The sequence below is a fragment of the Rhizobacter sp. genome (assembly GCF_046595475.1).
Lineage (GTDB): Bacteria > Pseudomonadota > Gammaproteobacteria > Burkholderiales > Burkholderiaceae_C > Rhizobacter.
Genome location: NZ_JBKJOQ010000045.1, coordinates 1 through 57,671, shown reverse-complemented (window position 1 = coordinate 57,671; position 57,671 = coordinate 1). Strand labels below are relative to the sequence as shown.

The 57,671-nt window shown below is 65.2% G+C and carries 45 protein-coding genes and 1 pseudogene (1 of these 46 running past the window's edge); 20 read left to right on the top strand and 26 right to left on the bottom strand.

Annotated elements, in window-relative coordinates; genetic code table 11:
- The 8 genes from AC30QB_RS08375 to AC30QB_RS08340 all read left to right on the top strand — a co-directional run.
- Positions 1-1,117, top strand: the 3' portion of a protein-coding gene (locus AC30QB_RS08375) for a hypothetical protein (protein ID WP_489545745.1). It extends 3,404 nt beyond the left edge of the window; only the last 1,117 of its 4,521 coding nucleotides appear in the window; the start codon falls outside the window, past its left edge; the stop codon is at positions 1,115-1,117.
- Between the two features lie 261 nt (positions 1,118-1,378).
- A complete protein-coding gene (locus AC30QB_RS08370) occupies positions 1,379-3,118 on the top strand; it encodes a hypothetical protein (protein ID WP_489545744.1) in 1,740 nt (579 codons plus the stop codon).
- A 226-nt stretch (positions 3,119-3,344) separates the two neighbouring features.
- Positions 3,345-4,034 carry a hypothetical protein gene (locus AC30QB_RS08365; RefSeq protein WP_489545743.1) on the top strand — a complete coding sequence of 230 codons (690 nt, stop codon included), beginning with the start codon at positions 3,345-3,347 and terminating at the stop codon, positions 4,032-4,034.
- Positions 4,027-4,716, top strand: a complete 690-nt coding sequence (locus AC30QB_RS08360) for a hypothetical protein (protein ID WP_489545742.1) — start codon at positions 4,027-4,029, stop codon at positions 4,714-4,716. Before AC30QB_RS08365 ends, AC30QB_RS08360 begins: the two co-directional genes overlap by 8 nt.
- On the top strand, positions 4,713-4,913 hold the full coding sequence (locus AC30QB_RS08355; RefSeq protein ID WP_489545741.1) for a hypothetical protein: 201 nt from the start codon (positions 4,713-4,715) through the stop codon (positions 4,911-4,913). The genes AC30QB_RS08360 and AC30QB_RS08355 overlap by 4 nt, the downstream gene beginning before the upstream one ends.
- 5 nt (positions 4,914-4,918) lie before the next feature.
- Positions 4,919-6,313 (top strand): NAD(P)/FAD-dependent oxidoreductase, encoded by a 1,395-nt coding sequence (locus tag AC30QB_RS08350; protein WP_489545740.1) that lies wholly within the window; start codon positions 4,919-4,921, stop codon positions 6,311-6,313.
- 154 nt (positions 6,314-6,467) lie between these two features.
- The gene (locus AC30QB_RS08345; protein ID WP_489545739.1) at positions 6,468-8,276 is read left to right on the top strand and encodes an aminopeptidase P family protein; all 1,809 of its coding nucleotides are present in this window, start codon (positions 6,468-6,470) and stop codon (positions 8,274-8,276) included.
- Positions 8,277-8,398: 122 nt separating this feature from the next.
- Positions 8,399-8,578, top strand: coding sequence for a hypothetical protein (locus AC30QB_RS08340; protein WP_489545738.1), 180 nt, complete (start codon positions 8,399-8,401; stop codon positions 8,576-8,578).
- 161 nt (positions 8,579-8,739) lie between these two features.
- Here AC30QB_RS08340 and AC30QB_RS08335 read toward each other — a convergent pair whose 3' ends face one another.
- The 7 genes from AC30QB_RS08335 to AC30QB_RS08305 all read right to left on the bottom strand — a co-directional run bounded on the left by AC30QB_RS08335 (position 8,740) and on the right by AC30QB_RS08305 (position 17,212).
- On the bottom strand, positions 8,740-9,717 hold the full coding sequence (locus AC30QB_RS08335; RefSeq protein ID WP_489545737.1) for an ABC transporter ATP-binding protein: 978 nt from the start codon (positions 9,715-9,717) through the stop codon (positions 8,740-8,742).
- 10 nt (positions 9,718-9,727) lie between these two features.
- A complete protein-coding gene (locus AC30QB_RS08330) occupies positions 9,728-10,723 on the bottom strand; it encodes an ABC transporter ATP-binding protein (protein WP_489545736.1) in 996 nt (331 codons plus the stop codon).
- Entirely contained in the window at positions 10,720-11,607 is an 888-nt protein-coding gene (locus AC30QB_RS08325) for an ABC transporter permease (RefSeq protein WP_489545735.1), read from the bottom strand. Before AC30QB_RS08325 ends, AC30QB_RS08330 begins: the two co-directional genes overlap by 4 nt.
- Positions 11,608-11,613: 6 nt before the next feature.
- A complete protein-coding gene (locus tag AC30QB_RS08320; protein ID WP_489545734.1) occupies positions 11,614-12,567 on the bottom strand; it encodes an ABC transporter permease in 954 nt (317 codons plus the stop codon).
- Positions 12,568-12,592: 25 nt separating this feature from the next.
- Positions 12,593-14,224: an ABC transporter substrate-binding protein gene (locus tag AC30QB_RS08315; protein ID WP_489545733.1), complete on the bottom strand. Its 1,632-nt coding sequence runs from the start codon at positions 14,222-14,224 to the stop codon at positions 12,593-12,595.
- An 83-nt stretch (positions 14,225-14,307) separates the two neighbouring features.
- Positions 14,308-14,478: a hypothetical protein gene (locus AC30QB_RS08310; RefSeq protein WP_489545732.1), complete on the bottom strand. Its 171-nt coding sequence runs from the start codon at positions 14,476-14,478 to the stop codon at positions 14,308-14,310.
- Positions 14,479-14,566: 88 nt separating this feature from the next.
- Positions 14,567-17,212 (bottom strand): TonB-dependent receptor, encoded by a 2,646-nt coding sequence (locus AC30QB_RS08305; RefSeq protein ID WP_489545731.1) that lies wholly within the window; start codon positions 17,210-17,212, stop codon positions 14,567-14,569.
- Positions 17,213-17,642: 430 nt separating this feature from the next.
- On the opposite strand from AC30QB_RS08305, the gene AC30QB_RS08300 reads away from it, so the two are divergent.
- Complete coding sequence (locus tag AC30QB_RS08300; RefSeq protein ID WP_489545730.1) at positions 17,643-18,272, top strand: glutathione S-transferase family protein; 630 nt, start codon at positions 17,643-17,645, stop codon at positions 18,270-18,272.
- An 85-nt stretch (positions 18,273-18,357) separates the two neighbouring features.
- Here AC30QB_RS08300 and AC30QB_RS08295 read toward each other — a convergent pair whose 3' ends face one another.
- From AC30QB_RS08295 to AC30QB_RS08270, 6 genes are all read right to left on the bottom strand, one after another.
- The gene (locus AC30QB_RS08295) at positions 18,358-20,550 is read right to left on the bottom strand and encodes a carbohydrate-binding module family 20 domain-containing protein (RefSeq protein WP_489545729.1); all 2,193 of its coding nucleotides are present in this window, start codon (positions 20,548-20,550) and stop codon (positions 18,358-18,360) included.
- Positions 20,551-20,838: 288 nt separating this feature from the next.
- On the bottom strand, positions 20,839-21,606 hold the full coding sequence (locus AC30QB_RS08290) for a LytR/AlgR family response regulator transcription factor (protein ID WP_489545728.1): 768 nt from the start codon (positions 21,604-21,606) through the stop codon (positions 20,839-20,841).
- 5 nt (positions 21,607-21,611) lie between these two features.
- Positions 21,612-22,676, bottom strand: coding sequence for a sensor histidine kinase (locus tag AC30QB_RS08285; RefSeq protein WP_489545727.1), 1,065 nt, complete (start codon positions 22,674-22,676; stop codon positions 21,612-21,614).
- A gap of 108 nt (positions 22,677-22,784) precedes the next feature.
- The gene (locus AC30QB_RS08280; RefSeq protein WP_489545726.1) at positions 22,785-23,942 is read right to left on the bottom strand and encodes an aldose epimerase family protein; all 1,158 of its coding nucleotides are present in this window, start codon (positions 23,940-23,942) and stop codon (positions 22,785-22,787) included.
- Positions 23,943-24,074: 132 nt separating this feature from the next.
- Entirely contained in the window at positions 24,075-26,717 is a 2,643-nt protein-coding gene (locus AC30QB_RS08275) for a PQQ-dependent sugar dehydrogenase (protein WP_489545725.1), read from the bottom strand.
- 45 nt (positions 26,718-26,762) lie between these two features.
- Positions 26,763-30,725: an Ig-like domain-containing protein gene (locus AC30QB_RS08270; protein WP_489545724.1), complete on the bottom strand. Its 3,963-nt coding sequence runs from the start codon at positions 30,723-30,725 to the stop codon at positions 26,763-26,765.
- A gap of 416 nt (positions 30,726-31,141) precedes the next feature.
- On the opposite strand from AC30QB_RS08270, the gene AC30QB_RS08265 reads away from it, so the two are divergent.
- Together AC30QB_RS08265 and AC30QB_RS08260 are read left to right on the top strand one after the other, a co-directional pair.
- The gene (locus AC30QB_RS08265) at positions 31,142-32,074 is read left to right on the top strand and encodes a recombination-associated protein RdgC (protein ID WP_489545723.1); all 933 of its coding nucleotides are present in this window, start codon (positions 31,142-31,144) and stop codon (positions 32,072-32,074) included.
- A gap of 8 nt (positions 32,075-32,082) precedes the next feature.
- Positions 32,083-32,937, top strand: coding sequence for a Rossmann-like and DUF2520 domain-containing protein (locus tag AC30QB_RS08260; protein ID WP_489545722.1), 855 nt, complete (start codon positions 32,083-32,085; stop codon positions 32,935-32,937).
- On the opposite strand, the gene AC30QB_RS08255 is transcribed toward AC30QB_RS08260, so the two are convergent.
- From AC30QB_RS08255 to AC30QB_RS08245, 3 genes are all read right to left on the bottom strand, one after another.
- Positions 32,921-34,816, bottom strand: a complete 1,896-nt coding sequence (locus AC30QB_RS08255; RefSeq protein ID WP_489545721.1) for a C1 family peptidase — start codon at positions 34,814-34,816, stop codon at positions 32,921-32,923. The two genes, AC30QB_RS08260 and AC30QB_RS08255, sit on opposite strands and share 17 nt — an antisense overlap.
- A 119-nt stretch (positions 34,817-34,935) precedes the next feature.
- On the bottom strand, positions 34,936-36,597 hold the full coding sequence (ettA, locus tag AC30QB_RS08250; RefSeq protein WP_489545720.1) for an energy-dependent translational throttle protein EttA: 1,662 nt from the start codon (positions 36,595-36,597) through the stop codon (positions 34,936-34,938).
- A 75-nt stretch (positions 36,598-36,672) separates the two neighbouring features.
- A complete protein-coding gene (locus AC30QB_RS08245; RefSeq protein ID WP_489545719.1) occupies positions 36,673-37,053 on the bottom strand; it encodes a hypothetical protein in 381 nt (126 codons plus the stop codon).
- A gap of 128 nt (positions 37,054-37,181) precedes the next feature.
- On the opposite strand from AC30QB_RS08245, the gene AC30QB_RS08240 reads away from it, so the two are divergent.
- Both AC30QB_RS08240 and AC30QB_RS08235 read left to right on the top strand, forming a co-directional pair.
- The gene (locus AC30QB_RS08240; protein ID WP_489545718.1) at positions 37,182-37,724 is read left to right on the top strand and encodes an ECF-type sigma factor; all 543 of its coding nucleotides are present in this window, start codon (positions 37,182-37,184) and stop codon (positions 37,722-37,724) included.
- A 4-nt stretch (positions 37,725-37,728) separates the two neighbouring features.
- Positions 37,729-40,497 (top strand): protein kinase domain-containing protein, encoded by a 2,769-nt coding sequence (locus tag AC30QB_RS08235; RefSeq protein ID WP_489545717.1) that lies wholly within the window; start codon positions 37,729-37,731, stop codon positions 40,495-40,497.
- A gap of 317 nt (positions 40,498-40,814) precedes the next feature.
- On the opposite strand, the gene AC30QB_RS08230 is transcribed toward AC30QB_RS08235, so the two are convergent.
- Positions 40,815-41,282, bottom strand: coding sequence for a hypothetical protein (locus tag AC30QB_RS08230; RefSeq protein WP_489545716.1), 468 nt, complete (start codon positions 41,280-41,282; stop codon positions 40,815-40,817).
- A 165-nt stretch (positions 41,283-41,447) separates the two neighbouring features.
- Between AC30QB_RS08230 and AC30QB_RS08225 the strand changes: the two genes are divergently transcribed.
- Complete coding sequence (locus AC30QB_RS08225) at positions 41,448-42,668, top strand: DUF3089 domain-containing protein (RefSeq protein ID WP_489545715.1); 1,221 nt, start codon at positions 41,448-41,450, stop codon at positions 42,666-42,668.
- A 10-nt stretch (positions 42,669-42,678) separates the two neighbouring features.
- On the opposite strand, the gene AC30QB_RS08220 is transcribed toward AC30QB_RS08225, so the two are convergent.
- A complete protein-coding gene (locus AC30QB_RS08220; RefSeq protein ID WP_489545714.1) occupies positions 42,679-43,185 on the bottom strand; it encodes a hypothetical protein in 507 nt (168 codons plus the stop codon).
- Positions 43,186-43,204: 19 nt separating this feature from the next.
- Entirely contained in the window at positions 43,205-45,247 is a 2,043-nt protein-coding gene (locus tag AC30QB_RS08215) for a serine hydrolase (protein WP_489545713.1), read from the bottom strand.
- A 268-nt stretch (positions 45,248-45,515) separates the two neighbouring features.
- On the opposite strand from AC30QB_RS08215, the gene AC30QB_RS08210 reads away from it, so the two are divergent.
- From AC30QB_RS08210 to AC30QB_RS08200, 3 genes are all read left to right on the top strand, one after another.
- Positions 45,516-46,970, top strand: coding sequence for a DEAD/DEAH box helicase (locus AC30QB_RS08210; RefSeq protein WP_489545712.1), 1,455 nt, complete (start codon positions 45,516-45,518; stop codon positions 46,968-46,970).
- 14 nt (positions 46,971-46,984) lie between these two features.
- A complete protein-coding gene (locus AC30QB_RS08205; RefSeq protein WP_489545711.1) occupies positions 46,985-47,650 on the top strand; it encodes an NAD(P)H-binding protein in 666 nt (221 codons plus the stop codon).
- Between the two features lie 137 nt (positions 47,651-47,787).
- A complete protein-coding gene (locus tag AC30QB_RS08200; protein WP_489545710.1) occupies positions 47,788-48,312 on the top strand; it encodes a hypothetical protein in 525 nt (174 codons plus the stop codon).
- A gap of 75 nt (positions 48,313-48,387) precedes the next feature.
- Here the strand turns inward: AC30QB_RS08200 and AC30QB_RS08195 are convergent, their stop codons facing one another.
- Genes AC30QB_RS08195 through yaaA form a run of 4 tightly spaced genes read right to left on the bottom strand, consistent with a single transcriptional unit; the run spans position 48,388 to position 51,337 of the window.
- The gene (locus tag AC30QB_RS08195) at positions 48,388-48,573 is read right to left on the bottom strand and encodes a hypothetical protein (RefSeq protein WP_489545709.1); all 186 of its coding nucleotides are present in this window, start codon (positions 48,571-48,573) and stop codon (positions 48,388-48,390) included.
- 55 nt (positions 48,574-48,628) lie between these two features.
- Entirely contained in the window at positions 48,629-49,696 is a 1,068-nt protein-coding gene (locus AC30QB_RS08190) for a CaiB/BaiF CoA transferase family protein (protein ID WP_489545708.1), read from the bottom strand.
- Positions 49,689-50,540, bottom strand: a complete 852-nt coding sequence (locus AC30QB_RS08185) for a 2OG-Fe(II) oxygenase (protein WP_489545707.1) — start codon at positions 50,538-50,540, stop codon at positions 49,689-49,691. Before AC30QB_RS08185 ends, AC30QB_RS08190 begins: the two co-directional genes overlap by 8 nt.
- A 17-nt stretch (positions 50,541-50,557) precedes the next feature.
- Positions 50,558-51,337: a peroxide stress protein YaaA gene (gene yaaA / locus AC30QB_RS08180; protein WP_489545706.1), complete on the bottom strand. Its 780-nt coding sequence runs from the start codon at positions 51,335-51,337 to the stop codon at positions 50,558-50,560.
- 117 nt (positions 51,338-51,454) lie between these two features.
- On the opposite strand from yaaA, the gene AC30QB_RS08175 reads away from it, so the two are divergent.
- Positions 51,455-52,120, top strand: a complete 666-nt coding sequence (locus AC30QB_RS08175; RefSeq protein ID WP_489545705.1) for a hypothetical protein — start codon at positions 51,455-51,457, stop codon at positions 52,118-52,120.
- A 9-nt stretch (positions 52,121-52,129) separates the two neighbouring features.
- On the opposite strand, the gene AC30QB_RS08170 is transcribed toward AC30QB_RS08175, so the two are convergent.
- From AC30QB_RS08170 to AC30QB_RS08160, 3 genes are all read right to left on the bottom strand, one after another.
- Positions 52,130-52,372 (bottom strand): hypothetical protein, encoded by a 243-nt coding sequence (locus tag AC30QB_RS08170; RefSeq protein ID WP_489545704.1) that lies wholly within the window; start codon positions 52,370-52,372, stop codon positions 52,130-52,132.
- 101 nt (positions 52,373-52,473) lie between these two features.
- The gene (locus AC30QB_RS08165) at positions 52,474-55,656 is read right to left on the bottom strand and encodes an error-prone DNA polymerase (protein ID WP_489545703.1); all 3,183 of its coding nucleotides are present in this window, start codon (positions 55,654-55,656) and stop codon (positions 52,474-52,476) included.
- 22 nt (positions 55,657-55,678) lie between these two features.
- On the bottom strand, positions 55,679-56,836 hold the full coding sequence (locus tag AC30QB_RS08160) for an integron integrase (protein WP_489545702.1): 1,158 nt from the start codon (positions 56,834-56,836) through the stop codon (positions 55,679-55,681).
- A gap of 80 nt (positions 56,837-56,916) precedes the next feature.
- On the opposite strand from AC30QB_RS08160, the gene AC30QB_RS08155 reads away from it, so the two are divergent.
- Both AC30QB_RS08155 and AC30QB_RS08150 read left to right on the top strand, forming a co-directional pair.
- A complete protein-coding gene (locus AC30QB_RS08155; protein WP_489545701.1) occupies positions 56,917-57,273 on the top strand; it encodes a hypothetical protein in 357 nt (118 codons plus the stop codon).
- A 247-nt stretch (positions 57,274-57,520) separates the two neighbouring features.
- Positions 57,521-57,661 (top strand): annotated as a pseudogene (locus tag AC30QB_RS08150) (IS3 family transposase); the annotation flags it as partial.
- Positions 57,662-57,671 lie beyond the last annotated feature (10 nt).

Below are 57,671 nucleotides of genomic sequence, written 5' to 3'. Positions count from 1 at the left end.
CGACCTGCTTGAACAAGCTCGCGCCGCACGCGCGATGCTGTCGCACGCACGCGGCGCCTATGCAGAAGACCTGAACCCGCCCGAGCGCAGCACGTCCGATGGGGTTGATCTGGATGAGCTCGCCACGCGCGCCAGCGCCGCTGAGGCCGCACTCGCTTCCGCGCAGGCTGCACTTGCCGCGCAGCTGCAGCTCGGCAACGGTGCCGATGCCAGCGTGCTGCGCTCGGCGCTGCGAGCCCTGGGCCGCTTCGGCGTGCCGGCCACCGCGCCCGTGCGTGCCAGCGGCCACGACGGCGCCACCCTCGCTGCCCTGCTGGCGCAAGCCGGTGGCGTGGCGAAGGCCGCCCAGGCTCGGCTGGCGGCCAGCGCCGCGCTGCGTGTGCCGCCCACCGCCACCGACCCGCGTGCGCGCCGCCGCCAGCTCGACGAGCGCCTGCGCGCCGTCTTCGGCGCAGGCTTCGTGGTGCTGCCACGTTTTGCTTGCACGCCGGCCGCTGCGGCCGAGCTGCAATCGGCACTCGCGGCAACCATTGCCACACAAGCCGGTGACCGTTTTGCCGCTCACACCTGGCTGCTGCGCGCAGCGCGCGTGCGCGACGGCTCCGCCCGCTTCGCGAGCTGCCTGCGTGGCGCCGAGGTGCTGGGCAGCGGCGCGCAACTGGCGTTGAAGGTGGCGCAACTGCCCTTCGTCGAAGGCGAACGCTGGATAGGCCTGCCACCTGCCACTGGTCACACCATCGCCACGGGCAAGCTCTCGCTCGTGTTGCAAGCCGATGCACATCTCGACCCATCACAGCTGCTGGCCGGGCTCTGGATCGACGAATGGACCGAGGTGGTGCCCTCGACAACCGAAACCACAGCCATCGCCTTCCAGCTCGACCCGCCCGACGCCTGCGCACCGCAATGCGTCTTGCTGGCCGTGCCACCGCAGCCCGACCTGCCGTGGACCGTGGGCAGCCTGTACCGCGTGCTGCTAGAAACACTCGACCTCGCCAAGCTGCGCGCGCTCGACGCCGAATCGCTCACCGATGCGGCCCAGTACCTGCCGGGGCTCTACCTGGCGTTCAACGCGAACGACGACGCGGTGTCGACCGACTTCGCCCCACTCACTCGCTGAACGCAGCCCACCATGAGTTCACCGTTCCCGCCTCGTCCGCTGTCACCTTCTCTGTCGCCGCCTTCGACCCCGGCAACCGACCTCGCGCGCCGCCGACCCGGTGACCCGCCCGAGCCACCGGAACCTCCGGCGCCGCCACCTCCACGCCCGCCGCACCCTCGGCCACCACCCCCTCCACCGCCACCGGCGCCCCTGCCGCCCGCGGGCACGCCATCGATCACCTCATGGCACCGCCTGGAAACGCACTGCCGCGATGCGCAGATGGCCAACACCACCAGTGCGCGTGTGTACGACCCGCTGTGGTTGCTGACCCGCCAATGGCAGACCGGCGAGTACCAGGCCGAAGACACCGGCACACCCGTGGCAGCGCGCGTGCAGGCCACGAGTGCGTCGCTCACACGCGCTCACCTGGGGGCGCTGCCGGCCGACTCAAACTTCGTGGCATCGCGCTACGACCCCGCCGCGCTGCCGCTGGAAGCGCTGGTCGAGCGCCGGCCCATGCGCGCCGCTGATGCCAACGACGCGCGCCTGCTCGGCGTGGCCGTCGAAGCTGGCCTGCACTTCCTGCGCATGGTGGCGGCGCAAGAGATCATCGGCAACTACCGCGCTGGCTTCATCGTCAGGTTCGCACTGCAAGCGGTGCCCACCGAAGCGGGTGGCCAAGTCGACGACGCCACCGCGCGCTTCGCCCGCAGCATGCTCGGCCGGGCACCTGATGCGCGGCGCATTGCAGACGACATTCGCGCCGGGCGCGTGGCGCAGTGGCTGGTTGATCCCGTGCTCAACATCTTGCCGGGCGACCGCTCCGAAGTGCAGCAGGCCGCCGACGCCTGGCTCGCCTGGTACGACAGCCTCTTCAGCGAGCCGGCCACCGCGGCCGACGACGCCTGGGACCCCGCCCGCCTCGAATACGGCCTCTCCGTCTCGGCGCGACTCTCCGCCACACCGAGCGACGAGTTCAGCTTCACCGCCGGCGAATACGACGAAGGCCACCTCGACTGGAGCGCCTTCGACTTCGACGGCGAAGTAAACCTCGGCACCCACGGTGACCAGGCGTTCACGACGCTGGTGGAAACCACGGTGCCGTCGCCAGTCACTTTTCGCGGCGGGCCAGCACCGCGCTTCTGGGAGATGGAAGACGCACAGCTCGCCTACGGGCTGGTGGCCGTCGGCCCGGCCGATCTCGCGCAGATGATGATGATCGAGTACGCCAGCGGCTACGGCAACGACTGGTTCGTGGTGCCGCTCACACTGCCGGTGGGCTCGGTCACCCGCGTCGATTCACTGGTCGTCACCGATTCATTCGGCGTGAAGCTGTTGTTGCGCCCCATGGGCGACCCGGCGCTGCCAGCGCCCAACTGGTCGATGTGGCAGCACGCGTTCATCCGCCGCCCGGGGGCCGACCTCATCGCGCGGCCAGCCACCAACCTCTTCTTCCTGCCGCCTGCGGCCGGGCGCGTGCTCGACGGCCCTGCGCTCGAAGACGTGCTCTTCATGCGCGACGAAATGGCCAACCTGGCCTGGGCCATAGAGCGCCGCATCGAGAGCCCGATCGAGCAATCGACACGCCGCGAAGCACTGCTCGCCGCTGCGGCCAACCCGCCGCCGAACGACATTGCGAGCGGCGAGCCGTCGAGCACGGGCACGGGCACGAATGACCCGCTGCGCTATCGCCTGGCCAGCGAGGTGCCGGCGCACTGGGTGCCGCTGCTGCCGGTGCAGACGCATGTCGATGGAAAACTCGTTTCGCGCCTGCGCCGCGGCGCCGTGCTCCAGCCCGATGGCTCGGCCGTGCTGCACCCCGCCCTCGGCCACATCTTGAACGCCTCCAACCCGTTCGAGGTGTATGACGAAGAGATCCCCCGCGAAGGCCTGCGCCTCACCTTGGCCCGCCGCCTGGTGCGCTGGACCGACGGCAGCACCTGTGTCTGGACGGCCTACCGACGCCAGGTCGGGCGCGGCGAAGGCTCGAGCGGGCTGAGGTTTGACCAGGTGGAGTGAGCGTTTCCCTGCGTCTAGAGTCGCTCCTTCCCGCCTGGATGCCCACGCCTGAACTACTCGCCCGCCAGCAGATGGATGCGACGCAGCACCTTGTTTGTCATTTCAAAAATGGCGAATCGGCACCCTGTGGGTTCTTCCAATTGTTAACGTCTGGCTCACGATCGCAGGCTTGTTGACGGCGACCGATTGCAGTACATTCTTTATTCGCGATTTGCGAATAAAGAATATGAACCTCAAGCCGCAAGACTTTCTCGTCGCCTTGAAGTTGCTCGCTTTGGGTGAGCAGCACTGGACCTATGCACGCCTCGCGCACGAGCTGGGTTTGAGTGCCTCCGAAGCCCATGCCGCGGTCAAACGCGGGCTGACCGCGGGTCTGCTGGCCAATCCCGGCATCGCGCGGGCCTATTCAGCCGCCGCCCAGTCACCTGCCGCCAAACCCATGGTGGCCCGCGAAGCACGCTCCCGAGGCGCCTACGCAGCCGCCGCCAACCCGGTGGCCGCCGAGCCCCGCAGCCACCTCGACAGCGCGGCTGTGGTCAACCGGCACAACCTCGCCGAGTTCGCCCTGCATGGCGCCAAATACGCTTTCGCCCCCGAGCGGCTACCAGCGGGGCCAGGCGTGCCCACGAGCCATTCGGCCCCGGCCTTTGTGGGCGTGTTTGCGCCAGGGCACGAGCCGCTTGTATGGCCCGATGCGCACGGCACAGTGCGCGGCGAAGGCTTGTTGCCTCTGCACCCGTGCGTGCCCGACGCAGCCTTGCGTGATGCCGCGCTCTACGAGCTGCTGGCCTTGTTTGACGCTTTGCGTGCCGGCCGCGCGCGCGAGCGCGGCATGGCCGGCACGCGGCTGCAAAAGCTGATTGACCCGGCACCGCCAGGGGCGGCCGCCAAGGCGGCGAGCAAGCGCCGTGCTTGACCCGAACCTGGAGCTGCTGCGTGCGATGGCAGTGGCCCTCGGGCCACTGCGCGAGCGCCTGGTGTTTGTGGGTGGGTGCGCCACCGGCCTGCTGCTCACCAACCCGGCAGCGGCTGATGTGCGCCCCACCGAAGACGTTGACGCAATCATCGAAGTGGCCACGATCGCGGGCTACAACGCCATGCGACCACTGCTGGCCGCGCGCGGCTTCAAGCAGACGATTGCCAACAACACGCCACCTTTTCGCTGGTTCTGGAATCGCATGCAGCTCGACCTGGTGCCCGTTGATGAACGCGTGCTGGGCTTTGCCAACCGCTGGTACCGGCCTGGCTTCGCGACCGCAGTCGCCACACAAATCGCACCAGGCCTCTCGCTGCGCCATCTGAATGCGCCGCACTTTCTGGCCACCAAGTTCGAAGCCTTCAATGACCGCGGCGGGCGCGACGTGTACCTGAGCCACGATCTCGAAGACATCATCACGGTGATCGACGGTCGAGCCGAGCTGGCCGACGAGTTGGCACGGGCAGAACCATCGGTACGCCAACACGTGGTGCAGCAGACCAAAGCCTTGTTGGCTCACCCGGAGATGGCCAATGCGCTGCCCGGTATCGTGGCCCAACCCATCCGCGCGGGCATCGTGCTTGATTGCCTTCAACGCATTGCTTCACTGAGCCTTCCATGAACGCATCCACCCTCGTTCAGAAGCTCTGGAACTACTGCAACATCCTGCGCGATGACGGTTTGTCGTATGGCGACTACCCAGAGCAGCTCGCCATTTTTCTGCCCCTCAAGATGGCCAATGAGAAAACGCGTGCACCGTTCTTCAGAAAGATCGAAGAAGAGCTCGGCGCCGACCTGCAAATCTCCACCGAAATCTGATTGCCATGAAAGCCCAACCCAACCACAAACCCCAGGTCATCATCATCGGCGGCGGCTTCGGTGGCCTCGAAGCCGTGCGCGCGCTGGCGAAGGCGCCGGTGAACATCACCCTCATAGACCGCACCAACCACCACCTGTTCCAGCCCCTGCTCTACCAGGTGGCAACAGCAGGCCTGAGCGCGCCGGCCATCTCGGCGCCCATACGCCACATCTTGCGCAAACAGATCGCACGCGGCAACCTGACGGTGCTGCAAGGCGAGGTGAGCGCCATCGACGCCGCCACCCGCTTGATCGTGCTCGATGACGGAGAGCGCCTGGGCTACGACCACCTTATCGTGGCCGCGGGCGCAAGCCACAGCTACTTCGGCCATGACAGCTGGGCGCCACACGCGCCGGGCCTGAAGACGCTGGCCGATGCCTTCGACATTCGCGCCCGGGTGATAGGCGCCTTCGAGCGCGCCGAGCGCTGCAGCGACCCCCTCGAGCGCGCCGTGTGGATGAGCTTCGTGGTGGTCGGTGCCGGCCCCACCGGCGTGGAGATGGCGGGCACGCTGAGCGAGATCGCACAGCAGACGCTGTCGCGCGAATTCAAGCGCATCGACTCAAAGCTCGCACGCGTGGTGCTGCTCGAAGCCTCTGACAAAGTGCTGGGCAGCTTCGTGCCCGTGCTGCAGAAGCGTGCGCGCGAGCAGCTCAAGCGCTTGCATGTCGACGTGCGCACCGGTTGCCTGGTGACCGGCATCAACGCGAGCGGCGTGAGCTACACATCGCATGAAGGCGATGTGGAGCTCGCACACCACCTGCCCAGCCGCACCGTGGTCTGGGCCGCTGGCGTGGCGGGCTCAGCACTTGGCCGCTCACTTGAGGCCACCGCAGGCGCTGCGCTCGACCGCGCCGGCCGGGTGGTCGTGCAGCCCGACCTGAGCCTCACCGGCCACCCCGAGATCACGGTCATCGGCGACCTGGCCGCGGCCAAGAGCCATGGCCCCGGCACGCCCGCCTCGGTGCCCGGCGTGAGCCCTGCGGCCAAGCAGATGGGCCGCCTGGCGGCCACCAACCTGCTGCGCCGCCTGAAGCAAGAGACGCCGCTTGCCTTCCGCTACCGCGACTACGGCAGCCTGGCCACCATCGGGCGGCGCGCGGCGGTGGTCGACCTCACAGTGCCGGTGATCGGCAGCCTGCGCTTCTCAGGCTTTTTCGCCTGGCTGTTCTGGCTCTTCGCGCACATCTACTTCCTGATCGGCTTTCGCAACCGCTTGTTCGTGCTGATCGACTGGGCCTGGGCCTACTTCACCTTTGAGCGGCATGCGCGGGTGGTAGCCGAGCCCGCCGCGCACGGCGAGCCCGACACCCTGCCCCCGACGCTGGTGGACGCGGTCGACACTCAACCCCTGGCCTGAGACCGGGCCTGAAGCAGGCGCCCAAGTTCCAAGGGCGAAGCCCAGTGGTGCCTTTGCGCTATGACCTGCCCAGCCTCCTAGAATCCAGCGACCCCCACATCGCCCGCGCGTGGCCCCCATACGGAGCAGCAGCGCGGCACACCCGGACCGCACCATGGACACCCGCACCTCCCCCATCCGCCTGCGACTCGAGCGCGTGCGCGACGCACTGAAACAATGCGGCCTGGCCGCCGTGCTCGTACCCTCCAGCGACCCGCACCTGTCTGAATACCTGCCCGAGCGCTGGCAAGGCAGGCAGTGGCTTTCCGGCTTCACCGGCTCCATGGCCACGCTGGCCATCACGCTCGACGAGGCCGCGCTGTTTGCCGACAGCCGCTACTGGGTGCAGGCGGAAGCCGAGATCGCGGGCACGGGCATCACGCTCGTGAAGATTCCCACCGGCACCGCCAGCCACCACCTCGACTGGCTGGCCACGCATGTCAGCGCAGGCCAGACCGTGGGCGTCGACGGCAGCGTGCTCGGCCTGGCCGCAGCGCAGGCGCTGCAGGCCACCCTCACCAAAGCGGGTGTGAAGCTGAGCACCGCCTTCGATGTGCTGGCCGCCGTGTGGCCCGAGCGGCCGGGCCTGCCCGACGCGCCGGTCTATGAACACCTGGCGCCACATGCGCCCCTGTCACGCGCCGCCAAGCTGGGGCAAGTGCGCGAGGCCATGGCAAGCCACGGCGCCGGCCAGCACTTTGTCTCGACAGTCGACGACATCGCCTGGCTCTTCAACCTGCGCGGCTCCGACGTCAGCTACAACCCCGTCTTCCTGGCGCACGCGCTGATCGACCTGCACGGTGCCACGCTGTTCGTGGCCGATGGCAAGGTGCCACCGGCGCTGCAAAAGGCGCTCATCGCCGACGGCGTGAAGCTCGCGCCCTACGCGCAAGCGGGCGTGGCCCTGAAGGCTCTGAACGCAGCAGACACGCTGCTGATCGATCCGCGCCGCGTCACGCTCGGCCTGAAGCAGAACGTGGGGGCTGGCGTGCGCGTGATCGAAGCCATCAACCCCAGCACCTTGTTCAAGAGCCGCAAGAGCAAGAGCGAAGCTGCCCAGGTGCGCGAGGCCATGGCACAAGACGGCGCGGCCATGTGCGAGTTCTATGCGTGGTTCGAGCAAGCGTTGGGCAAGGAGCGCATCACCGAGCTCACCGTCGACGAGAAGCTGAGCGCCGCGCGCGCCAAACGCCCTGGCTTCGTGGGCCTGAGCTTCAACACCATTGCCGGCTACAACGCCAACGGCGCCATGCCGCACTACCGCGCCACGGCCGAGTCGCATGCCGTGATCGAGGGCGACGGCATGTTGCTCATCGACAGCGGCGGCCAGTACCTGGGCGGCACCACCGACATCACCCGCGTCTGGCCCATAGGCACCATCACGTCGGCTCATCAGCGCGACTACACCCTGGTGCTCAAGGGCACGATCGCCCTCAGCCGCACGCGCTTCCCGCGCGGCACGCTGTCACCCATGATCGACGCCATCGCCCGTGCCCCGCTGTGGGAGCAGGGGCTCGACTACGGCCACGGCACCGGCCACGGCGTGGGCTACTTCCTGAATGTGCACGAAGGCCCGCAGAGCATCTCGAAGACGCTGCCCGAGCCGCACATGGCCATGGAGCCCGGCATGATCACCAGCATCGAGCCCGGCCTGTACCGCCAAGGCCAATGGGGCGTGCGCATCGAGAACCTGGTACTCAACGTGCCTTGCGACACACCCGAGGGCGGCGCCTTCGGCGAGTTCCTTGAATTCGAGACGCTCACGCTGTGCCCCATCGACACCCGCTGCATCGACCAGCGCTTGCTGCGCGCCGACGAGATCGACTGGCTCAACCGCTACCACGCCGTGGTGCGCGAGCGCGTGGCGCCGCTGGTGGCCGGCGACGCACTCGCCTGGCTCAACAAGCGCACCCAGCCGCTCTGACCGTCCAGCCCCACCGCGGCTCATGCCGCGCTTCAGGCAGTTCATCGCAATCCGGTAGGCAAGGCGGGGGCCGCTGCCTAGAGTTCACTCCAACGCAACACACAAAGCACTTGGAGCCCATCATGTTTGAACGCATCGCCGCCCCCGCCCTGACCTTCGTCGTGCTGATCGCCGGCCACGTGGCGCTTGCAAGCGCACTGCTCGGCACACCGGCCGCCAAGCCGGCTGCTGAAGTCGCAAAAGCCCCCGCCCCTGTCATCCAGCTTGAAGCAGTGATCATCACCGGCAAGCGCAGCTCCTGAAACATCCGGGCCAGGCGGGCCGACCCGGCGACCCCGGCGTCGGCCCGCTGAATCCGGATCTCCTGTTGGCGACACGGCACCTGCCCTGTCGCCTTTTTTCTGTTGAGTACGGCTCGTCGTCGAGAGCGCTTGAGCCGTGCGCAGAGACTGAGTTCACGTTTTCACAGGACTGACAAGGCTGGCAGATGGCAGGCCACGTGCCGGCCATCGGCTCGCAAGCTCAGTTCGGGGGGAGTCGTGCGGCAGATGTCCATTGCATGGGGGCAGCGTGGGTGAAAGCCGCAACCCGCGGGCGGGTTCAGCGGGCTGGGCAGCTCGCCACGCAGCCGGGTCGGCGGGCGCAGCTTCTCTGCCTCTCGGTTCGTGGTTGGAATGGTCTCGATCAACAGCTGCGTATAGGGGTGCACCGGCCGGCGGTATAGATCGTCTTTGGCCGCCAGCTCGACAATGCGCCCGAGGTACATCACCGCGATGCGATCGCTCAAGTGCCGCACCACCGCCAGGTCATGCGACACGAACAGGTAGGCCAGGCCCAAGCGGCCGCGCAGATCCTCAAACAAGTTGACGATTTGCGCCTGGATCGACACGTCGAGTGACGACACCGGCTCGTCGCAGATCAGCAGCCTGGGATTGGCGGCGAGCGCTCGCGCGATGCCCACACGCTGGCGCTGGCCACCGCTGAATTCATGCGGGTAGCGCCCGAGCATGCCGGGGTTCAGGCCGACCAGTTCGAACAGCTCGGCCGCCCGGGCCGCGACCTCGCGCTCGGGCACCAGGCCGTGCACGATGATCGGCTCGGCCACTGCCTGCCCTGCGGTAAGGCGCGGGTTGAGCGAGCTGAAAGGGTCTTGAAAGACCATCTGAATGTGACGTCGATAGGGTCGCAACGCGGCCTCGCCGAGCTGGCAGAGATCGACGCCGTCGAACACCACACCGCCACTGGCGGGGCGCACCAGCTGCAGAATCGCGCGCGCCAGGGTCGACTTGCCGCAGCCGCTTTCGCCGACCAGGCCCACAGACTCACCTTTGCCAATGCCGAGGTCAACCCCATTGACCGCGACCAGCGGCGCCGGTGCGGGTTTGAAGAGGCCCGAGGCCTTGCGTTTAAAGCTGACCCGCAGGTCTTTGACTTGCAGCAACGCGGTGCTCCTAGGGCGTGTCGGTGCCGACATCGGCCGCCAACCAGCAAGCCACCTTGTGCGCCAGGCGTGGCTCGAAATCGGGCGGCGATTCGGTTCTGCATCGCGCCATGGCACGCGGGCAGCGTGGGTGGAAGCTGCAACCCGTGGGGCGCTGCAGGGGGTCGAAGGGTTGGCCGGCGATCGGCTGCAGCGGTTCACCGTTCGTCTGGGCCAGCGTCGGAACCGAATTCAGCAGGCCAACGGTGTACGGGTGGCTGGGGCTGGCGAACAAGTCGTCGGCGTTGGCCGATTCGACGATGCGCCCGCCGTACATCACGTACACCCGGTCGGCGTACCGCGCCACCACCGCCAGGTTGTGGGTGATCAGCAGCAACCCGGTGGCGTCGGCCTGCACGGCGCTGCGCAGCAGCTCGATGATCTGCGCCTGCACCGTCACATCGAGTGCCGTGGTGGGCTCGTCGGCCACGATCAACCGAGGTGAGCACGCCATCGCGATCGCGATCATCACGCGCTGGCGCATGCCGCCGCTGAAGTGGTGCGGGTAGTCGCGCAGGCGCGCACGCGGGTCGGGTATGTTCACGCGCTCCAGCAGCTGGGCGGCGCGCTCCAAGGCCTGGCGCTTGTTGGCCAGCCCATGCTGCAGCAAGGGCTCAGCCACCTGGTCGCCTATGCGCTGCACCGGGTTCAAGCTCGACATCGGCTCCTGGAACACCATCGAAATGCGATTGCCCCGCACCGAGCGCATCGCGTCGTCGCTCAGGCCGAGCAGGTCTTGGCCCTCGAACAGCACCTGGCCGCCACTGACGTGGCCGGGCTCACCGATCAAGCGCAGGATCGAGTAAGCCGCAGTGCTCTTGCCGCAGCCGCTTTCGCCCACCAGCGCCACCACTTCGTGCGGCCGCACGTCGAATGAAATGCCGTCGACAGCGTGCACCACGCCACCGCGACCAGGGAAGTCGACCCGCAGGTCACGCACCTGCAGCAAGGGGGAGACGTCGTTCATCGGCCGACCCGCGGGTCGAGCAGGTCACGCAGACCGTCACCGAGGTAGTTGAAGGCCAGCACCGCCAGCGTCACCATCGTGCCGGCGGCAAAGGCGATCTGCGGCGCCTGCTCGAGCAGGCGAAACCCGGTGTACAGCTCTTGCCCCCAGCTGGCCGCGGGGGGCTGCACGCCCACACCCAGGAAGGACGCTGCGGCTTCGACCAAGATCGCCGTTCCCGCGGTCAGCGCGCTGGCGATGATCAGCGGCGCCAGCACGTTGGGGAGCACATGCACCCGTAGCAAGCGCGCGCGGCTCATGCCGATGGCCCGCGCCGCCTCGATGTACTGCAGCTCGCGCACCACCATCACCTGGCCACGCGTGATGCGCGCAAAGCCGGTCCAACCGAACACCGCCAGCGAAATGATCACGTTGTGGATGCCGGGCCCGACGATCGCCGACAACACCAGCGTGAAGACCAGGGCCGGAAAGCAGATGAAGGCATCAGCGGTGCGCATCAGCACCGCATCGACGCGGCCGCCGGCCATGCCCGAGACCAGCCCGATGAAGATGCCGATCGTCGCGGCCAACAGCGTGGCCACGGCAGCCACCACCAGCGGCACCCGCCCGCCCCAGAGGATTCGGGTGAACATGTCGCGGCCAAGGTTGTCGGTGCCCAGCCAGTGCTGGGCCGTCGGCCCTTGCAGCAGGTTGTACATGTCTTGCGCGTTGACGTCGTAGGGCGATATCCAGGGTGCGAGCAGCGACACGGCGATCATCGTCACGATCACCGCCATGCCGAAGCGCACGGCGCCGCGTGAATGCCACAGCGCGCCGATCATCGACGCGATGCGCCGGTGCACGCGGGGTGCCAGCGAGGGCAGCGTTGAGGAAATGGCGCTCATGAAATCCTAGCGAAGCCGAATGCGAGGGTCGAGCGCCGCGTAGGCGATGTCGACCAGAAAGTTGACGAGCAGCACGTTGACCGAAGCCACCACCAGTACCGCCTGGATCACCGGGAAGTCTTTCGCGAAGATGGCGTCTACCGCCATGCGGCCGATGCCGGGCAGAGCGAAGATCACCTCGACGATGAACGAACCCGCCAGCATGCCGCCGAAGGTAAAGCCCAGCACCGTGACGATCGGGATCATCGATGGCTTGATCGCATGGCGCAGCATGATCTGCGTTTCGGTCAGCCCCTTGGAGCGCGCCGTGCGAATGAAATCCTGGCGCAGTACTTCGAGCAGGCTGGCACGCACATAGCGCGCCAGCACGCCGGCCAGGTGTGAGCCGATGACAAAGCTGGGCAGCAGCATCGACAAGATGTTCTCCCACGGGTCGACGCTGAACGGGGTGTAGCCCGACACCGGCAGGATGCGGAACATCACGCTGAAGATGTAGATCAGCGCCAGCGCCTCGAAGGTCGGCGGCAGCGCCACGCCGGTCAGGCTCGCGCCGCTCAGGAAGGTGTCGAGCTTGGAGCCGCGCTTGAACGCGCAGACCATGCCCACGGGCACGCCGATCAGCAGTGCCCAGAGCAAGCCACCAAAGAACAGCTCTAGCGTGATCGGCGCGCGCTGCAAGAACATCTCCAGCACGTCTTGCCCGGTGCCCATCGATGTGCCCCAGTCGCCGCGCACGAATTTGCCCAGCCAGCGCGAGAACTGCTCGACCACCGTGCCGTTGACGCCATAGGCCTTGCGCACCTCGTCCAGCCCGCGCGTATCGGCAACGTTGCCGGTGGCTTCGAGGGCCACCAGCAAGGCGTCGCCCGGCATCAGTTGCACCGCCGCGAAGGACAGCACAACGACCATGCACAGCACCGCCAGCGCCTGGCCGGCGCGGCTTACAACAAAGGAGAGCATGGATCAGCCGTGCCTGCGCCTGCGCTCAACCGGACTTGCCATTGGCAAACCAGGTGCTGTGGGTGACAAAGTAGGCCTCCTTGTGTTTCACCAAGGCATCGTTGTCGTGGCCAAGCACCCACTTTTGATAGGCAGTGGCCGACTCTTCCCACCAGAGCCAGAGATCCAGGGCTTCGTCGCTGATTTGTTTTTCCAGCTCGCGATACATCGCCTGCCGCTTTTCGGGGTTGGCCTCCTCGCGTGCAGCCTCGATCGCGGCCGTGCGTGCCGGCGATTCCGGGCGGCCTTCGGGGAAGCTGCCCTTGGGTGAATACAAGCCGGTGATCACCAAATCGGGGTCATAGATGTAGGTCCATCCGCCAGTGCACAAGTCCCAGTCGAGCGACTTGCGCCGCGCGTCAGCCGCCACCGGAGAAAGCGCTTCAACCTGCCAGTCGATGCCCACCTGGGACAGCATGTACTTGATCGCCTGCGACACCTCGACCGCCGCTGCCACGTTGATGATGAAGCCGCGGATGGTGACGCCCTTTTCGTGCCCGGCCTGCGCGAGCAGCGTCTTCGCCAGCTTGGGGTTGAACTCCACCGCCTTCAGCTCGGGGTTGTGGGCCCAGTGGTCGCCGGGGAGCACGCCGCTTGCGATGCGGCCGAGGCCGCGTTGTGTGCCCTGGATCAGCGCCTTGACATCGACGGCATGGCGTATGGCCTGGCGCACCCTGATGTCGGCACACGGGCCCTTCACCGCATTCATGCGCAGGGCCGCCGTGGTGTTGACCGGCATGGTGTAGGTGTTGAAGGTCTTGTCGTCCTTGAGCGTGGCGTACTGCGACTTCTCCAGTGCGAGGATGTCGAGCTTGCCGGCGCGAAAGCTCGCCAGGCGAATGGCCGGGTCGGGAATCACCGAGATCAGCACATGGTCGTGATAGGGCGCATCGGGCTGGCCCAGCACCTTGGCCAACCAGTAATTCGGGTTGCGCTTGAGCTTGAGAAAGTTGCCGGGGCTGGCTTCTTCCACGATGTAAGGCCCGACCCCCTTCGGATCGACGGTCTCGAAGCGCTTGGCGTCGGCCTCGAGTGCGGTCGGCGACAGCGCGTAGCCCGGCACATTGGCCACAGTGCCCTCGAACGCCGCCCAAGGCTTCTTGAAGGTCCAGCGCAGCTTCAGTGGCGACACGACCTCGACCGTATCGAGATTGGCCAGCCAGCTGATGGTGAAGGTGGCATTCGCGGGCGTGCGGATCCAGGCGATTTGGCGCTTGATGGCCTCGGCATCCAGCGGCGTACCGTCGTGAAACTTGATGCCATCGCGCAAGGTGACCAGCGCCGCGGTGGCGCCCTCGCGTTGCACCGATTCGGCAAGGAACGGGATCGTCGGCCGGTACGAGCCGTCGGTGACCAAGAGCTTCTGATGGACGAAGTTGATGTTGAGCCAGTCGTTGACCGGCCAGCGGTTCGGGTTCAAGAACCCGATGTACTGCGGTGCTGCCAGCCGCAGGGTGCCCCCGCGCACGGGCTTTTCGCCGCTGGCCAGCTTGGCAAAGGGCTGCGCGGCCAGATCGAGGGCGGGCGCGTGCGCACTGGCTTTGCTGCTGAAGCTCATGGTGGCCAGGGCCGCCATCGCGGCCAGTGACTGCAAAACCTCACGTCTTTCGATGTTCATGCTTGTCTCCTTGGGGTGTTCTGAAATGGCACGGTCTGCGCTGCAGGCGTGTTGGTTTGCTGAGTGCGGTTCACGCCCGAAGCTCAAGCGTTTTCTGTGTGCTCGAATGCATGCACTTGGTCATGCACCAGCGAAGTTCGAATGGCCGTCGTCAGCACGCCCTCGTAGAGCATGTGGTTCTGCGGGGCATAGGGCGGGCCATCGATCGAGACCTGCTTGCCGCCGAAGACCTGAACGCGTGGTGTGTTTCGCACGAGAGTCAGCCCGCCGACCATCGTCTGTCGCTTGCTCGTGGCCCAGGATTGACATGCTGTTCTCTCTGCGAGTTTCGTTTCGAGGGGATCAGAAGCGCGTGCCGAGCGTCACGCCGAACATGCGTGGCGCGTTGGGGAAACCGCTGTAGCTCCCGCTCTGCGCGACCGTCGGGAAAGCGCCAGCGATGTCGCGGTGGTTGGTCAGGTTGCGCGCCCACAGAATCACCTCCCAGTGATCGGGCTTGTTGACCAGGCCCAGGCTGGCGTTGACGTTGCTGCGCCCCCAGGTCGACAGCTCAGGTGGTGTGGTTTCGCTCAGGAGCGTCTTGCTGGCGTAGTCGTATTCGCCGCGCAGAAAGCCGCTGAGCCCCTCACCGAAATCGTGAGAGAGGGTGAAGGTGGCCGAGAGCGACCAACGCGGGATTCCGGCGGGCCGGTCACCCGACAGGTCGCGGAAGTTGGGCGTGAGGCCCGTGGCGGGGTCGGTCGGGCAGCGCACGGTGTCGAATGAAACGCACGGTGCTTGTTGGAACGAGTCGTACTTGGCATCAAGGTAGGTGGCCGCACCCGTGAGCGCCAGCCAAGGGATAGGCTGCCAGGCCGCGTCGAACTCGAAACCGCGTGTCGACTCTTTGCCCGCATTGACCAAGCTGTAGCCGGTGCCGGTGTAGGCGTTGGACTGGAAACCCTTGATGGTCTGGTCGAAGACCGCAAGCGTGACGTAGCCGCGGCGGAACTCCGACTTCAGGCCTAGCTCGATCACCGACACGTTTTCAGGCTCGGCGCTGCGGCCCACTCCGTTGGTGGGCGGGCGGCTGTCTGACGACAGGTTGTACGCGCCCGCCTTCCACCCGGTGGCGTAGGTGGCGTAGGTGTTCACGGACCCGAAGTCATATGCGGCGCGAAAAGTCTTGGTGAGCTTGTCGCCGTTCAACGTGCCGGACTCGCTGGCGTTGGGGTAGTTGACGGGCGCGTGATCGGGCGAGTTGGCGTAAAAGAACTGCAGGCCGCCCAGCGGGCCGTAAAGGTTGCCCGGCAGACCGATCACAGGAAACTGCGGCACGCTCTGCAGGTTGAGGGCAGCGAAGCTGTCGGTGAGCACGACATTGGACTCAGCGCGCTTGCGGTCGCGCAGGTAGGCCAGGCCGGCGGTGAGGGTGAGCCGGTCGGTGACGTCGTAGTCAAGGTTGCCGAAGATCGAGTACGAGTCCTGGGTCATCTTGTAGTGGTCGTTGATGCCCTGGCCCGCCTGGAAATAGGTCGACCCTGGCACGATGCTCGGCGTCACCAGGCTCTGCAGAAGCTCAAGTGCATAGATGTTGGATCGACCCGCCAATGCCGTTTGCAAAGCCGCCGGAAGCGCGGCGAGCAGCGCACCCGGTACCGGGCCGCTCAGGCCGTCGGCATAGGCGCGCAGACCGGGCCCGTAGGCCACGTCGACACCGGTGTTGAGTTTTTCCTTTTGGTAGAAGCCACCGAGCAACCAGCGCGCCCGCTCGTCGCCTTTGGACGCGAAGCGCAACTCTTGTGTGAAGGTGGAGATGTCGCTCGACTGGTTCTTGTTGGCCAGGTCAGCACCCGTGAAGTCCACGTCCTGGATCGACGAGTTGGTCTGCTTGCGTTGCGCGGTGATCGAAGTCAGCGTACCGGCAGCGGTTTTCCAGTCGGCTTGTGCGGAGAGCCCCTTGCCACTGAGCCGGTTGGTGGGGTCGGTGTTGAAAATAATGTGGTCGTCGAATTTCTTCTCAGGGTCGCCCACCGGCTGGCCCAGGCCAAAGGGTGATGGCGCACCGATGAATTGGGTGGCCGGGCCGTTGTAGAGCGACACCACGCCGCAGCAGGTTTCCTTGATCTTGTTGTAGTCACCGATCACACGAACCGAGAGTTCGTCCGTCGCCTTCCACAACACGTCAGCGCGCAGCGAGCTGCGGTTGCGGTCGTTGACGTCATTGCCAGTGGTGTCGTTGCGCTGGTAACCGTCGCGCTCGTTGTGGCTGCCTGAGATGCGTGCGGCGACGCTGTCGCTCAACGGCCCGGTGACGGTGAAGCGCTGCTGGCGCAGGTTGTAGTTGCCGAAGTCGACCGAGGCCGAGCCGCCGAACTTGAACTGCGGCGGAGTTGTCACGATATTGATCACCCCTGCCGATACGTTCTTGCCGAAGAGAGTCGATTGAGGGCCACGCAGCACCTCGATGCGCTGAACCTCGGGCAGGTCGTCCAGCGCCGACGAAGTGCGTGAGCGGTAGACACCGTCGACGAAGACGCCGACCGCGCTTTCGATGCCGTCGTTGCCAGCGCCGTTGCCGAAGCCGCGGATGATGAAGTTGGTTTGGCCGACCGCGTTGAACTGCGCCACCTTGAGCGAGGGGACGGTGGTCTGCAGGTCGATGAGGTCACGCACATGCGACTTTTCGAGCGTGGCCGCCGTCGTCACCGCCACCGAAATAGGCACCTCGCGCAGCGTCTGCTCACGCTTGGCAGACGTGATCATGACGGGCTCGAGAGTCGCCGTGGCGGGGCCTTCGGCGGGCGCTGCCGCAGAAGCGGCCGCTGCCGGCGGCGCCACTGCCGACGCAGCAGCAGCGGGTGGCGACACAGCCGGGTCGACAGCTGCAGCGGCCGGCGCCGGCGCTGAAGCCGATGGGGCCGCCGGATCGGGCGCCGTCTGGGCCACCGCTGAAGCGTTGACGATCATTCCCAGCAAAAGCCATCCGGCAGCAAGTCGGTAACGCATGAACTCGTCTCCTCATGTTGAGAGCTCCATCGATGGAAGCCCTTTGTGTATGAGGTATTTTTAGTTTGGACTAGGAAATATAGTCAACACTAGGATTACCCTCAGCCCGCTTCCAAGCAGTGGCCGCGAGAATCCCGAGCGAGAGGCGCTTCGCCACCGCCGCTCAGCGAGCGGCAGGCGCTGTCGACGCGCAGATCAACGCCCGCCGCTTCAAGCGCCGAAACTTTTCATCTACCTGAGGCGAAACACGTGCACGAAGCTGCGGCTCCTGAAACATCCGGGCAAGGCGGGCCGAACCGGTGACCCCGGCGTCGGCCGGCTGAACCCGGATCTCCTGTTGGCGACACGGCACTGCCCTGTCGCCTTTTTTCTGTTCACAGGAATGACGTACGGCTTAACCTTGCGGTCACGCGTCAACAGGTGCACCGCCATGTACACACTCTTCGGCTCTGCAGGCTCGGGCTCGGCCGCCATCGAGGCTGCCCTCGAGCGTACCGGGGCGCCTTACCGCAACGTCACCGCCTCTACCTGGGAGCCCGACTCCGCACTGGCAGAGCTGCGTGCCATCAACCCGCTGCAGCAGATTCCCACGCTGGCCTTGCCTGACGGCAGCGCAATGACCGAGAGCGCTGCCATCCTGATCCACCTGGGGCTGGCCTACCCAGAAGCGCAGCTGCTGCCCAACGACGAGATGCAGCGCGCACAGGCCCTGCGCGGCCTGGTCTACATCGCAGCCAACTGCTACGCCGCCATAGGCGTGAACGACTACCCCGAGCGCTGGTGCGCCGACATCGACGACTCGGCGCGCGAGCGCATCATCCGCGGCACCCGGGCCCGGCTGCACCACTGCTGGGACGTGTTTGCCGACCAGTTCCAGGCACAGCTGCTGCCAGCCGGCGCCGCGCCGAGCGCGCTCGACATCCTGGCGGCAGTGGTGTCGAAGTGGTCGGGTGCGCGGGCGCATCTGAAGGCGTCGCGGCCGGAATTCTTTGCGACGCTGCTGCGCGTCGAGGCCCACGCGAGCGTCGCCCCCGTGTTCGCGCGCCACTTCACCCGCTGACAAAAAGGCCGACCCACCTCGCGACAGATCGGCTTGAAGGTGGCGCGGTCTACTGCGCCACGGCCGCAAAACAAAAGCCCGAGCGCTACTTCCAGCTGGTGGTCACCGTTTGCGACGCACCGCCTCCCGGCGTGGTGAGCGTGCGGTTGGCACCGCTTTCCCACACCACGTTGCCGCTACCGTCTTTCTTGATGAACTTGTATTCCAGCGCGGTGCTGGCAGGCAGCGTCAGCTGAGTGCGCCACTGCGTGCCCGACACCAAAGTAAGCCGCAAGGCGTTCGCCGGCGCCCAGCTGCCGAGCGCGGGCAGGCCGCCGACGATGTGAACGCTCTGCCCTGTAGCGGTGCTGGCCGTCTCGTTGAAGATCACGGTGGCATCACCCGTCGGCACGCTGCAAGCCGCAGCGCTGTTGAACACGCCACAGGCCGCGGCCGTGCCACCCGCCGGCGTGTTGAGGCTGCGGTTGCTGCCGCCTTCCCAGATTGCGCTGGTGCAGCTGCTGTACTTGATGAACTTGTATTGCACGTTGCTCGACACCGGCAGGTTCACCGTGCCCGCATGCTCTGACGCGCTGGCCGCAAGGGCCACGGCCTTGCAGGGGTCCCAGGCCCCGAGTGCAGCCACACTGCCCACCACGTAAACCTGCTGGCCGGTGGCCGGCGCCGCGTTTTGCACCGTGAAGGTGGTGCTCACCGCGGGCTGCGAGCCGCCGAGCTTGGCGTCGACGTGCAGCGCCGCGGCTGAGTTCGCCGCCACGTTGATCGTCGCCTGGCCTGATGCATCAACCGTCACCACGCCGCCGCTGCAAGCACCGGCCGCGAAGTCGCCGCTGATCACGTCGCAGTAGCTGCCGGCCGGCAGGCCGGTCTGGAAGCTGCGCGACAGCGCACTGCCCTCTTTGTTGATGACCACGAAGCCTTTGTCGCCTCGGCCAAAGGCAATCTGGTTGTTGCCGTTGTCCCACCAGTTGCTGACCCCCCAGCGACTCGCGCTCGCGTTGCGAAAACCCACCATGTTGGCGATCGGGCGGAAGCGGTGCTCGCACACCCAGCCGCCACGCGTCTGGTCGAAGCAGGCCGGTGCGCTCGCGCCGGCCGCCCAGGGGCCTCGGGTCGACCCATCGGCGTTGTAAGGCGGGCCGAAGCTGGTGTCGTAGTTGTTGGCCTTCTGAAAGGCGTAGCTCGACATCACCACCGGGTAGCCATAGGGCCAGGCGAGCATGAACACGTTGGCGAGGTCGTAGGTCGCGCCATCGTGATAAGTGAGGTAGCTGCCCCCGCCAGCGTGGCCGCGCTGCTTGTCGTGGTTGTCGGTGAAGGCCACGGCCTTGCTGCTGCCCACAAGCCCCCAGCTCTCGCCAAAGGTCTTGAGGTCGGCAAGCTTGCCGCCGCCCGCAAACTTGCCGTACAGCGCAGGCCCGTAGGCGAACTCGGTGACGGTGGCCTGGCCACCGCTCAGACCGAAGTACTGGCTGGGTTGCACCGCCTCGCCCGCGGCGCCTATGACTTCGAGAAACCAGAACGGCCGCGTCGCCAAGCGCGAATTCACGTTGTCGACGATGGCGCTCAGGTCACCGGGGCTGATGTGCTTGGCGGCATCGACGCGAAAGCCTTTCACGCCCATGTTGGCCAGGTCGACCAGGTAGTCAGCGATCTTGCCGCGCACGTAGATGCTGCCAGTGTTCAGGTCTTGCAGGCCCGAGAGCTCGCAGTTCTGTACGTTGTTGGCGTCGTTGTAGTTGGTGATGCCGCACACCGGCGAATGAAAGTCGGGCTCGCTGTAGAGGCCCGGATAGCTGTGGTTCGACCAGCTGCGCCCGGCACTGGACGTGCCGCTCCTGCCGCCCGACATGTGGTTGATCACCGCGTCGACATAGATGCCCACGCCCACGGCGTTGCAGCGGTTGACCATGCTCTGAAATTCGGCGCGCGTGCCGCTGCGGCTGCGGTCAAGGCTGTAGCTCACGGTCTGGTAGCGCATCCACCACGGGTAGGGCGCGCCGTCACCGCTGGCGAGCCAGTTGTGCTCGCTGGGCGGTGAGACTTGCACCGCGGCATAGCCTTTGGGGCCTAGGTGTGACTCGCATTCGCGGGCAACGTCGGTCCAGCGCCATTCGAACAACTGCACGAAAGCCGTGCGGGCGGTGGACTGGGCGTGGCCCGCCGCCGCTGCGCTGAGCATGGCCACGGCGGCCAGGGTGCGCAGGGTAGATCGAAGCGAGCGGGTGCGGGTGCGGCTGCTGGGGCGCTGAGCCCCGGCAAGGTCAAGCGTGTACATGTTTGTCTCCTGTGGGTGCTGCGGCCACGGGTCATTTGGCTGAGACGTCTTCGCGTCATCGAGGCGTAATGTAGGTACGCAAACCCGCTTCGCCTATCCAGATGAGCCGCGAGAGCTGACTCAGAACCGTCACAGAGAAATCAAACCAAGATGTTGTTTTTAAATGATATTTTTCTGTTCAGGCGCATTTCTTGCGCGGCTTTGTAAATCATTTTGTTTCAACTTAGATCCGAAATGGATCGTGTCGTATGACTACAAATTTGTACTACACAAGCGACACCCGCGCGCTCACATGTGCCGGAACACATGCACGAAGCTGCGACTCACCGGCAGCACGTCGTTGCGGCCTTTCAGGCGCACCTCGGCCGTCTCGTTAGCCCCCCGTTCGACCTGGCTCACCTGGTGCAGGTTGACGATCACCGAGCGATGAACCTGGGCAAAACGATCGGGGTCAAGCTCGTCGGCCAGCTCGCGTATGGTCTTGCGGATCAGCGCCTCGCCGCCTTCCCACACCACCAGCGTGTACTTCTCGTCTGACCGCAAATAGGCCACTTGCTCCACCGGAATCAGGCGCACCGAGTTGCCCACCGAAGCCTTGATCCATTGCAGCCAGCCGCCCACATTGACACGCCGACGCAGCTCGACCGACATCTTCTCGATCACCGCATCGAGCGCGGCGCCTTCACTGCCGGGCGCCCGCGCCAGGCGCTGCTGCAGGCGCTGCACCGTGTCGGCCAGGCGCGCTTCGTCGAAGGGCTTGACCACGTAGTCGAGTGCGCCCTGCTCGAATGCGGCAACGGCGTATTGCTCGTAGGCGGTGACGAATACCACCTCGGCCCGTCGCGCGATCGAGCGTGCCGCCTCCACGCCGTTCAGCCCCGGCATGTGCACGTCGAGAAACACCACCTGCGGCGTGTGCTCGTCGAACATTTCCACCGCCTCGCGCCCGTTGCGCGCCTGCGCCACCACCGTCAGCTCGGGCCACAGGCGGGCCAGCAGGCTGCACAGGCGCTCGCGCAGCAGGGGTTCGTCGTCAGCAATGAGCGCAGTGGGCATGGGGGTCAGACTTTGCCAAACACGATCACAGCCTTCAAGCCGTGTGGCGGCTCGTGCAGCATCTGCAGCTGCGCCGCATCGCTAAAGAAGGCGCGCAAGCGCTCGCGCAGGTTGTTGAGGCCGGTGCCCGGGGCCGCGGTTTCACTCATGCCTACGCCGGTGTCGGCCACCGACACCTCGACCTGCCCAGCATGCTCGCAAACCTCGACCTGGATACGACCGCCGGTCTCGCTAGGGTCAATGCCATGACGCACGGCGTTTTCTACCAAGGTCAGCAAAGCCATGGGCGGAAAGCGCAGGTGCGCGAGCGCTGGCGGGGCCGACACGCTGAACTCCAGGCGATCGGGCATGCGCATGCGCATGAGCTCAAGGTAGGCCTGAACCAGGGCCATCTCGGTGCCCAGGGTCGCGTTGTCGTCGCCCAGCGTGGGCACGGCCGCGCGCAGGTAGGCGATCAGGCTTTGCAGCACCGGTGCGGCGCGCGACGAGCCCGATTCAACGAGCTGCTGCACATTGGCCAGGGTGTTGAAGAGGAAGTGCGGCTCGATCTGCGCGTGCAGCAGGCGCAGGCGGGCGTCGAGCGCCTGCTTCTCCAGTGTGCTGCGCTCGAGCGCAAAGGCCAGCTCCTGCGCGCGGGCTTGGCTGTCACGCTGGCGGTAGAGCGAGCCCAGCGCCAACATCAAGCCCACCACGAGGCTGACCGAGCTGATCCACACGAAGCCCGAGATCAAGCCCTCGTGCTGAAGAAAGCGCCGCACGTCGCCGTTCACGATCCACAGATACGCCAGCAGCGTGGCCAGGGGCGCGGCCAGGCCCACTGCAAGCAGCTGTGCCACCCAGCGCGGCACCAGGCGCAAGGGCCAGTGCCCTGCGATGTCAAAGGCCAGCAGCAGCACCACGCCGACGAACACCGTGCGCGCCCAGACGCTGACGAGCGAGGTTTCGAAGATGGGGTTGAGCAATAACGCCACCAGCGTGGCCAGCGCCAAGCTGACCAGAAGGCGCTGCGGCTTGAACGAGGTCTTCAGCAGCGCTGCCAAGCCGGGTCGGTGCGGGACAGAAGGGTTCATGGCCCACACCATACGGGCAATCGCCAGCTTTCCAAAGGCCCGGCGACCCCGCCTGCGACGAGTGACGGATTTTGAGGGTCAGGCCACGAAAGCCCGCCCTCGCAGGTGCTACTTCTTCACCGAGAAGGCGTAGACGATCTTCCCGCTGTACCAATCACCCGCAGCCAGCGTTGTGCTGGGAAAGTTGGGCTTGTTGGGGGCATCGGGAAAGTGATGCGGCTCCAACGAGAACCCGGTGCGGAAGTTGTAGACATGGCCGCCCTTGCCCACGTCGCGCGGCACCTTGCCTTCGAGGAAGTTGCCGGTATAGAGCTGCATGCCGGGCTCGGTCGAATACACGGTCATCACGCGCCCCGACACCGGCTCGTACACGCTGGCCACCAGGCCCAGGCCGGGGCCCGTCTTGTTGAGCACCCAGTTGTGGTCGTAGCCCTTGCCGAACTTGAGCTGGTCATCGGCTTGCCCTATGCGCGTGCCCATCTTCTGTGGCTTGGTGAAATCCATAGGCGTGCCCTTGACCGAGCGGATCTCGCCGGTCGGGATCAGCGTCTCGTCTATGGGCGTGAAATGGTCGGCGTTCATCGTGACCACATGGCCCAGGATGTCGCCGTTGCCTTCACCCGCCAGGTTGAAAAAGGCGTGCGAAGTGAAGTTGACGATGGTGCTCTTGTCGGTGGTGGCGTCGTAGCTCACGACCAGCTCATTCTTAGGCGTCACGCTGTACAGCACGCGCAGCGGTACGTTGCCGGGGTAGCCTTCTTCGCCGTCTTTGAAGACGTAACTCATCTGTACCGTGGTCTCGTCGATCTGCTTGGCATCGAACACCACGAAGCGCGATCCCTTGGTGCCCCCATGCAGGTGGTTGAGCCCGTTGTTGATCGACAGTTGGTAGTCCTGCCCGTCGAGGCTGAACTTACCCTTGGCAATCCGGTTGGCGTGGCGCCCGATGAAGGCACCCATGGCCGCCTGGCCATTGATGACCTGGTCGATGTTTTCGTAGCCCTGAACCACGTCGCCCAACACGCCTTTTTTGTCCGGCACCAGGATCTGCTCGATCTTTGCGCCCTGGTTGGTGATCTTCACCACCATGCCGTTCTTGTTCTGGATCGTGTACAGGTCGGTCTTCTTGCCGTCGACCTCTTTCTGAAAATTCTCTCGCTTCAACTCCGTGTAGGACGCGGCGGGCCCGCCGGCCGCTCCGCACGCCAAGGGCAGCGCCATCGCGCCCACCGCAGACACCCACCGACCGCGCAAAACTGTTTTCATCGTGTCTCCATTTTTTTGTGTGACATCAAAAAATCGGGGCAAGTACCAGCGAACCGGCGCTTGCCCCGCAGAGGGCAGCGTTGCCGCTGCCCCGCATTACCTAGCCATTTACTTAGCCATTTACTTCGGCATTTACTTCACGATCACCGTGTACATGCTGGTGCCGCCGTTGTTCCAGGGACCGAGGGTGACGGTGCCGGCATTGAAGCGCTTCCTGAACAGGCTGAAAGATCGCGTGGTGGTCGCGTTTTCGACCTGGGTGAGGTCGGAGCCGCTGTCGGTCCAGCTGCTGTCCACCCAGCCCGGCAGCGGCGAACGGTTGTCGAGCGCCACGTACACATCGGCGGCGGCCGAGAGCCCGAAGGTCACCGTCGGGGTCCCGGTGTAGCTCTTGGAGTCATTGGCAGTACGGATCCACGCGCCACCGGCCACGACCGCCGGCACGGTGCCGAAGGTGTAGGCGCGGTCGCCATAGAAAGTGTTGCCCGACTGCAAGTTGCTTTGCACCGACCAGTCTGCCGAGTTGGCGCCGTCGGAGACTTGCAGATTCGAGATGCTCGCCCCAACCGTGCCACCCGAACAGCCGCTGACGCGGGCGCCAGCCCAGTCGGCGTGGTCGAAGCCGTTGCCGTTGCCGCCGTCGGTGACGACCAGGCGCAGCTCGGCCGCGTTGGCCACGCTCACGTTGACCGAAGCGCGCAGCGAGGCGCCAGTGATGTTGCCGCTGTCATAGACCTTGGTGCCGTCGGCGTACACCTGGAACACCACACTGCCGTTGTCGCCCACTTCGTCATCAATGCCGAGGTCGGCGATGAAGTTGCCGCTGCAGGCGCGGTTCAGGTTGAAGCGGATTTCCGACGGCGCATGCACGCCGAGGCCGCGCGGGTAGGGCACGCCACCGATGGAGAGCGTGCGGCCGTCAGCCGCGCCTTGCTCGCCGTTGCTGCGGTTCACTTCATACGGGCCCCAGCCGTTGGCCGGCGTGCCGAGCACCGGGAAGCTGCTCACCGCGCCACGCGGGAAGATGTCGCGGCTCACACTGTTGGTCGCACCCGACGAGTCACGTACCGTCAGGGTGATGCGCAACCACATGTTCGCCTGGGCGGCTTCGAAGTCTGGCACGGTGAACTGGCCGCTGCTGCCAGTCACGGGGGTCACGAACGAGTGGGCATGCGAGTCGTGCTGGAAGTCAACCTTCCACGTCAGCGCCGAAGCGGGAAGGTTGCCATCTTCAGTGTCGGTGCCGACACCGCTGTAGGAGATGACGTCACCCGTGGCAAAGCCGGTACTCGCTGATGGCGTATCGATGCGGGCGACCGGTGGGCGGTTGTTGGTCACCGTGAGGGTGGCTTCGTCGGTGTTCACGCTGCCGAAGGAGTTGGTGGCGACCATGCGGAAACGCGAGCCGCTGTCAGCCACCTGCGGGTTGGACAGCGTGTAGCTGGCGCTGGTGGCGCCGCTGATGTTGCCGCCATTGCGCTGCCATTGCAGCGAGGTGGCGCCATCGGCGCTGGCCGTGAAGGTGACCGGCGTTCCCATGAAGACCGTTTGGCTTTGCGGCTGCTGCGCAATGCGCGGGACCTGGCTGCCGGTGAAGGTGATCTTGCCCACCGTGCCAGCACCGGCTGACGGCGTGCCGGTACCTTGGTTGCGCGCCAAGTAATACATCGAGCCCGACGGGGCGATGGCGATGTTGGTCGGGTTGCCGATGTTGCTGGCGAAGGTGGTCACCGTGTTCGGCGTATTGGGGTGGAACCACTTGACCGTGCCGTTGCAGAAATCAGAGAAGAAGAAGCGGCCGACCCAGCTGCTGCCGAACTGCGCATTGCTCGGGTTGTAGAAGGCCGTGCCGGTGATCGCGCAGCCCACGCTGTGATCGTAGGCATAGAGCGGGCTGATGTAGCCCGCGGTGTTGCTCGGGCCTTCGGCGCCTGGCCAACCGTAGTTGCCGCCGGCCTGGCCACGGTTCACTTCTTCCCAGCTGCTGTCGCCTACGTCACCGATGTAGGTGAGGCCCGTGCCCGGCTGGATGTCCAACACGAAGGGGTTGCGAAACCCGAGCGCCCAGACCGCTGGGTAGGACCCCGCGGTGTTGAAGAATGGGTTGTCGGTCGGTACCGTGCCGTCAGCGTTGATGCGCAGCAGCTTGCCGAAAGCCGTGGAGATCTTTTGCGAGTTGGAGCTGCTCACCGGCTGCTTGCTGTCTTCGTGGTTGCCCACGGCGATGTAGAGCTTTCCGTCGGTACCGAAACGCATGGCACCACCCATGTGCCACTTGGTGGCCGTGGGCACGTCAGGCAATTCGAAAATCACCCGCTCGCTACCGCCCACTACGGTGTCATTGGCCTCGGTGACGCGCACCACGCGATTACGCGACACGGTGCCCACCTTGGTGGTGCAGTAGAAGTAAACGAAGTGGTTGTTCGCGAAGTTCGGGTCCGGAATCACCCCCAGGCAACCGCGCTCATTGCTCGAGTCGACGTTGGGCGCCGTATAGAAACGGGCGGACAGCATCGCATCGGCTTTGATGATGCGCACGATGCCGTCTTGCTGAACCACCAGCACGCGGTCATCGGGCAGCACCGTCATCGAGGTGGGGCTGGTGAGCCCCGTGGCGATCTGGCGGTCGTTGAAGCCGGCAGGGACACCGGCAGCCTGCACCAGGCCCGCCGCCATCAAGCCGCCAGCCATCACGCCGCCAGCCAAAAGCTGGCGCCACGGCCGGGCCCTGGCCGCAGCCAGGGGGTTGTCAAAGAGCCAACGTGAAAGTGTCATGGAAGGTACTCCTGATGTGTTTTGCGAGAGGCTGCTCAGGCAGCTTTACTTGACGATGACCGTGTACATGCTTCCCGAGGCACTTGAGGGGCCCAGGTTGACCGCACCGGCAGGGAAGTTCTTGCGGAACAGGGTGAAGCTCCTGGGCGTGCCTTCGTTGTTGACGAGCTTCTGCCCGGTGTTGGTCCAGCCCGTCATCCAGCCTTGCGCGCCAACGCGGTCGTCCATTGCCACGTACACATCGGCCGCCTGGCTGATGTTGAAGGTGACGGTCGGGTCGGCGGTAAACGCCTTCGAGTCGTTGGCCGTGCGTATCCAGCGGCCGCCGGCCACGAGGGCAGGCACCGTGGTGAAGGCATAGGTGCGGTCGCCGTATTGCACGGCACCGTTCTGCAGGCTGTTCTGCACCGACCAGTCGACGGCGTTGGCGGTGTCTTTCACCGACAGGTTGCTGATGGTGACCGGCGTGGTCGCATCCACGGCATCGTCGATCTGCTGCAGGTAGGCGACAAGCTGGTTGAGCTGCGTGGTGCTCAGGCCGCTGGTGGTGCCGTGGCGGCCGCCGGGGTTGGCGGTGGTGAGCACGTCCAGCAGCGTGGCGGCCGAGCCGTCGTGCAAGTAGGGCGCGGTGTCCCACAGGCCTTTCAGCGTCGGCGTGTCAAAGCCCGTCAGCGTGGCGCCCAGGCGCTTGCCCGACGAGGCCTTGATGGTGCCCACGTCGTGCAGCACGCCGGTGGCGCTGTCGGTGAAGTCGGCGCCGGTGTGGCAGGTCGCGCACTGGCCGCTGCCGTTGAAGATCTGCTGCCCCGCCACCGCGGCCGCCGTCAGGCTGCCATCGGCATTGCGGAAGGGGCTGGGCCCCACGCTGGTCAGTGAGCTCACATACGCCGCCAGCGCATCGAGGTCGGCGTTGAGCCCGGCTTTGGGGTCACCCAGAGGCGAACTGCGGGTGCCGGTGTTGAACTGCGCGTCGGTCAGGAAGCCGGTGCCGCTGAAGCTGTTGCGGATGTCGTTCTCGAAGTCCTGGATCTCGTTGAAGTTGCCGGTCCAGTGCACGCGGCCCTGGCCCGTGCCGCGACGACCGTTCAGCGGGATGTTGTTGCGCAGGCCTTCGCCGCGGTCGGTGAAATCGAGCACGCGGCCGTCGTGGCCACCGTCTTGGTGGCAGCTGGCACAACTGATGTACTTGTCGCGGTTCATGCGCCGGTCGTCGGCGTTGTAGAAGATGCGCTTGCCCTGGAACACGTTGGCCGCCAGCGCCTCGCTGGTGACCGCGGCGATGTCGGTCAGTTTTGTGAGGGTGGTGCCGCTGCCGTTGACGAGCGTACTCACGTCGTAAACGCTGACGTTGCGCGACATGAAGTTCTGAACAAATGCACGGCCACTTGGCGTGATCAGCACGCCGCGCGGCGCGCGCCCTACGTTGGGCAGGCCACCAATGATTTGCCGGTTGTAGACGTCCATCACCTCAACGTCGTTGGTGCCCTGGGTCGAGATGAGGGCGTAGTCACCACGCGGGGTGAAGGCCACGGCGTTGGCGAGATCACGGTCGTTGAAGTCAACCCGTGCGCTGAGCACCTCGGCGTTGTTGTCCAAGTCGATCTGGGAGACGATGGTGCGCACCGTGCTTTCGAAGGTGAGTGCGTTGCCGTCGCGGAAGCTGCCACGGTCGGTGTTGTCCTTCTTCGAGGGAATCCAGGCCCGCTTGCCATCGGGCTGGATGACCACCGAGGTCAGGAAATTGGGCACGCCACGGCCGCTGGCTTCGGTGTCGGGGCCCAGGTCTTTGGCGAGCACAAACGTGCGGGTGACGGTGAAGGCGCTGGGGTTCACTTCCAGCACCTCACCTCGGTCGACCGGCGAGATGTAGCGGGTGACGAGCAGGCGGTTGGAGTCGCCCGAGATCGCCAGGCCGCGCGGCGAGCTGCCGGCGGTCAGCGTGGCCTGAATGGCGCCTGTGCTGGGGTTGAGCTTGAGTACCTTGCCCGAGCCTTGCAGCGTGACGAACGCAGCGGTGCCCAGCGGGTTGAACACCACACCGAAGGGGCGCGAGCCGCGGCCGAGCTCAATGGTCTGCGCCAAGGCGCCCGTGCTCGGGTCGAGCACGCTGATGCTGCCCGAGCCGGAGTTGGTGACCCAGATGCGGCTATCGGGGGCCTGCGCCAGGGTTTGCGGGCTCACACCCACGGCCTGCTCGAACACGCGGGTGTTGTTGGCCGCGTTGATGGCAGAGACAGAATCGTTGTCAGAGTTCACCACCCAGACGCGGTTGCGACCCGAGTCGAAGGCCAGCGTGCTCGACGAGCGCGGCGCGGTGGCCGTGGGCTGGGTATGGATGGTTTGCGTCGACGAGCAGGTGTCGGTGGCGGTGCCACTTCGCACGGTCAACACGATCGGGTAGTGCCCGGGCGTGTTGTAAATGTGGCTGGCGGTTGACGTGCCGGAGAAGGCGGTGCTGGTGCCGTCGCCAAAGCTCCACGAATATTGCAGGTTTGAGCCGCTGGCACTGGCCGGGCTGAAAGACACGGTGCTGCCGGCAAGCGCGGGGTTGCGGCTGCCCAGTTGGCAATCCAGAACGGCAGTGCCGGCGACGGTGAAGCGCGAGGTGAACGCGGCCACGCCATTGTTGACGTCGTCTTTCATGCCGCCCGCGGGAATCACCACTTCGTAGGTGACACCCGACTGCAGCGGCACGTCGGGCGAGAAGTTGAGGATGGTCGACTGGCCGCTGTACTTGCCCGCGAGGGTCGACCCACCAACGGGGCGCACGATGAAGGTGCTGGTGGAGACGGTGCGCAGGTCGATGTGGTCGGTGAGCGTGATGCCGATGCGGCTGGTGGCCGCCTGGTCGGTGGAGTTGTTCTTCGGAGACACCATGTCGACCACCGGCGCGCCGGTGATCGGCCCGGCCTGGTGCGGCATCAGCGCGCTGCCGACGGGATGGTCACTGCCGACGAGCACCAGGTTGCCGAGGACGGTGCCGAAGTCTTCATCTCGGCCGGAGATGTTGGAACTGCCGGTGCCGGCGATGGCGCCGGTGGCAAGGTTGACCTTGGCGTAGTTGTTGGAGAAGCCGGCGTGGGCAAAGCCACGCTGAGTGGAGACATAGCCCCCTTTGCCACCGATGTCGCCTGACACGGCGACCTGCGTGAACGCGCGAGGGTTGCTGATGTCATACACGCGCAGTTTGTTGTCGGTGCCGGCGGTGACGATGCGTTCACCGCTCACAACGCCGCTGTACTGGCCCCCGGTGCTGGTGGTCGACGCCAGCACCTTGGGGTTGACCGGGTCACTGATGTCGAGGTTGACCAGGCCGGAACCGTCGGTGCTGATGCCTGTGAGCAGGTTGCCCACCGCGAAGACGGGGCCTACGCGGAAGCCGCCCCAGGCGCTGGTGCTCACCTGTTTGACGAGCGTCGGGTTGCGCGGGTCACTGGCGTTGACCACGTAGATGCCGTTGCCGGAGCCGCCCACGTAGACGTAAGGGGCCTGCCAGAAGGTCCACCAGTTGCCGTTGTCGTAGTCGGACTCGATGATGCCGGGCAAGGTGAGGTACTTGAGCAGGCTGGGCGCCAGGGCGTTGGTGATGTCCCAGAACTCGATGCCATTGATGGCCTGCATCACGATGTAGCGGCCCGGGTAGCTGTTGCTGAAGCCGTAGCCGTGGGGCTCGCGCAGTTCGGTGACGTTGGTCTGCGACACCTTCACCGGGGCACGCGGATTGGACATGTCATAGAACGAGAAGCCGCCGCCGGGGTGACCGGAATCAACGCCAAACGGCACGAACAGGTAGCCGTTGACCATCTGCACCGTGCCATGGCCGCGGGCGCTGCCGTTCACGTCGCTCTTGAAGGTGTAGATGGACTTGAACACCTCGTTGCTGCTGTAGCTCAGGTTGGGCAAGCCCGGACCATCGGCAAAGGCGCCCCCGGGCAGCAAGGCAGAAAGGGCGAGCAAGCTCGACCCCAAGAATGCGCGGGCGCGCGATGGTTGCATGGCGTGGTTCATCGTTGTCTCCTCGCGGCGTCCGACCATCGGCACCGCTGTATGAGTGAATCGCTGTTGCTCAAAACGTTATTGCGTGGAACGTCAACTTGTAGAACGTCGTTTCGCAGAACGATATTTCGTAGAAGATGAATAGAATATTTGTTCTATTTGAATCATTTACAGAATGTTTGTTTTATAAAGACCGCAAGCCCGCCTGTCAACCGGGTTTATTGGCCTGCCGGATCAAATTCCGTCATGGCGCAGTGCAGCAATCGTGAGCAATGCGTTCTTGGCCCACCCCCAAAAAGCCTTTGCGACCTTTGCGTTCTCCGCGTCTTGCCGGTGAGTCTTTTCGCACCCGCACGCCAACGCCCACGCCGCCGCAGCCCAAGGTATCGGCCACCTACAATCCGCCCCCCCAACACCGCCCTGCCTCCATGTTCAAAAACGCCCTTCTCTACCGCATCGGCCCATGGGAGCCGCCCTCCAGTGCCGAGATCGAAAGCCGCCTCGACGCGGGCCGTTTCGCCGAGTGCGGCGCCTCGCAACAAGAATCCATAGGTTGGGTCGAGCCACGAGGCGAAAAGAACGGCGTGCTGATGGAAGGCGTGGGCGGCCAACTCATCTTGAAGCTGTGCGTGGAGCGCAAGGCCGTGCCCAGCCAGGTGGTGAAAAACACACTGGAGCAGCAGCTCGAGAAGATCGAAGCCGACACCGGTCGCCGCCCCAAAGGCAAGAAAGCCAAAGAGCTGAAAGAAGACATCGTGCACGGCCTGCTGCCGCGCGCCTTCCCCAAACGTGGCACAACGCTGGTGTGGATAGACCCGCGCGCCAAGCTGGTGGTGGTGGGCGCAGGCAGCGTGAAGGCGTCCGACCGCATCGTAAGCATGCTGGTTGAGCTATTGGGTGGCGGTATCACCCTCACCTTGCTGCAGACCGAGATGTCGCCCGCCACGGCCATGGCCGAGTGGCTCAAGACGCGTGAAGCCCCGGCCGGCTTCAGCATAGACCGCGAGTGCGAGCTCAAGCAGCCCGACAGTGAGAAGTCAAGCGTGCGCTACGCGCGCCACACGCTAGACATCGAAGAGGTGGGCGAGCACATCGCCCAAGGCAAGCTGCCCACGCAGCTTGCAATGACGTGGAACAGCCGCGTGTCTTTCGTGCTCAACGAAGCCATGGCCGTCAAAAAAATCAAGCTGCTCGATGTGGCACTCGAAGGCGCCGGCTCTTCAGTTGGAGGCTCAGGCAAAGACGACAACGGCTTCGACACCGACGTGGCCATCACCACCGGCGAGTTGGGCCAGTTGTTCCCTGAACTCATAGCCGCGCTCGGGGGCGAGCTGGCGCGCGACAAGCCCGTGCAAACCTGAGGCAGCACGTGAGCAACATTGCCTTCATCGGCACCGGGCGCCTGGGTGGCGCCCTGGCCCAGGCGCTGCATCAGCGCGGTGTGGCGGTGCAGATGGTGGCCAATCGCAACACGATGGCCGCACAGCAACTGGCGGAGAAGCTGGCCGGCTGTCAGGCCGTTGACGCGGCCACCGCCGCACAAGCCGATCTTGTGTTTCTCACCGTGCGTGACGACGCGTTGGCACCGCTGGCCGCGCAGCTGCCGTGGCGCGCGGGCCAGTCGGTGGTGCATTGCAGTGGCGCCACCGAGGTGTCGGTGCTGCAACCCGCGGCCGATGCAGGCGCGGCCATAGGCGGCTTTCACCCGCTGCAGATCTTCTCTGACCCGGCGCGTGCCATTGAGCTGTTGCACGGCAGCTCGGTGGCCATCGAAGGGCCTGCCGCACTCGAAGCGCAGTTGCGCGAGATTGCCGCCACGCTAGGCATGCACCCGCTGCGCTTGCCGCCAGGCAGCCGCGCGCTGTACCACGGTGGTGCCAGTTATGCGGCGAGCTTTTTGCTGTCGATGCTGCAAGAGGCGGCGAGCATCTGGGCGAGTTTCGGCATCGACGAAGCGCAGGCCTTGCAAGCGCTGCTGCCGATGGCGCACGGCACCCTGTCGGCCGCGCAGACCAAGGGCCTGTCAGCAGCAGTCGCGGGCCCGCTCTCACGCGGCGATGCGGGCGTGATCGCGCACCACCTCGCGGCACTCACCGCACTAGGCCCCGAGCACGCCGCGCTCTACCGCGAGTTCAGCCGCCGCCAGCTGGAGCTGGTGCAAGCCACCCACCGCCTGAGCCACGCGCAGGCCGACAGCGTGCGACGCGTCATCGACCCAGAATGAATTTCACGATCTGGGCACGCGTGCCCGGGTCGTCGTCGAAGCCGGCATGCGTGGTGCTCGCACTCACCGCACCCGGCGCGGTGTACGCCGCGGTGTGGGGCAGCTTCCTGGCGTAGGCATCGAAGAACTTCTGCATGCCCACGATGGGCGCGCTGATGCCACCTTCAAACGATTCACTCACCAGGTACAGCAGCGAGCGGCGGTAGGGCCCGCAGCTGCCATCGTCTTGCTCGGCGTGGTCGGTGAGGTGGAACTGCTGGTAGCGCTTGACCACGCCTGACAGCAGGTGCGGGCGCACGTGCTCGTCGAAGGTCGACACCTTCACCGCCGGCGCCATGAAGCTCACCGACTCGAAGGTCATGCCCTCTTTCGCCAGCCGGTCGATCATGAAGCTCGCACCGATGCTGCCGGCCGAGTGGGCCACGAAGTGCATCCGAATCTTCTTGTTGGCCACGCCGTGCTTGAAGTGTCGGTACAGCAGCACACCGCCGGCCTGCTCGTCGTCGGGCACGTCGGGCTTGTAGGCGCTCATCGCATCGGCGTTCTGCTTCATCTCACCCCACAGGCGCGTGCCGGTGCGCGCCAGCAAGCGCTCTAGCCGCTGGTTCCACCAGCCCTTGACCGAGAAGGCGGTGCTGCGCGGCACGTCTTTCACCGCGTCTTCGATGCAGCTGAGCAAGGTGCTGAAGAAATCGGTCTCCCACATCAGGAAGATGGGGAACACTTTTTTGTCGTAGAGCAGCGGGATCCATTGCGCCGCGATGTCGGCCGCCTTCTCCTCGCTCACCAAACCCCCGTGCGCATAGATGCACACGTCGACCACGCCGTTTTCTTTGCCCCAATGCCTGCGTGCTTGCGCCAGGTGCACGTCGACCAGCGCGCGCACGTCGTCGGGCTGGGTGCGGAAAACACCGCTGTTGCTGAGCGCGCCGTTGTTACCCATGTTGACGATGAAAGGCGAGATCTCGCGGTTGCGCAGCACCTGGCTCGCCGCCAGCGCCACATGGCCTGCCGCATCGGTGCGCAGGCTGATGGCCTTGGAGATGGCGGTGTGGTCGCGCGTCACCACGCCCAGCTGCGCCACCCAGCAGTCCATGGCGTTGCGCAGCCAGTCGTCATAGCCGAGGATGGCGTAGCCGTGCGAGCCCCACTCGGGGCCCCAAGAGTTCTGGATCAGGAAGCCGCGCTCGTTGTAGCCCACGATGGCAAAGGCATGGCCCGGGTGCTCGGCGTGGCCGCCTTGCACTGGGATCTCCCACACGCCCTTGAACGACGTAGGTCGGCGCTTCTGCGCGGGCAGGTTGATGCCTTCATCCCAACCTGTGTGGCAGCCTGCGCTCGCGTAGATGATGCCCACCTCGTTGAGCGCGGCGTGCATGTCGATGATCGATTGGGTGTCGATGCGGTAGTAGGACCCGAGCGGGCGCTTGACGGCATCGAACCACCAGTCGTCGTCGAGCTTCTTGCTGGCAGCGGGCATGCCGATCTCTGGAAACAGCACCTCGCTGCACGCCCCATGCTTGAACCAGCCCTTGAGCGCCCCGCGCAAGCTAGAGCCCTTGTCTTGCACGGAGCCGGGAAACTCGTCGTAGCGCCGCGCCATCGAATACAGCATGAAGGGCGAAATGGCCGGTGCAGCTTCGCGCTGGGCGTTGCGCAGCAGGTGCTCCACCACCAGCGACAGGCCAAAGCCGGTACAGGCCATGGTGTCACCCTGGTTCTTGACGGGCAGGCCTTGCGCGGGGAACAGCGTGGAGGCAGGGGCCCTGCCCACGTTGGGGCGAAAAGGCCTGTCACGCGAGTCAGGCGGGTCGGGGCGCGCAACGCGCATGAACAAGGCGGTGGGCTTCTTGGCGGTCGTCTTCTTGCGGGTGGCCATGGGGTGTCTCCTCCGATGAGCGAAGGAGCATGGTCGAACCGGCTCGAAGCAGCGTCAAGACTGCAAAGCTTGGGGGCAACCCCGTCATTCCCGCGAAAGCAGGAACGACGTCATGCCGCTCAAATCGCCTTGAACCGCACCCGCTTGGGCCGTGCGCCTTCTTCGCCCAGGCGCCGCTTCTTGTCGGCCTCGTACTCCTGGTAATTGCCGTCGAAGAAGTTCCACTTCGAATCGCCTTCGCAGGCCAGGATGTGGGTGGCAATGCGGTCGAGAAACCAGCGGTCATGGCTGATCACCATGACCGAGCCGGCGAACTCAAGCAAGGCATCTTCGAGCGCGCGCAGGGTTTCAACGTCGAGGTCGTTCGACGGCTCATCGAGCATGAGCACGTTGCCACCCTGCGACAGCGTCTTGGCCAAGTGCAAACGGCCGCGTTCACCCCCCGAGAGGCTGCCCACCAGCTTCTGCTGGTCGTTGCCCTTGAAGTTGAAGCGGCCGATGTAGGCCCGGCTGGGCATCACAAACTTGCCGACGATGATGTTGTCGAGCCCACCCGACACGTCTTGCCACACGGTCTTGTCGGCACTCAGCGATTCGCGGCTTTGGTCCACAAAAGCCAGCTTGGCCGTCGGCCCGATCTTCACGTTGCCGCTGTCGGGCTTCTCTTGCCCGGAGATCATGCGGAACAGCGTCGACTTGCCGGCGCCATTGGGGCCGATGATGCCGACGATGGCGCCCGCGGGCACCTTGAAGCTCAGGTCGTCGATCAGCACCCGGTGGCCGAAGCTCTTGGTCACGTTCTCGAACTCGATCACTTCATGGCCCAGGCGTTCGCCCACCGGGATGAAGATTTCGTTGGTCTCGTTGCGCTTCTGGTAGTCAACGTCGGAGAGCTCTTCGAAGCGGGCCAGACGCGCCTTGCTCTTGGCCTGGCGGCCCTTGGGGTTTTGGCGCACCCACTCCAGCTCCTTCTTCATCGCCTTGGTGCGGGCGTCTTCGGTCTTTTGCTCCTGCTCCAGGCGGCCTTCTTTCTGCTCCAGCCAGGTGGAGTAGTTGCCCTTCCACGGGATGCCCGAGCCGCGGTCGAGTTCAAGAATCCACTCGGCCGCGTTGTCGAGGAAGTAGCGGTCGTGGGTGATGGCCACCACGGTGCCAGGGAAGCGCTGCAGAAACTGCTCCAGCCAGTCGACCGACTCGGCGTCTAAGTGGTTGGTGGGTTCGTCGAGCAGCAGCATGTCGGGCTTGGAGAGCAGCAGGCGGCACAGCGCCACACGGCGCTTCTCACCGCCCGAGAGCTTGCCGATGACAGCGTCCCATGGGGCCAGGCGCAGCGCGTCGGCGGCAAGTTCCAGTTGCAGGTCGGTGTTTTCAGACCCGGCAGCCGAGATGACAGCTTCGAGCTCGGCCTGCTCGGCGGCGAGCTTGTCGAAGTCAGCGTCTTCAGCGGCGTATTCGGCATACACCTCATCGAGGCGCTTCTTCGCGGCCAGCACGCCGCCTATGCCCTCTTCCACCGCTTCGCGCACGGTTTGGTCGGGGTTCATCACCGGCTCTTGCGGCAGATAGCCGATCTTCAGGCCGGGCATGGGAGTGGCTTCGCCCTCGATGTCTTTGTCGACACCGGCCATGATCTTGAGCAAGGTGCTCTTGCCCGAGCCGTTCAGGCCCAGCATGCCGATCTTGGCCCCAGGGAAGAAACTAAGAGAGATGTTCTTGAGGATCTGACGCTTCGGCGGGACGATCTTGCCGACGCGGTTCATGGTGAAAACGTACTGGGCCATGGGGCTACTCTCTGGTGGAACCGGGGAAAACAGGGATTATCCCTGCACCCGCGGCTCCACCGCCCTTTTGGGGCCTCAGTAGTTGCCGACCTGGGTGGCCGTGCGGGTGGCGGCCGACATCGGGAACGACACCGCATTCAAGGCGAACTTGGCATACAGCTCGTCGTTGCCTTCCCAGTCTTCGTCGAGCAGGCTCGCGTCCACCACGCGAACGAATTCGTAGCTGCCACTCTTGGTGATGGTCTTGGTGGAGAGCGAAAACAGAGAGTCGTCGCCCCCATTGAAGCCGCTGTCTTCGCCCCACACGCGGCAGGCGAGCTTGCACTTGAGGCCTAGCACTTTGATGATGTTGACCTCGGTGGCGTCAAAGCCCACCGTGACCGAGGTCGTGACCTTCATCTGGTTGGTGCCGGTGGTGGACTGAATCTTCAACTTGGGGCTGCTGAGGGTAGGCATGACATGTACTCCATGGAGTTGGGTTGACGCGGAGGCCCGACATGGGCTCCTGCATGTAAAGACGCAGGCTCACGCACAAACGGATCTGCCAACTTAGGGGGGTGCCCCCTGCATAGAATGGCCGCCACATGAGCGAGATCACCCTGCTGCTGGAGCAATGCCAATCGGGCGACACCGCCGCGAAGGACCGCCTCTACACCCTGCTCTACAGCGACCTGAAGCGCCTGGCGCGGGCCCACCTGTCCAAGTCCGGGCCCATCACGCTAGACCCCATCGCCATCGTCCACGAGGCCTGGATGCGCTGCGACGGCGGCCAGACCACCGGCAGCCGCAAGCAGTTCTTCGCCTACGCCAGTGCCGTGATGCGCAGCGTGATCGTCGACCACGTGCGCGAGCGCGCGGCGCAAAAGCGCGGTGGTGGCGTGGCCGACGTGACGCTCAGCACCGCCGCCTTTGACGACTTGCCCAACCAGCCCGACGCGGTGCGCGTGGACGAAGCCTTGCAGGCCTTGGGCCGCATCGACGAGCGAGGCCACAAGCTGGTGGAAATGCGCTACTTCGGCGGCATGACGATGGAAGAGATCGCCGAGGTGATGGAGCTGTCGGTACCCACACTCAAGCGCGACTGGCGGCGTGCGCGCGCTTTTCTGTTCGACTACCTGAGCGCCTGAGGCGATGCACAACCCGGCCACTTCGACCGCCGCATGGCGCGAAGTGCTGGCACTGTTCGACCGCTGGGCCGCATCAGAGCCGATGCAACGCGAGGCAGAGTTGCAAAGTGTGCAGGCCCAGCACCCCGCGCTCTACCCGCGCCTGCTGGCGATGATCCACGCCGACCAGGCCGCCGAAGCGCGCGACTTCCTGGGCGATGACGCCTCCCCGGTGCCGGCCGAAGCACAACACGCCGGCCTGCGCCTGGGCGCCTGGGAGCTGCGCGAGCCCATCGGCCAAGGTGGCATGGGCCAAGTGTGGCTGGCCACGCGCAGCGACGGCCTGTACAGCGGGCGCGCCGCGGTGAAGCTGCTGCACGCGGCCAGCATGGGCGCGCAGGCCCAGGCGCGGTTTGCACGCGAAGGCGAGTTTCTGGCGCGTTTGTCGCACCCGCACATCGCGCAGCTGCTCGACGCCGGCCTCATGCCCGACGGCACCCGCTACCTGGTGCTGGAATACGTGCCGGGCGAGCGCATCGACCATTGGAGTGATAAGCGCAAGCTCACCATCGCCGAGCGGCTGCACCTTTTCATGCAGGTGTGCGAGGCAGTGGCCTATGCGCACGCTCACCTGGTGGTGCACCGCGACCTGAAGCCGGCGAACATCCTTGTGAGCGACGACGGCCACGTGAAGCTGCTCGATTTCGGCGTAGCCAAGTTGCTTGGCGACGGCGATGGCGACGCCGACCTCACCGAGCTGACCCGCCAGGGCGCCGCCGGCCTCACGCCCGAATACGCCGCGCCCGAGCAGATTGAAGGCCAGCCCATCACGACCGCCACCGATGTGTACGCCCTGGGCGTGGTGCTGTTCGGCCTGATGAGCGGTGCGCGGCCCTACGGCGGCACCTCGCGCGGTGTGGCCGCGATGGCACGCGCCATCGTCGAAGAGCCACCGCGCAGCCTGACGGCCGCGCTGCGCGAATCGCCCGAAGCCGCGCTCTCGCGCAACACCAGCATGGCGACGCTCGAGCAGGCCCTGCGAGGTGACCTGGAAACCATCGTCGCCAAGGCGCTGAAGAAGGCGCCGCAGGAGCGCTACGCTACGGTGCAAGAGCTGCGCGACGACTTGCAGCGCCACCTCGATCACCAACCGGTCAGCGCGCGGCCTGACACCTTCGGCTATCGCGCCAACAAGTTTGCGCAGCGCAACCGGGTGCAGGTGGTGGCCTTGGCGGGGGTCATGGTGACGCTGCTGGCGGGCATCTTCGCCACCACGTGGCAGTGGCGCGTGGCCACGCAAGAGGCCAATCGCACGCACTCGGTCGTGAAGATACTCACAGGCGTCTTCACCGAACTCAATCCGGAAGACACGGGTGCCTCGAAAGTCCCCGTGGTCGACCTGCTGCGCCGTGGCTGGAGCGAATCGCAAAAGACGCTAAGCCACGATGCATCGCTGCAAGCCGAGGTGGCGCAGCCGTTCGGCCTGATGCTGGCCGCTGCGGGCGACTTGGCCGCGGCGTCTTCGGCGCTGACGCTCAGCCATGCCCACCTTCAACGTGCGGGGCGCACCCACACGAAGGACTTTCTCCAAGTCACCTTTGAGCTGGGCTACGTCGCCGCAATGTTGGGCAGGAATGACGAAGCGCGAATGCGCTACCACGAGGTGCTGGACGCTGCAGTTTCCATGGGCGCCGAGAAGCCCATGGAGCCAATCCTCGCGCTGGTGCGATTGGGCTCCTTGGCGAGCAGCGAAGGCAAACTGGCGGAAGCTGAGCGCTGGCTGCGCCAATCGGCCATCCAAGCAGAAAGCAGGTTGGGCCGAGGTCATGACATCCATCGGCTTGCAATGTCGGAACTGGCCAAGGTCGTCAAGGAGGCAGGCCAATGGAACGAGGCCCGCGATCTCTTCGAGGCGGTCTATTCCGGCCTCGCAGACAAACGCACTCCGGAGGCAGCACGCGCCCGATACGGTATGGCGGAACTCGATGTGGAACTGGGCCAATACGCGCGTGCCTCCCCAGCGATGCCGCCCCTGATCGATCTGCTGGTCGAGCTGTGGGGGGACGATGACACGTACACCATCTACGCCCGCGCCTGGCACGCCATCGCTCTGCATCACCTGGGTCACTATGCAGAGAGTGACAAGGCCATTGCCCGGGCCATGCAGTCGGCACCCAAGTCTGGCAACCCGAGCGTCACCCGGGTCGTTCAGGTCATTCAGGCCCGACTGGCCCTGCGACGCGGCGCGGTAGATCAAGCGGAGCCCCTGCTGCTTGCCGCGGCGCGCGCTGATGAAGCAGCAGGCCCATCGGCCCGTGCACGCGCCGCGAGGGCGCGGGCTTTGCTCGGGGAATGCCAGCTGCGCAGAGGCGATGCCCAGTCAGCAGCGGCCACGCTTGGCCGCGTTTACGAAAATCAGAAGACGCTGTTCGGAACCCGCCACAAAGACATGTGGTCGACACTCACACTGTGGGCCATGGCGGTGGATTCCTCGCAAGGCCTGGCACAAGCGTTGCCACTCTACCTAGAGGCACAGCAGGTCGCGTCGGCGATGCTGCCTGCGGGGCACCCGGACCGCGCACTGGCAGAACTCCTCGCCGCCCAGGCCACGTGGCGCATTTCACCGAGCGAATCGACGCGCCGCGCAGTACTGCAAAGTGGCGAAGCGTTTGAGGCGACCCTGGCCGGTCGATCCGATCTGCAAGCCATTTCCGTCTATGCTCAAAAACTTCTTTCGCTGCCACCTCGCGCAAAGCTCATGCCGCCAGAGCTCTGGCCATTGTTGATGTACTGACCACTGGAGTGACCCCATGAAATCGACCTATCTTGACCGTTGCGTTCCCGTCTTGATTGCCGCTGCATCGCTGTCCTTTGCGTGTGCTGCTTCAACCGCTGCCGAATCGGTGGCTTCGGCGCCAGCAACAAGCAGCAAAGCCGCCAAAGTGGCCAAGCCTGCCATCGCCCCCCCGCGGGCACATGCCAGCGCACCCAGTCACACGAGTCCGCGTGATAGAGCCTCCACCGACAGCGGAGGGAAGCAGGGTCCCGCGCGGCCCACCGGCACGGCGTCAGCCCCCGGCCAGTAAAGCCGCACATGGCCCTTCGTGGTGGTCAAACCCCGAAGCCCGATATCACCGTCGCTGACTTCGCCGTCACCGTGCCCGGTGCCATCGAGATGCTCACGCGCGCATACAGCTCGTCTTGCCGGGGCGCGAAGATGGGCGTGTTGATGTCGGCCATGCCGATCAACACCTTGCCCGGGTCTTCGTCGAGCGTGGCCGTGCTGATCGCACGCTTTTCAGAGTAGGCGAGGTTGCCGGCCGAGGCCACGGTGATGGTCTTGAAGAGGTTGGGGAAAAAGGGACCGGGAAAGGCGTAGGTGTAGAGCAGGTCATCGCCGACCGCGTCGCCCGCCGCCAGGTTGTCGCCGGCCTTGTCTTCGCCGTAGACCTTCAATTCCAGGCGGAATGACTTGCCCACGTCGGCCGCCGTGAAGGTGATGCTGCCGGCGACCGTCACGTCGCGCTTGTTGTTGTCGGTGGCGCCCAGGGTGAGCGTGGGCGTATTGAGTGTTGGCATATCAGTTCTCCGATCAGTGGTTGATGTGGAGCGCCAGTAACTGCAGCGCTCCTACTGGTAAAGACGCAAGCCGGCAGGCGAGCGGATCGTTGATCCCCCATGCGAGGGGGCCGCACATAATCAAGTTGAATCAACCCCCTGCCGCAGAGCACCCACGGAGCCACGATGAACCACCCTCTCTTCCAGCGCGCCTTGCTTATGGCGCTGTGCGCGGTCAGCGTTTTTCTCGCCGCCTGCAGCAGCCCGGCACCCACGCCGTCCATGACATCTCCCGCCGCGGCCCAGCCCTCTGCTGCTGCCATGCAAGGCGGCAACGACTACAGCAAGCCCGACACCTGGCTGTGCCGCCCTGGCCGGGACGACGTGTGCACGCAAAGCCTCACCGTGACGACCATCGGCGCTGACGGCGGCCGCACGCGCGGCGCCCCGCAAGTGGCCGACCCCAAGGCACCCATCGACTGTTTCTACGTCTACCCCACCGTCTCGAACGACCCCGGTGGCAACAGCGACATGCAGGCCGGCCCTGAAGAGCTGGGCGTTGCCTTTGCGCAGTTTTCGCCCTTCCGCACGCAGTGCCGCTTGTTCGCGCCGCTGTACCGGCAGGTCACGCTGGCCGCGCTGCGCAGCCGCTTCACTGGCACGCCGATGGCCGCCGATTGGGCCATGGGCTACAACGACGTGAAGGCTGCCTGGCAGCACTACCTCGCCCACGACAACCAGGGCCGCGGCGTGGTGCTGATAGGCCACTCACAGGGCACGCGCATGCTCACAGAGCTGGTGGCCAAAGAGATCGAAGGCAAGCCGGTGCAGCGTCAGATCGTGTCGGTGATCATTCCCGGCGGCAACCTGCTGGTGCCGAATGGCAAAGACGTGGGCGGCTCGTTCAAGTCGACGCCGCTGTGCCGCAGCGCCACCCAGACCGGCTGCGCCATCGCCTACGTGTCGTTCCGCGCCGGCTCTCCGCCGCCTGCCAAGTCGCTGTTTGCCAAGCCCAGCGGTGACAACATGGTGGCCTGCACCAACCCGGCGGCGCTGGGCGGCGGCGCTGCGCAGGCCAAGGTGTGGTTCTCCAGGCGCGCCGACGTGAGCAGCAGCTCAGGCGCGGGCAGCGACATGTGGCAAGCCTTGTCGAAATCGATAGACACGCCCTTCTTCGCCCTGCCCGGTCTGGTGACCACCCGCTGCGAGCAAGACGCCCACGGCTCCTACCTTTCTGTACAGGTGAAAGGCGACAGCCGTACCGACGACATCGGAGGCGATGTCACGGTGGGCGGCTACACGCTGCGCGACTGGGGCCTGCACCTGATCGACATGAACCTCGGCTTGGGCGACCTGGTCGACATCGTGGGCCAGCAGTCGCAGGCCTATCTCGCGAAAACGAAATAGGCCGCCCCCTTCACTTGCCCATGCACTGGATCTGCAGCAGCCGGTTGGGCCCGAGCCGGGCGCGGATCTTTCGCGAGTGATTGCTGCAACGTGAGCGCTCTGGCGTCCAGCCCTGCCACTCAGACGAAGCGATGCTGATCTTGACATCAGACACGCAATTCTCCGGCGAGCCATCGTCATGCGTCTCGCAGCGCGTGCCGGTGCCGAATGCCAACTCGCGGATGCGCCAGGTGCCGGCGTCAAAGGCATTGCCGGTCGTTGAGCGGCACCACCAGCGGATGTGACCGTCACCGCTCAATGCCACAGTGAACGGCGGTGTCCAGCCGGTGCTGCCGTTGGAGTGGCGCTTGAGCACCACGGCCCCGGGCGAATTGGGCTTGGAGCCATAGCCGACGATTGCGACCTCTGCGCTGCAGCGGTCGGTCATCAGCTCATCGGCCCATGCCGCCGAGCCGGCGCAGAGCGCCAAGGTCGAAAGCGCGATGCCGCGCCAAGCTTGCAAACGATTGAACTTCATGGGTGCCTCCGGCGAGTGGTCAGATGAAAAGCTCTGAGGTCTTCAGCGTCAAGTTGCCAAAGCTCTGCCCGCCGTCAATCGAGTGGGTGCCGTACACGCGGAAGTCGCCTCCGTACGCATAGGCGTGCAGCGACAGGCCGTTGCTGCTGGTGGCGAGTGACGGGGCCGAGGTGAAGATGCCATCGGGCACCATGTGCCAGTGCGCCTGCCAGTTGCTGCCGGCGTCAGTGCTGGTGTTGAGCCACATGTGGCTGTCGGTGCCGCGGCCCATGATGTGCACGCGCTTGCCATCGTCGGAGGCAGCAAGGCCGAGGCCCGCACTGAAAATGCCCTGGCCCACGCTCGCCCAATGTGGCTGAAACGTGGCGCCACTGTCGAACGACACATTGCGCCAGGCGCGCATGTCATTGCCACGGGCTGCAACGTGCACGGTCTTGCCGTCGGCCGAGGTGGCAATGGCCGGTGCCGACGTGAAGACACCTTCGCCGATGGGCGTCCAGTCGACCCAGTTTTTGCCCGAATCGAGCGAGTGGGTGCGCCACATGCGCTTGTCGTTGCCAATGCCAACCGCATGCACGACAGCGCCGCTCGAGCTGCAGGCGATGGCCGGTCCAGTGGTGAAAACGCCTGCCCGTATCGAAGACCAACCCTGCCAGTGCGTGCCGCCATCGGTCGACGAGCCGAACCAGGCGTGGTTGTCCAGACCACGGCCAATCACATAAAGCTGCTGGCCATCGCTTGACGCAGCCGCGCCCAGGCCGGAGTTCACACGCACCGGCCCGAAGTCACCTGCGGCCTGCCAGCTGCTGCCGCTGTCGATGGATCGGTAGCGCATCACGCGGCCGTCGTGCTTGCGGCCGAACAGCATCATGTTCTGCCCAGCCAGTGTGATGGCAGGCATGGGGTGCACGCCTTCGATCAGCTCGGCGCTGCCGGCGGCGAAGAGCTCGCTCCAGTGGTCGTGCATGGCGCGGGCCACTTGCAGCATCTCACCCGCCGCGGGGCCGGCAAAGGTCGAGTTGGTGTTGGACATCGACGCAAAACCGAATTTGCCGTCCAGATGCACCGACAGCGCGGCATAGCTCACGCCGATGTCGCCGGTGTGCCATATCTCGGCCTGGGCTGAGCCCGGCTGGGTGGAAGACCAGCCGCCGCGCAGAAAGGTCGACGCGGTCGACACCTGGTGCGTCTGCAGCGTGTTGCGCGTGGCCGCGGTGAAGAGCTGCGGGTCGGGGCGAAGTTGCTCGCGTATGAACAAGCCCATGTCAGCGGCCGATGTGCACACGCTGCCGACGGGTGCGCGGCAATGCCAGCTGTAGGCCGGCTTGTGCGTCTCGGGGTCGGGGGTGGTGGTGAAGCTGGCGGCGTCCCAGCTGTGCTCCCAGGGGCCGTTGAGCGCGGCGGTGCTGGTGACGCCGGAGGAAGAGTTGCTCATGCCCAGCGGCTGGAAGATGTGCTGCTGAAGCATGTCTTCATAGGTCAGGCCGGTGCGGTGCTCGGCCATCGAAGCCGCGATGATGCCGCCGCCGCTGTATTCGAAGCCACTGCCCGGTGGCCAGTACGTGGGCGCGTCCAGCACGGCGGCCTTGATGTAGGTGCGGCGGCGCGCCATCAGCTTCGGCTTGGTCATGTCGGCCGCGGTGTAGGTCTTCCAATCGTTCAACTGGTCGGTGGCTGGCGTGTAGGGCATGCCCGAGGTGTGGGCGATGAGCTGCTCCACGGTCACGGCCTTGTAGCCGTCACGCGAGGCCGCCACATCCCAGATGCTGGCGTAGACGTCGGCGATCTTGGTTGTCCACTGCAGGTTGTGCGTGCCGTCCTGGATCAGCTTGCCGATCAGATTGCCCGTGAACACCTTGCTGATCGAGCCAAGGTTGAATTTGTCGCTGGGCTGGATGGCATTGCCCGCGCCCGAGGCACCGAGCTTGCGCACGCCCTGCTGCGCACTGACGATGGTGCTGCCGGCGTCTCGCACCAGCACCGCGGCCAGCGCGGGCACTGCGCATTCGGCGATGGTTTCGCGAAGCTTTTGTTCGAGGAACTGTTGGGCCTTGGTACTCATGGTGAGCGTCTCCGTGGGTTGTCCGCGTCAAAACGAGGCGGCTTGCATGGAAAGACGCAGGGGCGCCGCGAAAAGGATCACGTACCCCTCGTCGTAGGGGGGTGACGCGCTGTTACACTGCCGCACCAGCCCAGGCCCCAGTCCCTTTGCTGACGTCAGTTCTGACACGAGCACCGCTCTCAAACGCGAGCCCCGCTCCCTACCTCTTCTGCCTGCGACTGGCGCTCCTTCTGCGAGCGACGGGCCGATCTGCTCCCCGGAATCCCCCATGTCCTTTGACTCCCTCGGCCTCGCCGAGCCGCTGCTGCGTGCCGTGCTCGAACAGGGCTACACCACGCCCACCCCCATCCAGGCGCAAGCCATCCCCATCGTGCTCACCGGCGGCGACCTGCTCGGCGGCGCACAGACCGGCACCGGCAAGACCGCCGGCTTCACGCTGCCGCTGCTGCAGCGCCTGATGGCCACACCAGCCGTGCGCGATGCACGCGGCCGCCTGCCCATACGCGCGCTCATCCTCACGCCCACCCGCGAGCTCGCGGCGCAGGTGGAAGAGAGCGTGCGCAACTACGGCAAGTACACCAAGCTCACCTCGATGGTGATGTTTGGCGGCGTGGGCATGCAGCCGCAAATCGACAAGCTCAAGCGCGGCGTCGACATCCTCGTGGCCACGCCCGGCCGGTTGCTCGACCATGCGCAGCAGCGCACGCTAGACCTGAGCCACATCGAGATCTTTGTGCTCGACGAAGCCGACCGCATGCTCGACATGGGCTTCATCCACGACATCAAGAAGGTGCTCGCGCTGGTGCCCGCCAAGAAGCAGAGCCTCTTGTTCTCGGCCACCTTCAGCGACGAAATCAAGAACCTCGCCGATCGCCTGCTGAACAAGCCGGCCCTGATCGAAGTGGCACGCCGCAACCAAACGGCCGAGACCATCGCGCAAAAGGTGCACCCCGTGGGCCGCGAGATGAAGAAAGACCTGCTGTGCCACCTCATCAAAGAGAACGACTGGCACCAAGTGCTCGTGTTCACCCGCATGAAGCATGGCGCCAACCGGTTGGTCGAGCACCTGCTCAAGCAAGACATCAGCGCCATGGCCATTCACGGCAACAAGAGCCAGAGCGCGCGCACCAAGGCGCTGGCCGACTTCAAGAACGGTGACCTGCAGGTGCTGGTGGCGACCGACATCGCCGCGCGCGGCATTGACATCGACCAGCTGCCCCACGTGGTGAACTACGAGCTGCCCAACGTGCCCGAAGACTACGTGCACCGCATCGGCCGCACGGGCCGTGCCGGCGCGCAAGGCGAAGCGGTGTCGCTGGTGTGTGTCGATGAAAACGGCTTTCTGCGCGAGATCGAAAAGCTCATCAAGCGCGAGATCCCCAAGGAAATCATCGCCGGCTTTGCACCGGGCGCCAACGAGCGCCCCGAGCCCATCGTGCTCGGCCGCATGACGATCGGTGAAGGTGTGAGTCGTGGCGGCCACCGCAGTGGTGGCGGTGGTGGTGGTGGCGGCGGTGGTCGTGGTGGCAACTCGGGCCGCAGCGGTGGTGGTGGTCGCAGCGACTCGCGTGCCCCTGCACGCGACGGTGGTGGCCACGCGCCCGCGCGCCAAGCCCAGCCTGCACGCCAGGCGCAGCCCGCCGCACGCCCGCAGGGCCCCCGCCCCGAGCCGCGTCGTGACGGCGGCAAGCCCATGCCGCGTTTGACGACACCCAAGCGCTGAGTACAGTGGCCGCCATGGCCACCTCCTCTGCATCCTCTACCTCTCCTTCGCGCGTTGCATTGATTGCAGGCAGCACCGGCCTCATCGGCCGGGCGCTGCTGCCCCTGCTCCTCGCCTCTCCTCGCTACGCCGAAGTGCAGGCCTTGCTTAGACGCAAGGTGCCGGATCTGCGCGATCAGCCCAAGCTCAAGCCACAGGTGGTCGACTTCCAGGCGCTGCCGGCGCTGCCACCTGTCGACGACGTGTTCATCGCCTTGGGCACCACCATCAAGGTGGCTGGCTCGCAGGCGGCATTTCGGCAGGTCGATTTCGACGCCGTGGTCAACACCGCCCGCGCCGCACGCGCTGCCGGCGCCACACGGCTGGCCGTGGTGTCGGCGCTGGGTGCCGACGTGCATTCGCGCGTGTTCTACAGCCGCGTCAAAGGCGAAATGCAAGCGGCGATCTCGGCGCTGGGTTATGCCTCGGTGGTGATCGTGCAGCCCTCCATGCTGCTGGGCGATCGCGCATCGCTGGGGCAACCGGTGCGCAGCGGCGAAGTGTGGGCGGGCCGCTTGCTGAGCTGGCTGCCCAAGAGCGTGCGGCCCATCGCCGCGTCTCAGGTGGCCGAAGCCATGCTGCGCACACTGGCGAGCGCACCAACGGGCATCACGCTGCTGCCCTCTGGCGCGCTGTATTGAGTTGCGCATCCGGCCTAACTGTCACAAAGTGTTTCTCGCAGGGCCTAAAAGGCCCCTGCTGCTTGCAGGTTGTCGCGCCCACAAAGGCACATGCGCTTAAAACGTGTACCTTCGGTTGAAACTGTGGAGTACGTCACATGAGCACCCCTTGGAATACCGCATGGCAAGGCCCGGATCTCGTCGTCTTTCGCGACGATGCCGAGGTCGATCGTTTTGTCGCCGCGCAGATCGAGCGCGTCGTCTTCGTACACCGGGGCCGCGGCGACACGCTTGGCGACCTGATGTATGCACTGGTCGAGCTACCCGACGAGCACATCGTGATGCCCGCCGACACGGGCTTCTCGGGCCGCGTCAACTTCGAGCGCCTGAGCTTCTGGGCCGAGAAGCAATGCGTGTACTGGGTGCCGGAGCACAAGGCGTCGTTGCCAGCACGCATGCGTCGCAGTGTGTGGCTGCTGAGGCCGGGCACACCGGCCTACGCGCGGCTGCCGCGGGCCGAGCTGTCCTCACACGTTGACGCGTGGCCGCTGGTGGGCCCGCAAACCTGGGAGCAGCGCAAGTGGATGCGCATTGCGCTGAGCAGGCCCTTCGCTGGCTTGAGCGCCACGCCCACGCAACCAGGCGAGTTGGTCGACCACCCTGCGCCGCGTCGCCGCGCCTGAGTCAAGACTGAATGCCTTTTTGAATGGCAAAAAAAACCCGGCAATGCCGGGTTTTTTATCTGCGGAGCGAAACGCTCAGGCAGCCGAAGCAGCCTTCTTAGCAGCCTTGGCCTTCTTGGCCTTAGCCTTCTTCTCGGCCTTCATGGGCTTCTCAGCCTTCATTTCCTTGGCAGCCGGAGCAGCAGCAGGAGCCGAAGCGGCTTGGGCGAAAGCGCCGAGGGAGAAGGTGGCAGCGATCAGCGCAGCGATGATTTTGGTCATGGTGTTTCCTTTGCAAAGGGTTAAGAGCTACTTGCTCCCAGCCACAACGCCGCCTTCAAACGCCCGGTTGACTCGGCTTCGAGAAATAGTGCGCACTCAAGGCGTGGTCTTTCGCTTCGTCCAAGCGCAGCACCGGTGTGACACAGCAGTCGACGCTCTCGAACACCGAAACCCAGTGCGCGAGTGTGTGCGCCTTGAACTCCCGGGCCACCAGCGTACGCAAGGCCATGGCCTCGTCACCGCCCACCACCAGGCCACGCGACCAGTGCCGCTCGGACCACTGGGGCCGGCCCAGCGTTTCGCACAAGCGGCGCCAGAACTGCAGCTCAAGCGCACCCACCGCAAGGTACCGTTCATCGGCGGTCGCATACACGCCATAACAAGGTGCCCCACCCGAGAGCAGCTCGCGGCCCTGAACCGGCACGCGGCCGGTGGCGGCCAGGGTGATGCCCGCGAGCACATGGTGGCGCAGCACTTCGTGCGCCATCGACACATCAACGAAACGGCCCTGCCCATGCCGCTGCACACCCAACAGCCCCGCGAGGATTCCGCACACCGCCGCTTGGGTGCCGCCCATCAGGTCGCCGATCTGGAAGTTGGGCGTGATGACTTCGCCGTCCACCGTGGCCAATTGCTCCAGCACGCCAGCCATGGCGATGTAGTTGATGTCGTGGCCCGCGCGATGTGCCCACACGCTGTGCTGGCCATAGCCGCTGATGGCGCACATCACGAGCCGTGGGTAGCGCGCATGCAGCTCGCGCCAGCCCAGGCCCAGGCGATCCATCACGCCGGGGCGAAAGCCTTCGACCAGCACGTCGGCCGTCTCAAGCAAGGCATGCAGGCCCGCGCGTCCACCCTCGGTGCGCAGGTCTAGGCAGTGCAGCTGCTTGCCGTCGTTGAGCGTTCGAAACATGAGGCTGGGCTGGTTCGCTGCCAACTCTTCGGGCGAGCGCCAGAAGGCACGCGAGCCATCGTCTTGCCCCTGGTCAGCGGGGCCTTCGACCTTGGTGACCTCGGCCCCCATCTCCATCAGGTGGCGAGTGGCCAGCGGGCCGGGCAACAGGCGGGTCAGGTCGACGATGCGGGTGCCCTGCAAAGGCGCCTCGGCCGCCAGATCAGTCAAAGCGCCCTTCCCGCAGCCACTTGGTGATGACCCATTTTTCACCCGCGATGACGGGTGCGCCGCCATGCAAGGTCTTGGTCATGGGATGGGGGCGGTCGTAGCTGAAGAACACGGCATTGCCCTTTACGGGGGCCACTTCAAGGCTCACGTCTGGGAAGGTTGTGGCGCCTCCGCGCTCGGGCGTGTTGAGGTAAGTGACGATGGTGGCCACCCGCTGACCACCGCGTTTGAGGATGCTCGGTGTGCCCGACTGCGCCGGGTCGAAGTAGTCGTAGTGCGGCTTGTACTCTGCACCCGGCCGGTAGCGCAGCACTTGCAGGCCCTCGCCGTTTTCAACCGGCCAGCCGAGCAAGGCGCCGATGCGCGCCTCTAGGCGCGTGCACAAGGTGTTCTCGCCGCGGCCAAAAAACATGCCGTCGCTCGTGCGCGCCACATTGACCTCACTAGATCCGGTGCTGGTGACCACCGTTTCAGAGCGCGCCAGACGCGCCCGCGCCAGCTCGACCATCTGGTCGCATTCGTCGTGCGACAGCATGTTGCCGAACACAATGACCCGCGGGTTGCGCAGCGCCATCACGATGCTGATTTCATGCCCGTTGACCACCAGCGAGCTGGGGGCGTCAGTGAGGTCGGGCTCAGGCACGGGCACCGGGGCCGGCAAGCCGTGGGTTTGAGCGTGCTCCTTCAGAAAGCCGGCCAGGGTTTCTTCCAGCGCGGCGAGGGCAATGTCTTCGTCCCAGCCGCTGGCCATCATCGACTTCAGTACTTCGTCTGGTGGTCGACCGGCCTTGGCCTGATCGACGATCCAAAGACGCAACTCAGGGGTGACATTTTGCTCAGCCATGGTCGGATTTTGCCGGATCAGCCGTCCAGTCGGCGGCGAAAGACCAGCCTGTCGGGTTCAGATACCGCGCTTTCGAAGCGATAGCCCTCAGCCTTGAATTTCTCCAGGCCGGCGGGCGCGGCCAAGCGCTCGGTGATGGCGTGGCGCAGCATCATGCCGCGGGCCCGCTTGGCAAAAAAGCTGATGACCTTGTAGCCCCCGGGCTTCCAGTCCTCGAACACGCACTCGATGACCCGGGCCTTGAGCCCCTGGCCCTGAACCGCCCGGAAGTACTCCTGCGAGGCCAGATTGACGACCACGCGCGGCTTGTGCGCAGCGAGCTGCCGGTTGAGTTGGCGGGCCAGGGTGTCGCCCCAGTAGGCGTAAAGCGTCTTGCCCCGCTGCGTTGCCAGCGCCGTGCCCATCTCCAGGCGATAAGGCTGCATGCGGTCTAGCGGGCGCAGCAGGCCGTAGAGGCCGCTCAGGATGGAAACGTGCTCCTGCGCCCAGACGAGATCGGCTTCGCCAAGACTGGGTGCCTGCAGGCCTTCGTACACATCGCCATTGAAGGCGAGCACGGCAGGCTTGCTGTTGTAAGTGGTGAATCGCTTGGACCAGGCGCGGTAACGGGCCACGTTCAGCTCGGCCAGCGCCGGTGACAAATCCATCAGCTCGGCGATGTCGGCCGCGGTCTTGGCCTTGAGCACTGAGATCAGCTCAGCAGTTTCTGCGAGAAAGCGTGGGCGGGTCAGCGCCAGGGCCGTGGCAGGCGGGCTCTGAAAGTCAAGGGTTTTTGCGGGGGAAATCAGGAAGTGCATGGCGCTGATTTTCAATCAGTGCGCGAATCGCCCGCAAAACTGTGCAATCCGCCTCTTGTGCGGGCTGACACGTTTGACAAAATTGGTTACCACATACCCGGCCTTCGAACACCAGTCATGCGCAACAAACACATCGCTTCCTGGCTCGGACAAATGCTCCTGGGCTTTTGCCTCTTTCTAGGGGGCTTCGAGGTCGCCCGCATCTTCTGGAGCGGCATGTGGGAGGTGGCAGCCGCTGGCGCCACGGCCTGCGTGCTGGGGCTCGCGCTGATGGCATTTGCCGAGAACCGCCAACGCCCTTTGCGGGTGCTGCGAAAGGCACGCAGAGCGCTCAGCTTTCCCACGCAGTGGGCCGTGAAGTTCGACAAAAGCGTGCCTCAGGGCGGCGTGATTCCGGTGGCGGTGATTCGCTCGGATGGCGTGCGCTTTGTGATCGACATCCAAGGCCACACCGACGCTGGCTGGAACGACCCGATTGAGGGCGAGCCCTTGCTCATAGGCCCACGAGGCAAGAAGTTCAGCACCGACCCTGTAGCGCCGCTGATGCAGGCCGCTTTGGCCTGGGGGGCAACGCCCATACTCTGGTTGCCTGAGGCCAAGCACCCCCGAAATTTGCGCCAAGAAGGCTGCGAGCTGATCGTGGTGCTGGGCGGTGCGCGTGAACTCAAGCATGTGCTGCGCGGCGCAGAGATCGTGGCGCGCCGAGACATGCCGCTTGAAATGACCATGCCACCGAAGGCGGCACGCAAACGCAGCGCCGCGCCGGTGGCAGAGCTGGCCTGAAAGGCCGCCTTACTTCTTGGCGTCGTTGACGGCGTCTTTCACCTTGTCGCCGGCTTTTTCGACCTGATCGCCTGCTTTATGGGCAGCGTTGTCAATCGACTTCCCGGCGCGCTCGGCCGGGCCTTCTGCAGGCTGACAGGCGCCCATGGCGAGAGAAAAGGCTGCGACGAAAACGTACACGGCAGATTGCGGCTTCATGGGGGCTCCTTGGGTTGCTGTTGATTGGCTGGCGGTTTGTTTGGTACGGGTCACGCTGGATCCGATGAGCTGAACTGTAAAAACCGGCCCGGGTTTTGTCGTTCAGCGTGAAGCGTGTTCGCGTGTGAGCCGCTTCCTACGTGCAGGCGCTGCCATCACTTGAAATCGCGGCTACGGCTCACCAGGCCCTGCAGCAGCGCCGAGTGATCGATGGCCTTGACGGCCACCAGGTGCATCACCGCAAACTTGTCGTCGCCCTGGCGCTGCCATTGCCCGTACACCGTCAGCAGGCTGGCTGCGAGCAAGGGCGTGCGCTGGGCCTCAACCACCTGCGGCCAGACGACCACATTGACGGCACCGGTGTCGTCTTCCAGCGTGATGAACATCACGCCCTTGGCCGTGGGCGGCCGCTGGCGGTGCGTAACCAAGCCGCTGGCGCGCGCCAGCCGCCCGTGGGGAAAGTGGCGCAGCTCGGCGGAGGTTTGCACTTTGAAGGCGTTGAGCTGGTCACGCAGCAAGGTGAGCGGGTGGCGCTTGAGGGTGAGGCCCAGCGCCTGGTAGTCGGCCAAGGTGTCTTCGATCTCGGCCGGCACCACCAACTGCGCAGGCGCTTCATGCACGCGGGTGGCACGCAGCAAGGCGGTGGGCCGGGTGTCGATACCAGCCACCGCCCAGGCGGCCTGGTGGCGGTGGCCGCTCAGGCCCTCCAGTGCATTGGCCTGGGCCAGCGCCTTCAGCTCATGGGCATTGAGCTCGGCGCGGCGCGCGAGGTCTTCAATGCCAGTGAAGGCAGCCTCTGCACGTGCCTGCACGATGCGCGTGCCGGCACCCGCTGACAGCCCCGACACCCTGTGCAAGCCCAGGCGCACCGGCTGCAGCGGTGCATGCACGGCACCGGTGTCTTGCCCGCGCGGGCCTTCGAGCGTTGATTCCCAGTCACTGACCATCACGTCGGCCGGGCGCACCTCTACGCCATGCGCGCGCGCATCACGCACCAGCTGAGCGGGCGCATAAAAGCCCATGGGCTGGCTGTTGAGCAGGCCCGCCAAGAAGGCATCGGGGTGGTGGCGCTTGAGCCAGCTGCTGTCGTAGGCCAGCAATGCAAAGCCGGCGGCATGGCTCTCGGGGAAGCCGTATTCGCCGAAGCCCTGGATCTGCTTGAAGATGCGCTCGGCATATTCCTGGTCGTAGCCCTTTTCCACCATGCGCCCGACCAGCCTACCGTGGAACGGGCCAAGGCCGCCCTTGCGCTTCCAGGCGGCCATGGCCCGGCGCAACTGATCGGCTTCGCCGGGGGTGAAGTCAGCAGCCAGCATGGCGATCTGCATCACCTGCTCCTGAAAAATCGGGACGCCCTTGGTGCGCTGCAGCGCAGGCTTCAACTCACCGGGGTAGTCGATCTCGTCGTCTCGCAGCTTCCGGTTCTTGAGGTAGGGGTGGACCATGCCGCCCTGAATGGGCCCCGGCCTCACGATGGCCACCTGCACCACCAGGTCGTAGTACTGCGTGGGCTGCAAGCGCGGCAGCATGCTCATCTGCGCACGGCTTTCGATCTGAAAGACACCCACGGTGTCGGCCGCGCAAATCATCTCGTAGGTAGGCGCGTCTTTGTCGGGCACGTCTTGCAGCGGGAATTCGCGCCCCAGCTTGTGCCCCACAAAATCGAGGGAGCGACGCAGCGCGCTCAACATGCCGAGCGCCAAGATGTCGACCTTCATCAGGCCCAAGGATTCGAGGTCGTCTTTCTCCCACTGGATGACGCTGCGCCCTTCCATCGCAGCGTTTTCCACGGGCACCAGCTGCGAGAGCTGATCGCGCGCGATCACAAAACCACCAGGGTGCTGGCTCAGGTGGCGCGGAAAGCCGATCAGCTGATGCGTGAGCTCCATCCACAGCTTCACCAGCGGAGCCGCGGGGTCGAAGCCCGTTTCACGCAAGCGCTCGTCGCCCACGCTGCCATCAAACCACTGCACGCTCTTGGCCACGGCTTCAATGCGCTGCAGGTCTATGCCCAAGGCGCGCCCCGCGTCCCGCAAGGCAGAGCGCGGGCGGTAGCAGATGACCACGGCTGTAAGCGCGGCGCGGTGCCGCCCGTACTTGGCATAGATGTACTGAATGACTTCTTCGCGGCGCTGGTGTTCGAAGTCGATGTCGATGTCGGGCGGCTCACGCCGCTCGACGCTGATGAAGCGCTCAAACAGCAGCGTAGAGCGGTCGGGGTCGATCTCGGTCACGCCCAGGCAATAGCAGACGGCGGAGTTGGCGGCGCTGCCCCGGCCCTGGCACAAGATCTTTTGTGCGCGCGCCCACTGCACCACATCGGCCACGGTAAGAAAGTAGCGCTCGTATTCGAGCTGCTGGATCAAGGCAAGCTCGTGCTCGATCTGATCAAGTATCTTTTCCGGCAAAGCGCCTTTGAAGCGCTGGGCGGCACCAGCCAAGGTGAGCTTGCGCAGGTGGCTCGTGGGCGTCTCGCCAGGCGGCACGATCTCTTGCGGGTATTCATAGCGCAACTCGCTGAGCGAAAACTTGCAGCGGCTGGCCAGCGATATGGTGTTGGCCAGCCATTCGGCGCGGTAAAGGCGGCCCAGCCGCGCACGCGAGCGCAGGCACGCCTCAGCGTTGGGTTGCAGCCGCCAGCCACTCTGTGCCACCGAGCACTTAGCCCGCGTGGCCGTCAGCATGTCTTGCAACGGCTTGCGCGAGCGCACATGCATCAGCACACCGCCCGCCGCTGCGATGGGCAAGCCGGTGGCCTGGGCCACACGCTGCACGACGTCGAGCAGTACATCGTCACCCTGCGCATTTCGCAACTCGATCGCAATGCCGGCGCGGTCTTGAAACCACAGCTTCAGCCAACTGGCATGCGCCAGCACTTCTTCGAACGATTGAGACGCCTGCGGCACCAGCAGCGCCAGGCACTCGGGCAGGCCTGTGAGGGTGGGCGCATTCGGCACCTTGCCTTCCACATCGCCCGGGTGCGCGAGGTAGCAGCCTTTGGCTGCGCGGTTGCGCGCCACGGTAATCCAGTGCGACAAGTTGCCGTAACCGCGCCGCGTTTGCGCCAGCAGCACCAACCGCGCATGGGGCTCGCTTGTGCCTGGCAGATGAAGGCAGATCTCGCTGCCGATGATCAAATGAAAGCCACGCTCCTTGGCCGCGTTGTGCGCGCGCACCACCCCCGCCAGGGAGCACTCGTCAGTGATGGCCAGTGCGCCGTAGCCCAGCTGCTGTGCACGCTCAACCAGCTCTTCGGGGTGCGACGCACCCTTCAGGAAACTGAAATTGCTCAGGCAATGCAGCTCTGCGTAAGACGGGAGTTGGAAGCGCGAGGCCATGACACCACATGCTCTAGCGACCTCAGCCTGCGAGGCTGCGACTCACCACGCCAAGCGCCGGCACCCAGTACTGCGCCAACGGCATGCTCACGCGCAGGTGCTGGCTCGCGAACTCGGCGCCATCGTCATCTGCCGCTTGGTGGTAGCGGACTTTTTCACCCGCCTCGTTGCCCCAGGCATCCATGCCGGCCATGGCATCCAACGGGCTGCGCACACCGCCACCGCCCACCTTCAGCACGTGGGTGTAGATCATGGTGGTGCTCACATCGGCATGGCCCAGCAGCTCTTGCACGGTGCGTATGTCATAGCCGCTTTGCAGCAGGTGCGTGGCAAAGGAATGGCGCAAGGTGTGCGGCGTGGCAGGCTTGACGATGTGCACTTCCTGCAGCGCGCGTTTGAAAGCGCGCTGAAAGTTCTGCTCATGCACGTGGTGCCGCCGCTCCACGTCTGTGCGTGGGTCCATTGCAAATTTGTCGTGCGGGAAGACCCAGAACCACGCCCATGACGCTTCAGCCCGTGGGTACTTTCGGGCCAGCGCATTCGGCATGTGCACCCCCGCCCGACCTGCAGCACGATCTTGTGCCCATAGGCGGCGCGCACGCTCCATCTGCTCGCGCAACGCAGGCACCAGCGATGCCGGCAACATCACCACGCGGTCTTTCGCACCCTTGCCCTCGCGCACGACGATGGCACGGCGCGCGAAGTCAACATCTTTCACCCGCAGGCGCACGCCTTCCATGATGCGCATGCCGGTGCCGTAGAGCAGCTGCCCCATCAATTGATGCGCCTCGGTGAGCTGGCCGAGCAGGCGCGCGACCTCATCGCGCGTGAGCACCACGGGCAAGCGCACCCGCTCTTTGGGTCGCCCGATTTCAGTCATCCACGGGATGTCTTGCCCAAGTACCTTTTGGTACAGGAACAGCAGGGCCGACAAGGCTTGCTTGTGGGTGGCGGCCGCGACCTTGCGCTCGTTGGCCAGCCAAGACAAAAAACTCTCGACCTCCGGCCCGGCCATTTCGGCTGGGTGGCGCATGCCGTGGAAGCGCACGAACATGCCGACCCAGTACACATACGCATGCTCGGTGCGAATGCTGTAGTGCTGGTAGCGGATGCGCTCACGAAGCTGATCCAGCAAGCGTTCGGATTGCAGGGGTGGCAAAAGGCTGTGGGGCTGTTCCATGCGCGGACTACTGTATTTATATACAGTATATTGAGCCACAAGCCACGCCAGTTGGCAATGCATCTCAGGGGAGGAATTTCATGCCGCCAGCCTGCGTGGGCACTCGCATCATCAAGACGCTCTCGGTCGCACAGCCTGGCGCCATCAAACTGCTGCGCCGGTACGGCAAAGCACTGGTCTGCGTGCGCTACCGATGCAGCGCAGACGGGTTGACCCGCTACACCACAGTTGAATTGCTGGTGGACGAAGCGCCTATTCAAAAGAGAAGACAGGAGTTCGAGGTGGTGGCGATACGGCTTGGGAAAATGGACATGGCCTCGACGCGCAAAGACATTTCGGCCCATGGAGGGCAATGGGATCGCACCGCAAAGGTCTGGCGCCTGACGCGGTCTGCGGCAACGCTGTTGGGGTTGCTGGGGTGCGTGGTTGGAAAATGACGCGATGCGGGCTCTATCGCTGGCCATTTTCAATCGAGAGGACGAACAACGGCGGATCAAGCCTGAGTTCTTTTGCCTACGGGCAGCCGCCGTTGTTTGCCTCTCATTTTAAACGTTAGGCAACGGGGCCGGCTCAAATCTGAAGTGCAACACCTGCGCAACGCTAAGGTTCTGCATGGGAACTCAATCCACGCCACTGAACCGCCCCGGATTTTGAGGAGGCTCCAACCCTTGAGAAGATGGAGCCATGAACAAGTCGAAGAAGTTTTCACCTGAGGTCCGTGAGCGAGCAGTGCGGATGGTCCAGGAACACCAGGGCGAGTACACCTCACTGTGGGCGGCGATCGAATCAATTGCACCCAAGATCGGCTGCGTGCCGCAGACCCTGCTGGACTAGG

Excerpts from the sequence above, each read along its gene's own strand:
- AC30QB_RS08370 (WP_489545744.1), top strand. The coding sequence starts at position 1,379 with ATGGCCAACACCACCAGTGCGCGTGTGTACGACCCGCTGTGGTTGCTG.
- AC30QB_RS08365 (WP_489545743.1), top strand. The coding sequence starts at position 3,345 with ATGAACCTCAAGCCGCAAGACTTTCTCGTCGCCTTGAAGTTGCTCGCT.
- AC30QB_RS08355 (WP_489545741.1), top strand. The coding sequence starts at position 4,713 with ATGAACGCATCCACCCTCGTTCAGAAGCTCTGGAACTACTGCAACATC.
- AC30QB_RS08350 (WP_489545740.1), top strand. The coding sequence starts at position 4,919 with ATGAAAGCCCAACCCAACCACAAACCCCAGGTCATCATCATCGGCGGC.
- AC30QB_RS08345 (WP_489545739.1), top strand. The coding sequence starts at position 6,468 with ATGGACACCCGCACCTCCCCCATCCGCCTGCGACTCGAGCGCGTGCGC.
- AC30QB_RS08340 (WP_489545738.1), top strand. The coding sequence starts at position 8,399 with ATGTTTGAACGCATCGCCGCCCCCGCCCTGACCTTCGTCGTGCTGATC.
- AC30QB_RS08330 (WP_489545736.1), bottom strand. The coding sequence starts at position 10,723 with ATGAACGACGTCTCCCCCTTGCTGCAGGTGCGTGACCTGCGGGTCGAC.
- AC30QB_RS08325 (WP_489545735.1), bottom strand. The coding sequence starts at position 11,607 with ATGAGCGCCATTTCCTCAACGCTGCCCTCGCTGGCACCCCGCGTGCAC.
- AC30QB_RS08320 (WP_489545734.1), bottom strand. The coding sequence starts at position 12,567 with ATGCTCTCCTTTGTTGTAAGCCGCGCCGGCCAGGCGCTGGCGGTGCTG.
- AC30QB_RS08315 (WP_489545733.1), bottom strand. The coding sequence starts at position 14,224 with ATGAACATCGAAAGACGTGAGGTTTTGCAGTCACTGGCCGCGATGGCG.
- AC30QB_RS08305 (WP_489545731.1), bottom strand. The coding sequence starts at position 17,212 with ATGCGTTACCGACTTGCTGCCGGATGGCTTTTGCTGGGAATGATCGTC.
- AC30QB_RS08300 (WP_489545730.1), top strand. The coding sequence starts at position 17,643 with ATGTACACACTCTTCGGCTCTGCAGGCTCGGGCTCGGCCGCCATCGAG.
- AC30QB_RS08295 (WP_489545729.1), bottom strand. The coding sequence starts at position 20,550 with ATGTACACGCTTGACCTTGCCGGGGCTCAGCGCCCCAGCAGCCGCACC.
- AC30QB_RS08290 (WP_489545728.1), bottom strand. The coding sequence starts at position 21,606 with ATGCCCACTGCGCTCATTGCTGACGACGAACCCCTGCTGCGCGAGCGC.
- AC30QB_RS08285 (WP_489545727.1), bottom strand. The coding sequence starts at position 22,676 with ATGAACCCTTCTGTCCCGCACCGACCCGGCTTGGCAGCGCTGCTGAAG.
- AC30QB_RS08280 (WP_489545726.1), bottom strand. The coding sequence starts at position 23,942 with ATGAAAACAGTTTTGCGCGGTCGGTGGGTGTCTGCGGTGGGCGCGATG.
- AC30QB_RS08275 (WP_489545725.1), bottom strand. The coding sequence starts at position 26,717 with ATGACACTTTCACGTTGGCTCTTTGACAACCCCCTGGCTGCGGCCAGG.
- AC30QB_RS08270 (WP_489545724.1), bottom strand. The coding sequence starts at position 30,725 with ATGAACCACGCCATGCAACCATCGCGCGCCCGCGCATTCTTGGGGTCG.
- AC30QB_RS08265 (WP_489545723.1), top strand. The coding sequence starts at position 31,142 with ATGTTCAAAAACGCCCTTCTCTACCGCATCGGCCCATGGGAGCCGCCC.
- AC30QB_RS08255 (WP_489545721.1), bottom strand. The coding sequence starts at position 34,816 with ATGGCCACCCGCAAGAAGACGACCGCCAAGAAGCCCACCGCCTTGTTC.
- ettA (WP_489545720.1), bottom strand. The coding sequence starts at position 36,597 with ATGGCCCAGTACGTTTTCACCATGAACCGCGTCGGCAAGATCGTCCCG.
- AC30QB_RS08245 (WP_489545719.1), bottom strand. The coding sequence starts at position 37,053 with ATGCCTACCCTCAGCAGCCCCAAGTTGAAGATTCAGTCCACCACCGGC.
- AC30QB_RS08240 (WP_489545718.1), top strand. The coding sequence starts at position 37,182 with ATGAGCGAGATCACCCTGCTGCTGGAGCAATGCCAATCGGGCGACACC.
- AC30QB_RS08235 (WP_489545717.1), top strand. The coding sequence starts at position 37,729 with ATGCACAACCCGGCCACTTCGACCGCCGCATGGCGCGAAGTGCTGGCA.
- AC30QB_RS08230 (WP_489545716.1), bottom strand. The coding sequence starts at position 41,282 with ATGCCAACACTCAATACGCCCACGCTCACCCTGGGCGCCACCGACAAC.
- AC30QB_RS08225 (WP_489545715.1), top strand. The coding sequence starts at position 41,448 with ATGAACCACCCTCTCTTCCAGCGCGCCTTGCTTATGGCGCTGTGCGCG.
- AC30QB_RS08220 (WP_489545714.1), bottom strand. The coding sequence starts at position 43,185 with ATGAAGTTCAATCGTTTGCAAGCTTGGCGCGGCATCGCGCTTTCGACC.
- AC30QB_RS08215 (WP_489545713.1), bottom strand. The coding sequence starts at position 45,247 with ATGAGTACCAAGGCCCAACAGTTCCTCGAACAAAAGCTTCGCGAAACC.
- AC30QB_RS08210 (WP_489545712.1), top strand. The coding sequence starts at position 45,516 with ATGTCCTTTGACTCCCTCGGCCTCGCCGAGCCGCTGCTGCGTGCCGTG.
- AC30QB_RS08205 (WP_489545711.1), top strand. The coding sequence starts at position 46,985 with ATGGCCACCTCCTCTGCATCCTCTACCTCTCCTTCGCGCGTTGCATTG.
- AC30QB_RS08200 (WP_489545710.1), top strand. The coding sequence starts at position 47,788 with ATGAGCACCCCTTGGAATACCGCATGGCAAGGCCCGGATCTCGTCGTC.
- AC30QB_RS08195 (WP_489545709.1), bottom strand. The coding sequence starts at position 48,573 with ATGACCAAAATCATCGCTGCGCTGATCGCTGCCACCTTCTCCCTCGGC.
- AC30QB_RS08185 (WP_489545707.1), bottom strand. The coding sequence starts at position 50,540 with ATGGCTGAGCAAAATGTCACCCCTGAGTTGCGTCTTTGGATCGTCGAT.
- yaaA (WP_489545706.1), bottom strand. The coding sequence starts at position 51,337 with ATGCACTTCCTGATTTCCCCCGCAAAAACCCTTGACTTTCAGAGCCCG.
- AC30QB_RS08175 (WP_489545705.1), top strand. The coding sequence starts at position 51,455 with ATGCGCAACAAACACATCGCTTCCTGGCTCGGACAAATGCTCCTGGGC.
- AC30QB_RS08165 (WP_489545703.1), bottom strand. The coding sequence starts at position 55,656 with ATGGCCTCGCGCTTCCAACTCCCGTCTTACGCAGAGCTGCATTGCCTG.
- AC30QB_RS08160 (WP_489545702.1), bottom strand. The coding sequence starts at position 56,836 with ATGGAACAGCCCCACAGCCTTTTGCCACCCCTGCAATCCGAACGCTTG.
- AC30QB_RS08155 (WP_489545701.1), top strand. The coding sequence starts at position 56,917 with ATGCCGCCAGCCTGCGTGGGCACTCGCATCATCAAGACGCTCTCGGTC.